A 57,671-nucleotide genomic window follows, 5' to 3' on the forward strand; every position below is an offset into this window, starting at 1 on the left:
GGCGATATACGCTTAAATTAAATAATAGTTGTTGTAACTTTGGCGTTAACCGGGCAATACTCGCATCAAGAATTTTACCAATACTCGCTTCTGAGTCGTATCGATGTAACCCCAAAATCTCAAAGATATTTTGTCTCAAAGCGCTGATATCAACCACATCCCCCTCATCAGCGTGCAACACTCCAGCCACCAGCTTGATTAATAAAGGATGTCCATCCGCTTGCTTGACAAATTTTCTGATTTCTGCTTCAGCACCTTGAATATCTAAGTCTTCTAGCAGTGCTACCCCAGCTTCGGTTGAAAGTCCTTTCAATGGCAACCAACGGCAGTAATTCAGGGTATTGGGCGGTAGTTGAGGTTGTTCGCGGCTAGTGACTAAAATTACACTTTCAGTGTGGCTACTCAACCACCGCAGCAAGAAGTCATAGTAAGTTTTATCATGCCATTCTCCGTTTGCCTCTAGCAGAGTTTCTAAATTATCCAACACCAGCAAATAGCGCCCTGTTCGCAAATTATTACAAACCGCAGTTAATAAATCTGCTTCTTTTTCAGGTGTTGCTTTGCCTAACTTTTCCAATAACCAGCGTCCCCAAACCGCAAAGGGGTAATTTTGGCTAAAAGTTGCCCAAACTTGCTTTGAAAAGCTTTGTGCAGTTGCAAAGACTTTGGCAACCAGGGAAGATTTGCCATAACCACCAGTCCCGGTAATGCCAATTAAACGCACGTTATCCGCTTGCAACCATTCTTGCATTTGGGCAAGTTCATCTATGCGCCCGTGCCAATTCTGGGTTTCAGGGGGTAATTCGTTGATAATAGAACTAACGGGATTTCTCTTTGTCCGTTCCCCTCCGGACGACTCTAGTCAAGGTTGATGGTAATGATTGTTGATGGTATTGTTACCCGTGTAACTTGTGCCACCTTGATTAGTTACGTCATTTTTGCTTTGGTTGCCAGTATTGTTTTGCCCATCAATATTCATCACCATCCGGCTGTTATCTTGAATTTTACCCGCTTTGATTTCTTGAGCTAAAGTGCTTACCTCTGCGGCAAAATCAGGGTTATCCTTCATTTCATCTTCTAAATAAACCGCCAGTTTATTCAAATGGTCTTTTGAGCCTTTTTCTATTTCCTGCAAGGCTTTTTCGGCTCTAGGGTTCCCGCGTAACTTATCCCAAATCTTCTGGCGCAGTTCGTCCATCTTGGTAAGCGCTGTTTGGGTAAAGCTTGCCGCTTACCGACACTGGACTCGAAAAACTTTTTGAAGGCAAATTCAGATGGCAAAAGCTGTTAAGGTTGTTAGGGGTCAGTCATACCTGTAAATCCCTCAGATGCGGGTCGATTTTCATATAGTTTTACATATTTTTATACGAACAACGTTCCGACATTGCGCATTATTGCTGATAAATTTTTAGCCTGATGACTAAAGTCCGCGGCTACCGAGAACGAAGTCCACCCTTAGAGAGATGAATTATCCTGGCTTTTCTCATGAGCCATTTGCCAACAGTAGCAATAGCGACTTATATCAAGTTGGCTAATTAGTTATGATTCCCACGTTAACTGCACCCCACCCGCGCCGCAAGCGGGGGAGGGGACGTGAATCGTAGCTTTACGGGGGCTAGGGGTCCCTTCTGGGGTTGGGGGACTGGGGGTCCCCTTTGGGGATAAGGGGAAGGGGGTTCTTCAGGAATGATAAGTAATCAACCGAACCTGATATAACATCTCCATAAGGGCGATCGCCTCTCGCATGAGTGGTGTACAGCCAACAAGCATTAATATTCTTGGTGAAAAGCGCATTGGGAAATCATCGTTACTGTATCACTTTTTCCAGACATGGGAGCAGCGAGTCAGCGATCCTAGCCGCTATGTGGTGATTTACCTCTCGCTTCAGAATGTGCAGTGTCATCGCGAGACGGATTTTTATCAGGCGATCGCACGACAATTACTAAATTTCCCGCGTGTGGCGACAAACCCAGCTTTAAGTAACTCTTTGCGAGTAACACCTTACAAAAGAATTTGATTTGTGAGATGAACGCAAACGAGCGCGCGTCTCGCAGCGCCAGAGGCGATCGCCGTCGCCCTACTTAATTTTTACCTTGCAAAATCCGCTTAATGATCTTAGTTGTTGAACGATTTTCTACAAACGGCAAAAATTCAATGACACCGCCGTATTCTTCTACCACAGGTGTTTCTGGCAGAGTTTCTTTGGTGTAGTCACCACCTTTGACGTAGATATCGGGGCAAAGCTTGCGAATGAGGTTGCTGGGGCTATCTTCCTCAAAAGCAATGAGATAGTCAACACAATCAAGTGCGGCGAGAACCTGAATGCGGTCTTCCAAAGTGTTTATCGGGCGAGTTGGTCCTTTAAGACGGCGAATGCTGTCGTCGGAGTTAACACCAATAATGAGAATATCGCCTAATGCCTTGGCGCGTTGGAGATAGGAAACGTGTCCTGCGTGGAGTATATCAAAACAGCCATTCGTGAAGACAATTTTACGTCCTGCAATGCTATGGGAGTTGACAAGGGCGAGGAGTTCGTCGGAGTCGGATATATGTTTGTTGGAAAAGAGAAATGGGGAGTGGACAGATGAGAGAGCTTTTTGTGCTTTTACTTCTGTGCTCTTTTCATGAATAATCTTTTCATAAATAATAAGAACATGGGGAAAGCTGTGCTGAAGTTGTGCTAACGTATCCTTGAGCCTTTGTGTCACGATTCCATAACCATAATCGCAGACAATAACAGCCTGACACTGCGCGAAACAGTTCTTAAGTTGATTGATCAGAGCTTGTTCTGTGCAGGAGTCGATCGCATCAGTGCTGCCAGAATCAGTTCTCACCAACAATTGCGACCCTACCATGACCCTTTGCCTGCTGAGTGTTTGCCTAACTGTGTGAGTTAGCAAATAGCTTGTTGTTATTCCGCTTTCTTCTAGGGTTTGGCGCAGTAAGTGACCTTCCCAGTCTTCACCAATAACTGAGAAGAATATAACCTGACAGCCAAGACTTTTGAGATAAAAAGCGGTATCTGCGGCACCACCTGGAATTTGTTTGCGGTCATGGACTGTCACAATTGGCATAGGTGATTCAAAGCGGCTTTTGCTTTCCCCTTGCAAATAACAATCCAAGATTGCGTCGCCAACAACGATAACTTGAGGATGAGCCATGCCTTTTGCAAGAAAAGCGCTCCACACTTCACTCATTTTTAAATCTGGTTTCATCGGCTTACTCCATCCCAGTGTGATGATCCGTTATTCTCAGATACTTTATTTGCATCTGGACAAATGCTGCAAGTCTGCGGTGTATTCAAAACCAAAGTTGTAGAGACATACTATGGTAGGTCTCTACATGAATAGGTACATTATTTGAAATGAAAAGTTTCGTTTCACACAACTGTTTCGCTGAAACTTCACACAAAAAGATGAACTCTTGATAAACCCTACGACTGATGAAGCTGTGGCTTTTAACTTATCTGATTGATAGAAGAGTTATTTTGAAGGAGTAAAAGCAATGCAACTGAAACCGATAAATCAGCAGGTTGTTGTGTTAGTTGGGGCTTCGAGTGGAATTGGGCGTAATGCAGCTCTCCAGTTTGCCAGTCGAGGAGCAAAGGTGGTGGTTGCTGCTCGCAGTCAGCCTGGACTAGAGTCTTTAGTGGAGGAAATCCGGGGTTTGGGTGGCGAAGCAACTGCTGTCGTTGCTGATGTGACGGTGTTCGATCAAGTGAAGGCGATCGCCGACAAAGCCGTTGAGGTGTATGGACGACTCGATACCTGGGTACACAACGCTGCTATTGAAATCTACGCCGCCTTTGAGGTGACAACACCAGAGGAATTTAAGCGCGTCATTGATGTTAACTTGATGGGACAGGTATACGGTGCGATGGCGGCACTACCCCATCTTAAACGGGAAGGACGCGGGGCATTAATTCATGTAACCTCGGTGGAGGCAAAGCGCAGTCTACCCTTGCAAACAGCTTATGCTGCATCAAAGCACGGTGTTGATGGCTTTTTAGAATCTCTACGCGTTGAGCTGATGCATCAAAAACTTCCCATCAGCGTTACTGAAATTATGCCTGCGGGTATCAACACGCCTTTGTTTAATAAAGCACGTACTAAGTTGGGTGTGAAACCTCAGCCAACGCCTCCCATATATCAGCCTAGCCTAGTTGCTAAAGCTATTGTTGAGGCTGCTGAACATCCAAAACGGGAGGTTGTTGTCGGTGATGCAGGTAAAATTATTCTGTTGGCTCAACGCATCTCACCGGGTTTAGTAGATGCATATATGGAACGTAACGGCTTTGATTCGCAATATACAAAAGAGCCGAAATCGGAAAATGCACCTGACAATCTGTTTGATCCAATCTCAGATTACGACAAAATAGAAGGTGATTTTAGCGATCAAGCCCGTTCTTGGAGCTTATAAGCTCTTTTTTAAGTGTATTTATTTAAGCAACGCGCATTAGCTTTTGTACAGACGGCGAGGTGCGCGTTCGCTGCTGTATGTACATAATTTATGACTTAAGCAATGTAGATAAATCCGTCTGTAGAGTTTTGTAACAACTGCAAGATAAGCATTACTTTAACTAAAGGAAGTTTCTCAAGCTGCTTAGTTGCAAGATTTTCACCATCCAAAACGTTATGAACTATCAATTTACACAAAAGCAAGTTTATATAAATGAACAAAAAATTTTCTATTTAGAAGGCGGAACAGCATCCAACTGTGAGCCAATATTGTTTCTACATGGATGGGGTGTAGGCATTCAGCCCTACCAAGAAGTCTTAAATGTCTTATGTAAACGTCATTATGTGATAGCGCCAGAGTTACCTGGTTTTAACTCCTCAAGCAGTGAGAAATTAAATTGGGATTATAACGACTACGCTGACTTGATAAGTGCTTTTCTGCAGCGCCTTAACATTAAAAAAGTTCATTTCATTGGACATTCATTAGGAGGAGGAATTGCTGCAACCATAGCAGCCTTAATGCCGGATTTTGTAAAAAGCCTCATATTAGTAGCTAGTACAGGAATACCTGTAGAGCCTATACCACTGGTATTTGTGCAAAGAGTAATAGAAATGACTGCTCAAGCGCCACACATAAAGTTTCCGCAAATTATTCAGATTTTTCAAGCATTTTCTTACAATCTTTTCTTCCGAACTTATCATACTCTTCAAATTCTATTGATGTCATTAGACAAAGACTTAAAACCGATTTTACCAAAAATAGAAACTCCCTGTCTGCTTGTGTGGGGCAAAAATGATCTGACAACTCCTTTGAAGGCGGCACAGGAGTTTTCACAACTTATTAAAAATTCCAAATTAATAGTTGTAGATGGAGTCTATCACGAATGGAGCATTTTTTTTGTAGATAAATTTACAACTCTTGTCTTTGATTTTCTTGATGAAATTGCAGGCAGGAAATAGGGAGAAAAAAGCGCTCATGGAAAAATTGTTCTACATAAATTGGCAAGAGCTATTTGTTCCCAGCATTTCCATCGTTGAACTGATTCTGCGCGGAACGCTAGTGTACCTGTCACTGTTTTCGGTTCTACGCCTTATGCCTAGCCGACAAGTAGGAACGCTAGGAATTGCTGATTTGCTTGTAGTTGTGCTGTTTGCTGAAGCCGCCCAAAATGCGATGGCAAGTAGCTACTCATCGATTACTGAAGGAGGAATTCTAGTAGGAACCGTTATTTTCTGGAGTTACTCCCTTAACTGGTTAGGCTATAAATATCCACGGTTTCAACGCTTTCTAAATCCCCCTCCACTGCTGCTTGTAAAAAAAGGTCGAATTATTGAACGTCATATGCAACGAGAACTGCTCACCAAGGATGAATTGATGAGTCAGTTGCGTCAGCAGGGTGTAGAATCTATTGCTGATGTGAAAAGGGCATATATGGAAGCTGATGGAAGTATTAGTGTCATTACTTATGACTCAAAAACCCGTCCTGAACCTAGAGCAAAAGCGGGGTGAAGCTTTTTGTTGAGCCTTTCATTAACAGTTATCAGTTATCAGTTATCAGTTATCAGTTATCAGTTATCAGTTACCAGTTATCGCTAAACAACCACCTGTTCATTGTTCATTTCACTGTTCACTGTTTTAAAATAGGGTGCGTTAAGTAAGCCACGCACCCTACCATATAGCTATCTCTTTAGACAGATGTCGTCATGAATTAGGTGTGAAATATGACAGTCACCAAAGGCAGAAACGCCAAGAGAAAACCATTCCAAGACTGTAATTGAACTTCTGGAATTGGTTCTGGCTGTGCTAACAATGCTTCTATCCTCTGTTCTAAACGCTCTACGCCACTAGAACCCAAAGCCGCACAAAAAATTTCTGAGGATACAGGCGGACTGCTGACTACCAATAAAAGTGATTCTGCCAGCAGCAGGGGATCTACTTGTGAAGCTGCGTGTGCATCGGCTCGTAGTTCGCGCAAGATTAACAACTCTTGCCACAAAGCTTCTGTATTTGGCAACCAAGCGGTGCAGGAACGCACCCAACCCAACCAGAAAAACCAGAAAGTGTCTCGGTAATGGTAATGCCCTTGTTCGTGGGCTATGACAGTTTCCAATTGTTCTGCTGAAAGAGTTTGCAGCAGTCCCTGGCTAAGGACGAGTTCGGGTTGCCAAAATCCAATTTGACCTGCAAACAGCGCCCCTGTGTCCAAAAGCCGGGCTTGTTTTCCTGCAAGATTAACTAACGGACAGTTGCGGGTAGATTTCACAGACTGCCATCCTCCCCAGGCAAGTTTTATGCACAAAATGCCAAAAAATGCAAGAGAGCTTAATGCTAGTACATAGCTAAACCAACCTGTGTACAACCCGCTCATTTTACCTTGGGGTCCCATGCATATAAGGGCGATCGCCGTCATGAAAATGAGCAACGGGGGAAAGAGAAATAAAAATAGCGCTGTTTGCCATCGCTGACTCCAAGATCCTTGAGGTAGTCTCCATTGGCATCTTGTCCAGCAAGCAATGAAGAAAGCAGCGACAATCATGATCAGATGCATTATTTTTCCTCCCTGGGTTGGCGTGCGGCTTGAATGCGTTTGGCGATCGCTTGTATTTGCTCGGAAGCAGTTTCATCGAGACTATCTGCAAAAGCAGCGATCACATCAGGATTACCCACCGCCAGAAATCGCTGCAACTGTTCGTGTGCTCTAATGACGTCTGCTTGCTGCTTTGTCACTAATGGTCGCCAATAGTATGCTCGCCCTTTTGTATTACAAGCTAGCCAACCTTTGTCGGTGAGGCGACGTAGCACGGTGGTCACAGATGTATAAGCGAGTTCGCGGTTGGGGTCAGTGAGAATGCGATCGTGTACATCTTTAACTGTAACGGAACCCAGTTCCCAGATAATATTCAAAATTTCTGCTTCCAAGGGACCTACGGACAGTTGTTTAGGGCGATAGTTAGGTAAAGGTGCCATATAGATTTGGAATTTAGGATTTTGGATTTTGGGTTGGGGATTGTTGGTTGTGAGTTGTAGCGCCATGGCGCGTCTGTACATTTGTGAGTTGTAGAGACGCCCTGTTTGAAGCGTCTGTACATTTGTGAGTTGTTAAAAAGCACCACTTGTCACCATACCAGCAGAGATAGCCTCAGTTGAGTCGTGGAGGGAAATATGAACGCAAAACACAGCCTGTAGACATCTAGTTCTTTTCTCAGATTACCGTTGAATCAGCCAACAGCGCCAAAACTTGCGATAGACAGCCTGCATCTGGAGGTAAACGCTGCGTTATACGGCGGATTTGGTGGACAATTAAGCAGGAAGTTTTGCAATTTTGTTGAGGATTGCTGTGACGCCAGAGGAATTTCGCCGCATAGGTCATCAGTTAATCGACTGGATCGCTGACTACCGCGCTCGAGTCGATGAATTTCCCGTGATGTCTCAAGTCGAACCAGGCTCGATCCGCGCCCACTTCAGCGCCATACCCCCGGAGATTGGTGAATCTCTCGACGCCAACTTCATCAAGGACTTAGAACGCATTATTTTACCAGGCATAACTCACTGGAACCATCCGAGCTTTTTTGCGTACTTCCCGTCGAATGCCAGCCTTAGCGCAGTTTTGGGCGACCTTTTGAGTACCGGTCTGGGCGCACAGGGGATGCTCTGGCAAACAAGCCCCGCCGCAACTGAACTTGAAGAAGTCGTCGTTGACTGGTTGCGTCAACTCGTTGGCTTAAGCGAGAATTTTGTCGGTGTGATTCACGATACTGCTTCTACTGCAAACCTGGTGGCGCTGTTGTGTGCCAGAGAACGGAGTACGAACTATTCCCAGACTCAAGGCGGTTTGCAAGCAGAACAAGCTCCCCTTACTGTATACACCTCCAGCGAGTCTCACAGTTCAGTGGAAAAGGCAGCATTGCTGGCTGGGTTCGGTCGGGTGAATGTGCGGGCAATTGAAACAGACGACGAACACGCGATGGATGCGATCGCGCTTGAGCGTGCAATCAATTTCGATATTGAGCGCGGCTTGCGCCCCTGTGCTGTTGTCGCCACGATTGGTACTACTCCCACCACCGCCCTTGATCCACTTGACAAGATAGCTCAGATTGCGCGATCGCACAACCTATGGCTCCATGTAGACGCAGCCCTTGCAGGTGCAGCGATGATTTTACCAGAATGCCGTTCTATGTGGGCAGGTGTCGAATATGCAGACTCGCTCGTTTGGAACCCCCACAAGTGGCTGGGTGCGGCCTTCGACTGCTCGCTGTACTACGTGCGTGACCCCGAACACCTGATCCGTGTGATGTCTACGAACGCCAGTTATCTGAAAACGGCAGCTGACGGTCAAGTGAAGAACTTCCGCGACTGGGGCATCCCTCTCGGGCGGCGGTTCCGCGCCTTGAAGCTGTGGCTGCTCATCCGTTCTTCTGGTGCCGAGGGGTTGCGCGATCGCTTGCGCCGCGACCTCAAGAACGCACAATGGTTGCGTGAGCAGGTAGACGCTACCCCGAACTGGGAACGCGTCGCGCCCGTACCCTTGCAAACTGTGTGCGTGCGTCACGTCCCACCTGGTATGACTCCTGACGAGGTAGACGCTCACACCCTTGATTGGGTTTCGCGAATAAATCGTTCTGGCAAGGCTTTCTTAACACCTGCAAAACTCAAAGGTCGCTGGATGGTACGTGTATCTATTGGGGCTGAACCCACCGAACAGCATCACGTTGAGGCGCTTTGGCTACTGATGCAGCGCGAAGCGGAGTGTCAGTAGACACTATGGTTGGTGACGCTAACTGGTTAAAATGTTATCTCGTGAGTATTAAATACTATTAAATCAGGTGAATCCAGCGCGTGAAGCTATTCGTTTACCACACTCCGGAATTGACTCCAACAGATAAAGTGCCAGATTGCGCGATCGCAGTCGATGTGCTACGAGCTACTACAACAATGGCGACAGTCTTAGCCGCTGGCGGCGAAGCAGTCCAAGTCTTCAGTGATTTGGATAAACTCATGGAGGAGAGCGAAAAATGGTCTGCTGAAAAACGCCTGCGAGCTGGAGAACGCGGCGGTGCAAAAGTTCCTGGCTTTGAATTGGGGAATTCTCCTCTCGACTGTACAAAAGAACTCGTGCAGGGACGGCGGTTGTTTATCAGTACCACCAATGGCACTCGTGCTTTACAAAGAATACAATACGCCAAAGCTGTACTAGCTGGTGCTTTTGTCAACCGTGCTGCAGTGGTGCAATATCTGTTGGAAAAGCAACCAGAAACGGTTTGGTTAGTTGGTTCAGGTTGGGAAGGCAGTTTTTCCTTAGAAGATACGGCTTGTGCAGGTGCGATCGCCCACAGTGTTGTCCAGCAAACCAACTTCCCACTCGACGACTTGGCTGGTAATGATGAAGTTATAGATGCGATCGCTCTTTACTCCCAATGGCAAGACAACTTATTGGGACTTTTCCATCTTGCCAGTCACGGTAAACGTTTATTGCGTCTGAACTGTCATGAAGACCTGAAATATTGTTCTCAAACTGATATTTTAGATGTCTTGCCCATACAGCAAGAACCAGGAGTGTTAAAAAATTATAATCAATAAAATTGATTATACTGAGTGGGGCTGGTGACAGTCTCGCTCTCGTTTGTCACTTTCCGGGAGGCCGATTGCGCGGAGCGCAGTGCCCCTTGGGCAATCGCGCTTAAGCCTCATGAGGCAATCAATACAAGCTATACTATTAGAAAAAAATCGGTCTTGTATTGGTCTTGTATTTGTTATTAGAAAATAATCGCGCGATCGCAGGCTAAAATTATACCGTGTTTATTCTTAATACTGAAATTAAAATGCTTTATTGATACTATTCTTTTTTTTGGCGAAGGTATTCGTATTAATAAAGTTATCTTACGCTTTTACTAAATGCATCTTGTTATTCCTTATACTCTTTTGGCAGCTACAAAAAGAATTTAAGATATGAGAGTGATACAACGGATCAGGGGGGCAGCGGTAGCATTGGTCATGTATAGTATTGGAGCATAATGTGACAATCTGGTTGATGTAAGAATCTGGTTGTCTAAGATTTTATCGTTTTGTCCATTTTCAAAAGGTCAAAGCGATCGCCCACAACTTTGTCAATAACCAAGCATTAATGCGATTATATGAGCTTTTGTTGGTGTTTCACGGGGTACAGGTAGCAAAATAGGTCTTGGAAAACTCTACCTGTAAGGTTTCAGCGCGGCGACTAGCGTCATACAAGGTATCAAAGTTATGAAGTATTTGAGATATCACATGGTGTTGCAGGGGATGTCCAATTTACTCAACACTACTGTAGTTGTCAAAGCTAAAGCATTGGGTCCCGCAAGTCAAACCATTATGGAGCAGACTCCCCATGAAGGAAGTAACCCATCTATCCAAGGTCTCAATATATCTGCCACAGCTAAATACGACCAGATAAACTTTGAGGAAGGAGACACCCATCTCGCTTACATTTTGCAATCTAGTCCTCACAACGAGGTAGTGTTTGAGGCGCATGTCACTCAATTTGATAACGGCTTGTTTCAGCAAACCGGACGGATTCTTTTCGGGGGGATCAGCATGTGCTACACATTTCGACTCTAGGCAGTGGTCAATTGCTGGTGAGTCCTGATCCTAAGTACCAACAAGGCGTAGTCGCTTTTCAAATCAACGGTGGCACAGGAATATTTGATAACGCGACTGGCATCATTACGACTAACTTTCTTGTGGGTGAGTTGGGCGACTATCGTGATGCTCACACAGCAACCATCTTCTTACATGGCAAAGTACAAGATAGCGTTGCTGAGGAAAATCGACTCCTGGTTCGCAATGTGCTTGACGAAAAGGCATTTCCGGTCATGATAGACGCCTCGATGGAATATGTGGCGGACTTGTTAGCATTGACCAACGCGAGCGAGTTGATGGTAATTGACGGGGAGGGCAACTTTATCGGTGTGGTGTCTGAAGTTGATTTATTACAAGCCTTGATCCCGGATATTGATGAAATTCTGAAGTTGGGGGGGACCCTTAAAGACGCGCTGAATATCTTTATTCGCAATGGTCGAGATCTGGCGGGGCAACGGATTGCGCGTTTGGTTAAAAGTAATCCGCGCACGGTGATGCCAGATGATGAATTGCTGGCAGTGGCAACGGTGATGCTGCAAGGTGACATCCGTCGCTTGCCCGTGGTTGAGCATGGCAAGTTTGTAGGTAGTATTTCACTCGCTGACATTTGTTGGGCGGTGCTGTCGAAGTGGAATGGCATCCGACAAAACTAAATTTAAGATGACGAGGAAGGTTTCTATACTATGCACAGTTCAGAGTCAGATCGTATCGGTTCAAGTCTGCAAACAGCTAGAGAAGTGCTAGCTCAGGCTGAGGCCAACAAACCGAGCTTTGGTCATTCACCCAACGGTTTCCTCTCGCGATCGCACGGGTTCTTGCCAGTTACTCCGCCTTTGTTCTCCCTGTACGACTTCTACCGCCACTGGATTCGCTTCACCTATCAGATTGTTGAAGTTGAAAACTCGTTGAACAATAATTTCAGTCTACGCCTGATGTCGGTTACTCGTCGGGATCGCCCAGAAATGATGACCAAGTTGAAAGCCCAACTGCTGTTAAACTCCCACGACACCTTCTACAAGAACAGTTTGCAGGGAATTCTGGGACAGAAGCTAGAACTGCTGTGGAACATCACGTTGGGATTCTGCGCGGCTGATGTCAGTATCACTCAACTGCCGAAATCTATTGCCCATGTGCGTTCATCCGCGATTGCCAGCAAAGCGGAGGCACTGATCGCCGAAGTTAACACGTTTTTGCAGAGCTTACCGCCTACATTTGAAGATAATCCGGAGGAGTGGGCACGCTTTGACCACCAGCTTCAACAGATTGAGCAGTGTGACCTAACCTTGATTGCCCATTTGAAGTTGGCGCTGCGTGAAGGTCTGTTGGCATTTGAGCAGCACGAAGACCGGGTAGTTGAACGGGGCGGTACCCAACTCGTGGAGGCGTTGAAAAAAATCCCGAACATCATCGAGCATTACTACACGGCTCTGAACAATGAATAGGGAGACTTTCAAGAAACACTGTGCATAAGGCTTATGTAGAAAGGGTTGGAGAAGATGGAGTATTTTGCATATCTGGAGAAATTGGGACAAGTTCAAGACCAAGAGCATGAGCTTTGTTCCTCAGATTTTTTAGGACTTGCTCGTTGTATTTCTGCTCGTAGTAGTCCATGCCAGGATCGGTATAAAGTCCTGTTGTAGTCCACATACGGTAGAACATACGTGCTATCTTGTGGGCACAAGCGGTAATAGCTTTGGGGGCACCCAAACGAGAACGCAAGCGTCTGTAAAAAGCGCCCAAGGCAGAACGACTTTGGGTCAGGGACAAGGCTGCCATGCGGAAAGCGTTAGCTGCACGATTAACAACGGGGCGAGTTTTAGAGCTTTTAACTTTACCACCAGTAATTTTTTGACCAGGGCACAAACCCAGCCATGAGGTAAAGTGCTTGACAGTTGGAAAACGTCCTGGTTCTAATCCCACCTCAGATAAAATAGTTTGAACACTCAAAGCATTCAGACCATCAATGAGAGTAAAATCTACACCTGCCATGCGGTAAAGATATTTACGTAAATCAAAATCAGGGTGATTAGCTGTTGATTTTTTTCGGCGTTTTTTTTTAGTTGTTGGAAGTTCATCTAAAGTTTTTGGTTCAAAATCAGCTAGACATTTCTCAATTTGCTTATCAACAGCAGCAATCTCTTGTTGGTAAATCTCATAAAGGGTGAATTCTTGCTTAAGGACAAATAAATGTTCCAGACGATAATCTCCCGTCAAAGCTTTAGCAATCTCTGTTGTGCTACTTTTAATGCGAGGGTCTTTCAGGGCAGCTACTCCCTTCCCGGTACAAGATTACTTATCTTTTCCTTGGCGTTCTTGGCGTCCCTTCGCTTCGCTCGAGGGCAGGCTTGGCGGTTCGTTAATAGGTAATCTTCGAGCGTGACAGGAGTAACTTTTGTGGATCTCTTTCTCCAGCAACAATCGCTTTAATAATTGCCATTCCAGTAAGACCAGTAATGTCGCTAATGACTTTGTGTAAGTGCAAATTCATTTGAATCAGTGCTTTTTGCATCCGCTGTACATGGGTACTAGCACTTTTAATGAGACTGTCTCTTTGACGGATGTAACTGCGTAGAACACAAACTTCGTCCTCTGGACGAAACGAACCTGATAATAAGCCGTAGGTATGTAATTGCTGTAACCATTGACAGTCATTGACATCAGTTTTGCGTCCTGGCACGGTTTTGACATAGTGAGCATTTACGAGTTTTACTTCCAGACCCCTTGCTTCTAAAATTTGAAATACTGGAATCCAGTAAACGCCCGTTGCTTCCATTGCCACGGTTGTCACTCCACACTCAACTAACCAATCAGCCATTGCTATTAAATCAGGAGTAAAGCATCCAAATCGCCGCACATTTTTTTCTACTCTATCAGTCGGAACGCATACCCAATGTTCAAAACCACCCAAGTCGATGCCCCCTGCGTTATGATTAATTTGCTCCAAATGTGAAGAAGCTTTTTCCTTGTTTACAGGCTGATTACTTTGCTGGTTGGATGGCAATTTCATCTTGCTAACCCTGATATAATTATTTAAAAGTGTCCCGACCTGGGGATGGAATCATCAAATAATCTTTCAAACGGGATAGGAAGATTTTTCCTTCACCAATGTCGTAGCCATAAAACCCCAGAACCATGCTCCTAAACAGGCAATCGCACTATTGAACCTTCGGTTTTAACTGTCAGGACACTAATAAATGTACCTGCTTTCCAGACCATCCATTCATAGTTTCTTTCATTCGTAGCGGGTGGTGCGCCGCCCGTGGGGCTGCTCTCAAGAAACACATTATCAAAGTCTTATATAGCAAGGGTTGTAAGAGATGGTGTGGGTGGGATGTTTTCCCTGGTTGCAATCAGCCTTGACGGGCACTTCGTGCCGATCACAAAAGGCAAAGGAGGCGATCGCACACCGTCAGACATCCCACCCTGATTCCCCAGGTGCGATCGCCGTCGGTGGAGCAAAATCAAGAAACACCGCCGTGTCAATCTGATGTATTAAAAATGACAAAAAAATGTGGAGCTTAGATGTGTAAGGCTCCGGGCTTGCTAGCAATCGATGTGTTCAAGAAACACATTCGGTGGCTGGAGATTGAGCAACAAGTTCAAAGCCTAACGACAGCGCTTTTTTCTCGAGATTTTTCACCATGCGCTGGCGATGCTGTTGCTCGTAGACCTCAATACCAGGATCAGCATACTGTCCACTAGTCGTCCACATCAAGTAGAATAAGCGTGCGAGTTTGTGTGCGGTAGCAGTAATAGCTTTAGGGGCACCCAAACGCGCACGTAATCGCCGATAAAAACCCCCTAAAGCAGAATTGCTATGAGTTAAGGAGAAAGCAGCCATCCGAAAAGCATTGGCGGCGCGATTTACCACCGGACGAGTTTGAGAACTTTTGACCTTACCACCAGTGATTTTTTGACCAGGACATAAACCCAACCAAGAAGTAAAATGCTTGGCTGTCGGAAATCGTTTTGGATCTAATCCAACTTCCGACAAAATTGTCTGCACAGTTAAAGCATCAACACCATCAATTAGAGTAAAATCTACACCAGCCATACGGTAAAGATATTTACGTAAATCGAAATCAGGGTGATTAGCAGTTGATTTTTTTCTGCGTTTTTTTTTAGTTGTTGGAAGTTGATCTGAAGTCTTGGGCTGAAAATTACCTAAGCATTTCTCAATTTCCGAGTCAAGGGCAGCAATTTCTTGTTGGTAAACTTCATAAAGGGTCAATTCTTGTTTCAAAACAAACAGATGTTCTGGACGATAATCCCCCGTTAAAGCTTTGGCAATCTCTGTTGTACTGCTTTTAATACGGGGGTCTTTAAGAGTAGCTAAAACTTGTGGGTCTTGCTCACCGCCTACAATCGCCCTAATAATAGCCATTCCCGTTAAACCAGTAATATCACTAATGACTTTATGCAAATGTAAATTCATCTGGATCAGCGCTTTTTGCATCCGCTGCACATGGGTACTAGCACTTTTAATTAGGCTGTCTCGTTGGCGGATATAACTGCGTAGGACACAAACTTCGTCTTCTGGGCGAAAAGAACCAGACAGTAAACCGTATGTGTGTAACTGCTGTAACCATTGACAGTCATTGACATCGGTTTTGCGCCCAGGCACTGTTTTGACATGGTGAGCATTTACCAATCTGACTTCTAAACCCTTTGCTTCTAGAATTTGAAAAACCGGAATCCAGTAGACACCCGTAGCTTCCATTGCTACGGTTGTCACTTGACATTCAATTAACCAATCAGTCATGGCAATTAAATCAGGGGTGAAACATCCAAATCGACGGACATTTTTTTCTGTTCTATCTGGGGGAACACAGACCCAATGTTCTCCACCACCTAGGTCAATGCCTGCAGCATTGTGGTTAATTTGCTCCCAATGTGATGCTGCTTTTTCACACAGTACAGACTGATTGTTGCTTTGATTTGGTGGCAATTTCATAGCTGCAACCCTTATAATTAATCAAAGATGTCCTGCCTGGGTCGGTAACGTGCAAATAATCTCTCAAACGGGATAGGAAAATTTTCCTTCACCAATGTCATAACCATTAAACCCAGAACCACGCTCCTAATCGGGCATTTTTCACACCAGTCAACGCTCGGTTTTAACTGTCAGGACACTTATAAATGTACCTGCATCCATCTCTTCGAGGAACTGTTTCTTTCATTCATAACGGGTTGCAATCGCTACCCGTGGGGCGCTCCTAAGATGCACATTTTCTAATGCTTATATAGCAAGGGTTTCAGAAATGGAAAAATGCAAGTGCTTCTTTCATTTGTTGCGAGGGGGTTTAATACTTTTGAATGCGTGACTTTTGACTTCCCCCTCGTGGGGCGCTCATATCTTGCACTATGTAGTACATTACTGCTGTGCCAATTGACCTTTACTCTATTTGATCCAGAGTTTTGCAATGTAGCCATAAGGGTTTCAGCCTATAAAAATCAGTAGGGTTCAAATGGTACAGCTTCCTGCTAATGTGTTAAGTCTGCCAAATCCTTCGCCAAAGAGCACGCAGTGAGGTTTTTTTCTAGAAGCTTTCCATGACAAAGCTTTTGAGAATTAAGTGGCAGCAAATGACACGCTCGCTGATCCCACCCCCTTTTCCAGTAGTTTCCTGTTCAATTTCAATAACGCTATCAAGCGAAAAGAGGTGACACATCATCACAGCTTCGTTAACTCCAATCCTTGATATGAAACACGACCTGCGGCTTTAATCAAATCAGCTGCCTTTTCGCCAATCATAATTGTGGGTGCATTCGTATTTCCCGTAGTGAGAGTTGGCATAATCGACGCATCCACAACACGCAAGCCCTCAACACCATGTACCCGCAATTCGGGGTCTACCACCGCCATTGGGTCAGTGCCCATCTTGCAGGTGCCGACAGGGTGGTAAATAGTATCACAGGCTTGTCGAATGTAAGCTTTGATGTCTTCATCGCTTGTCACGTTGACACCAGGAGCAACTTCTTCACCTAAGAACTCATCAAACGCTCCTGAATGAGCAAGAGTTCGCGAAATTTTAATTCCTTCTACTAGCACTTGCAGGTCTTCCTCACTCTGAAGATAGTTCATCCGGATTCTCGGCGAATCTTTAGGGGAAGAAGAACGCAGGCTGACACTACCGCGACTCTGGGGATGAAGCAGACATGGCGCAATGAAAAATCCCGAACCCGTGCGAGCAAACTCAGGTTGTACCCACAAGACTGGACCAAAGTGAAACTGTAAATTTGGCGCAGCGTCTAATTTCTTCTCAGTATGTAGGAATAACCCAGCTTCCCCAATGTTGCTGGTTGGCGCAGGTTGCACGTCCTGAGTGGCAAGGTAGGCGACACTAACATATAGGTGGTCTTGAAGATTTTGACCCACACCAGGTAAATCAACGACAGGGGAAATTCCTAATGTACGCAAATCTTCTGCATTGCCAATTCCAGACAGCATCAGCAGTTTCGGTGAATCGAACGCGCCAGCAGAAAGAATGACTTCCTGGTTCACAAAGGATTGATGTATCGTTCCATTGTGCAGATACTCTACTCCAACTGTGCGTGTCCCCTCAAACAGTAAACGGGTGACCAATGCTCCAGTTTGGGTTATCAAATTTGGGCGGTGTAAAATTGGATGCAGGAACGCAACAGCAGTACTTTGCCGTTTGCCTTCTTTGAAAGTAAGCTGAAAAATTCCCGCGCCATCCTGAATCGCTCCATTGAAGTCAGGATTGCGATCGTAGCCCGTTGCTACGGCTGCTTCCACAAAGCGTTGTGATACTAAACTAGGAGCAACTGCATCAGCCACGTTCAATGGTCCATCAACACCGTGGAATTGGGACGCACCACGCTGCTGGTTCTCAGATTTTTTAAAGTATGGCAACACATCTTGGTAACTCCAACCCGGATTGCCTAATTCCTGCCAGTGGTTGAAATCGTAACGGTTGCCTCGGATATAGATCATGGCGTTGATCGAACTGCTGCCACCCAGGACTTTGCCACGCGGACAATAAATTTTGCGCCCATTGAGATACGGTTCTTCTTCAGTGAAATATGCCCAATCCACCTCCGTGCCCCATAGTTGCGTCCAGTGTGTAGGAATGTGGATCTCTGGTTTGGTATCCGGACTACCAGCTTCGAGCAACAACACAGTTGTTTCACCATCTTCCGTCAAACGATTGGCGACCACACAGCCCGCCGAGCCAGCACCAATGACCACATAATCGTATTGAGTCATCACATCCTCAGTTGTGTGTTGGTTTTGTCAGTTGTCTCTATTGTTAAATAATTTTCAGAAAAATGAACTTATGCAGTTGGGGAAGCAGTTATAGGGATGACGTTGCGATTGAAGGGACTCAAATAGTTAAGTTTTCTTGCCGCACCATTGCTAACCCTGCTAAATATCCGGTTGTCCAAGCACTTTGGAAGTTAAAGCCGCCAGTGACACCATCGATATCCAAAATCTCTCCAGCAAAGTGAAGCCCTGGAACTAACTTACTTTCCATTGTTTTAAAGTTGACTTCCTTGAGGGTAACACCGCCACAGGTGACAAATTCTTCCTTAAAAACTCCTTTGCCCTTGATTTGGTATTGCCCTTGAGTCAGTTCTTGTACCAACTGATTGAGTGTTTTATTGGATAATTCTGCCCAACGGTCTTCTGGAGTGATACCTGCACGAAAAATAATATACTGCCAGAGGCGGTGAGGTAAGTCAACGCCGCGATGCAATGCGATCGCCCGCTTCGCCCATTCATTTTTGACTGCTAATAATTTTTCCCGGACTTCTTCTGGCTTAAGATCGCCTAGCCAATTCATCTGTAAAGTTGCTTGATAATTGCTTGAATGCAACACTCTCGCAGCCCAAGCAGATAGTTTTAGCACAGATGGACCACTGAAACCCCAATGGGTAATGAGCAATGGTCCGGTTTGTTCTAGTTGGGGCTTTCCTGGTACGCTTAAGCGTAACCGCACAGAGTTGACACTCACACCAGCCAACTTCAAAACTTTTTCATCACGAATGTTGAAGGTAAATAAAGAGGGGACTGGTGGTTCAATTGTATGTCCCAACGCCTGAGCTATTTTATACCCAATAGGATTGCTACCCGTGGCAAGGAGTAGGCGATCGCACTCCAAAGTTTCTCCCGACTTAAGAAGAATTTCAAACACAGTGCTGTGTTCAGAGTTCTGAGTTTTAGATATTTTCACTGAAGCAACAAATATCCCAGTACGTATTTCTACCCCAGTTGCTTTTGCTGTATTTATCAGACAGTTCACGATAGTTTCGGAACTATCAGTGATGGGAAACATCCTTCCATCAGCTTCGGTTTTCAGCGGTACTCCGTGAGCCGCAAACCAGGCTATTGTATCCTTAGCTTGAAAGCGAGTGAACGCACCCAGCAAAGCTTTCCCGCCTCTGGGATAATTTTGTACCAATTCTGACGGGTTAAAACAAGCTTGAGTGACATTGCAGCGTCCGCCACCAGAAATACGGACTTTTGCCAGGACTTCACGACTGGCTTCGAGTATTGTAACTTTTGCGTAGGGGTTGGCTTCCGCTGCTGCGATACCTTCGGTGCTGCGCTGCGCGCAGATCGCACCAAAAAAACCAGCTGCGCCACCACCGACGACGACTACCCGTAAAGGTTTCACTTTTTCCGTTCTCCTCTCATTCCTTGGCGTCCTCCGTGTCCTTGGCGGTTCATTTTAAGAGGACTCCCATAGCTTATCTATTCTATTGCTAACTTAACGTGAGTTCTCAGAACCTCTCCCACCCAACCTCCCTCTCCTACAAGGAGAGGGAGGAGCTAAGTAAAAATGGGATTTTTAAGCCTCTCCCCTTGTAGGGGAGAGGTTTGGAGAGGGGTCAAATCAGGATACATCGAACTCACGTTAACTTACCTTATGGTAGGGGTAAACATCTTTAATGTTGGCATTGAAATACTTGCCATGTGATGGAGCACTCATTAACCCTGCGTAAACTGTAGCAGGAACGTCTTTATACTGATAGATTTCTCCCTTTTGAAACTCAATTTCCAGAACTTGATTCAACTCATCATATCCAACACTACGCAGATACTCTGACTCAACTGCTATTCGCTTATTAACTGTTCTCTGAAGTACTATTTCTCTAACTTCTTGAACAACTTGCGGCTGAACTGGCAACTCAAGAAACTTCTCAGCGTAATCTAAAAATTGGTCGCTATGATACATATAAAATTGAAATTTATCGTTCCCAACTTCAGATATAATTTCTTGAATTAAATCCGGTCTTGGTTCCAGTGTTTCTCCCTTATACTTTAACCACCAATCCTCTTTATTATCATCTGTGACAAAGATGAGCGGTCTTTGTTGAACTTTGGCATAATCTATTAATTGAAACCAAAGAATCACATCACCATAGCTTTTGGGAACAGGTTTATTAGCATCTTTGTATCCTGGTGGCTTGTGATACTGGAATCGTTTTTCAGCTTTCTGATAGTAAATATTTTCTAGTTCTTCTTCAGTGTAAGGCTGACCAACTTTACCCTCAAACAAATCAGATAGCTGTTCTCGTAGTTCGTCATATTCAAGATAATTCGGGTGATGGTCTTGAGCTATGCTAATTTGAGATATCACTTTTTCTATGACTTGTTCAATATCTTCTAAAATTTCCTGAGTATTGATAAATGGATGCCGTTTGTATTCCTGAAAATCATTTCTTATGTCTTGAAGTTTTTCATTTAAACTTTTCTCGATTCTTTCATATGCTTTCACATACCTTTCTATAACATAGACTCGATTCTTTTGGTACTCATAACCCACTTGATAAGGTATCCAAATTCTTTCTTGTAGCCGAGTCAGAATTTCAAAAAATCTTGCTCGCGTTTCTGGCGTATAACAGTAAATGTGTAATAAAACATTCGTATCAAAAGAAAAAATACAATTTTTCCAAATTTCAGATAATTCTTCCGCCGTAGGTTTATAATAGCCACGAAATAAATTTCGCATATCCAGTTTCTAAATTTACGCTAATAGGACTAGAATAGAAAACATTCTTGCAAAGCAGAGAAGTGCAATGTCTTTTTTCTAGAATGTGGTAAGAGCGTATTGATTCATCAGTCTAGAGACTGAATTCGTTAAAATTTCAGTCCCTCAAGCTTCAGCTATGATCCAGAAATGAGAAGTTTCTGCCTGGTATGAGGACTAATTGAGAATTCGGCTTGCAGAAATATAATGTAATTTTATATACTTAAAATTTGAATACAAAGTAAATATACTATATTAAATATAATATTTTCATAAAGTTAATCAGCCCATTCTTGTAATTTCTGGACTCAACAGCATAGTATTCACCCTGAGAAGTTAATATGTGGGTGCTAACCTGCAAAGGCACAATGTTTACCAAGAAAGTCGTCACAGCAACTGGCTTGTACCAAGCTATTGGTAAAGGATGCAATGAAAACAAGTCTTCGATGAGTTTGAATAAAATGAGACAAAACTTAACAAAGACGACAGCCGTTGCTGCAGTTATCGGGGTTGCAACTTGTCTATTTCCGGCGATCGCTCAAGCGCAAACAAGCGATCAAGCTCAAGCGCAAGTGACAAGCGATCAAGCTCAAGCGCAACCAGGGCGATCTCGCCGCTCAGCATCGAAATTGATAGCTGACGAGCCGCCGAATGTACAGGCAAACGTTCGTGCTATTAAGTTTGTTTTGGATACCTCTGTTCAGAATACTGAACCAGACCTCAACGTAGGAAAGTTCCCTGGAGCTATTCAAGACTTTGAAATTGATAGCTACGACGACAATCTCGACCTATTTCGTGAATCTGGAACTCTGACGACATCTACACTTACGATAGATCCTAGTACTAGTGATGTATTACCCAGAATTCCAGACTTTGACGGCGACAACATTGGATTTAACAGAGATATCGTGCCTGGTGGTACTTTTAACAATGACTGGTTAAGGTTTGATGCTACGTTTCCCGACACCCCTACAACATTGACTTTGTTCATTCCATCCAATGATCCGAGTCTAATTAATTCGCTATCCGGTTTAGATGAGATTTTACTATCAGGTCAGGTACAAGCAGTGGTAAGTCGTCCCGATGTTCTTCCAGAACAAAATATAGCAAGATTTCTGGCAAGCAACGAACAGGCTGACAGACGAAGCTTAACCTTTGCCACAGTCCCCGAACCTACTGCTACAGCTAGTTTGCTTGGCGTAGGAACTTTGGGTGCCATAACACTGCTGAAGCGCAACAAGCGTTTGAAGAAGTCTGTTTAATTGAGATCTTGCAACACTTGCAACAGTGAGGAGGCTCAGCCTCCAAACCCTCGTTACCAGGTTCAACCTGGTAACGAAATATAGAGCCTCTGGCTCTTGTTGGGTGCAAGATCTGAATGTGAAGTACCCCTTTTTGCTTCGCTGAAAAAGGGGTGATTCGTCATCTCACGCAATCACTACCCCACCCTACGAGTACGTTGAGGGCTTCGCCGTGAGCGCTCAGCCGAACGGTGGGGACTTCCGCGAACTAGTTAACAATCCTCGCGGGAAGTCCCCCGGTTCCATTCCTACACCGGGGGATGAGAGCGAGGGCAGAATTTTGGCATTGCTGAATCATATCATGTTCGGCTAATTAGTTATGATTCCCACGTTGACTGCACCCCACACGCCAGTCGCCTGCTGTCGGGAAACAAGGACTGCAGCGCTGGCTCCCCTTTATCCCCTCCCCGCAAGCGGGGAGGGGACGTGAAGCGTAGCTTTACGGGGGTGGGGTTCTTCAGCAATGAGAAGTAATCAACCGAACCTGATATCAAAATATGAGTTTCAAAATTCTCATTGATGTAGAGACGTTGCATGCAACGTCTCTACAGGGATTTGCTGGAAATTGAACATCGTACTACAATCATATTTCATGGTCCAATTTAGCAACGCCAATTTTTTAATAATTCTTAATAATACCATACAAAATCTAATTTTTTATTTTTATAAAGTTAATTAGCGAATTCTTGCAATTTCCCCAGTCAGCAGCTTAGTATCCTGCTAAAAAGTGATTGTGGGTGTTGACCTACCCAAGCATAATGTTTACCAGGAAAATCGGGATAGCAACGGGCTTATACCAAGCTATCGGATTTATTCAAACCATTAAATAACATAGGTTTTAAGAATGGTGAAAATTCAGCTTATGAAACTCTGCCCATTCCGATTCTCGACTTTTACTGGAAGTGCCTTGTTTTGGCTGTTAGCCTCCTACCCCGTAACAGCACAAATCGTCCCAGATACAACCGTTAATACAATCGTTACACCCTCTGGTAAGACCTTCGAGATCACTGAGGGAACTCAAAAGGGAAGCAATCTGTTCCACAGTTTTCAACAGTTTTCTATCCGCGCTGGCGAAACTGCTAAGTTTAACAATGCTAGTGACATTGTGAACATCATTAGCAGGGTAACGGGTGGCTCTATCTCTAATATTGATGGTTTAATCCAAGCCATGGATAAAGCCAATTTGTTTCTTATCAACCCCAGTGGCATCGTTTTTGGACCAAATGCTAGATTGCAAATTGGGGGTTCGTTTGTAGCGAGTACAGCGGACAGTCTGAGATTTGCCGATGGCACAGAATTTAGCGCGACCAATCCTCAAGCTCCCCCTCTGTTAACGATAAGTGTTCCTCTTGGGCTGCAATTTGGCTCAAATCCTAAAGGGATTGTTAATCAATCCCAAGCAGTCGATAGTTCTGGCTTTACTGTTGGTCTGCAAGTCCCCGCCGGGAAAACTTTGGCGCTGGTAGGCGGTGATGTATCCCTAGAGGGTGGTAGTTTAACAGCAGATGGAAGAATTGAGCTAGGTAGCGTTGGGACGGGTTCGGTAACTCTAACTGTAAGCCCACAAGGCTACTACGTTTTGGGATATTCGGGCGTGCAGAACTTTCAGGATATTGATCTCTCTGGTGGCGCTTTCGTTAATACTATAAGTGAAGGTGACGGCGGTATTCAAGTACAGGGCAGGAACGTCAACCTTAGCCAAGCTGCTGAAATTTTTACTAATACTCCCGACTCAGGTGCAGGCACAGGAGGAAATCTAACAGTAAACGCTGCTGAGTCTGTCAACTTGAGTGGAGGTGACACTAGTTTAGTCACTGAGACTCAAGGTACTGGGTCTGCTGGCAACTTAACAATCACAACTAGGAAGCTAACAGTTACAGATGGTGCATCTATACGAACTCCTAGTGTTGGTTCGGGTAAAGCTGGGGATTTACTAGTGAAAGCAACTGATTCTGTAGAACTATCAGGAACAACAGCCGATGGTCAGCAATTCAGTAACTTGTCTGGACAAGTCCTAGAAGACGCTACAGGGAACGGTGGAAACCTGACTGTTGAAACAGGACGACTGACAATCCGAGATGGAGCACGCATATCGGCTTCAACATTTGGGGCGGGTCAAACCGGGGATATACGAGTAACAGCAACTGACATAGAACTGGTGGGGACAGGGAAAACACCAATTGAAGGAGGAAAATTCCTTCCCACGAGTGGCATTTTTTCTCAAGCCGGAAGGAGCGACATAGAAAATACAGGTAATGCTGGAAATGTGATCATTCAAACTCAACGGCTAACTGCCAAGGATGGAGGACAGATATCCGCAGCTACCTGGAAAAAGGGAAATGGTGGGAATTTGACCATAAACGCCGATTCGATTCAACTGAGTGGGTTTTCACCAACGGCTACTCTCGATAGGGGTAGCAGTGGCTTTTTTGTTTCTGCTGAGGAGCCAACAACTACGGGTAATGTCGGAAATCTCAATATTAATACTACGTTGCTTACAGTCGAGAATGGAGCTAAAATCTCAGCTGATAATAAGGGCACAGGTCAAGGGGGAACCCTAACCTTGGACGTTAGGCAGTTAACGATTCAAAATGGAGGGTTGGTACGCTCTGGCTCTTTTGGTTCTGGTTCCGGCGGAATTTTGACTGTAAAAAATGCGGACTCTGTCTCTGTCATTGGCAAGGGAAGCATTAATTCTTTCCCAGTGGTCAGCACCTTGTCTGCTGCATCTACAGCTTCAGGTCCTGCTGGCAACTTGACAGTTACAACCCGTAATTTAAATGTCAAAAATGGGGGAGAAGTGAGTGTGAGCGGGACAGGTGAAGGTCGTGCTGGCAACTTGACCATTACAGCTAACGACCTTCGCCTCGACGGAGGAAAAATCACTGCGACAACCAACGCCGGAGAAGAAGCGGCGAATATCACGCTACGAAACTTAAACCTGTTGTTGATGCAAAATGGAAGTCAGATTTCTGCCCAAGCTTTCAACAATGCCAACGGGGGAAACATCAATATCGATGCTCGAAATGGTTCTGTGGTTGCCGTTCCTGGGCAAAACAATGACATTATTGCTAGTGCCGTTCGAGGTCGAGGTGGCGAAATTAACATCACAGCCTCTGGCATCTTCGGAATTGAGGAGCGAAACGAAAGACCAATAACCAATGACATAGATGCTAGCTCACAATTTGGCTTGGCGGGTAGCGTGAATATCAACAGACCAGATGTTGAACCGAACTTAAACTTGCCGGAACTGCCCACAGTTCCAGTTGATCCCTCACAACTAGTAGGCACTGGCTGTGCTGCCTTTGCTAATTCAGAAGGTAGTAGTTTTACCATCACTGGACGCGGCGGTTTGCCCCCCAGCCCTTACGAACCCCTCAGCCCTGATGTGGTTTGGTCTGATACTCGCCTTCCTAACATTACAGCACAGCGCGGCCAAGTCACCACTCCCCCACCCTCTGACACTCATGTAGCTGCAATTGTGCCTGCTACTGGTTGGGTGTTCAACGGCAAAGGTCAAGTTACACTTGTCTCCAATGCATCACGTACCCCTGGTTTAGGATCTACTGCTGCTAAATGTCCTAAACAGTAATGATTCTTAAGCTTCTCAGGTCTAAAGACACTGAGATTTCTGAAGAGTCCATAAAAGAACTTTCTTAGGCTGACTTAAACAACCTCTACTGATTCCAGCTAAGTCAAACTTAGCCATCATCGCTACTTTACGGATGATATTGGCTGCGCCATTGCAGTCTGCGTTTATTTTCATCCCGATTCCAGTTTTAAACAAACCGCGATTTGTTCTAATACCGCTACTTTTCCACCCTATGCGCCCTTCGGCGCACGCTGCGCTATCGGGTTTTGCGCCAAATTTAGGTAGAACATCATTGTCTAGGAAACTAGCTTTTGATGTATAGCTTTCTTCGGTTTCAATAAAATGTATTCCGTATTGTTCACATAAGTAGGTAGGCGAAAAAATTTAGAACTATGTAACGAAAACTTAACTATAGGCATTAAAGTTAAATTTTACACGTTGCGTACTATAGTTTCCTTTTTCTCCCCTAGCTGTAACACCATCAATGACCGCATAAGCACTCGTTGAACTCATCATCAAATATTTGCCCAGATAGCTCATCTTTTTTTAGGTGGTGCAGAGGTATCTCAAGGCGCTTTGCGTGTAGGTTTAGCTTTCCCTACGAGTGTTGAAGAATTCACCTTCCCTACTCCTATAGAGGGATTTGGTTTTGACTTTGGAAATTTAGTGACTGGAGATTACGCTGATAAATTGTTTAGCGTTAGGGGTGTTTTCGGTTCCTCTGATGTTTTATCAAAAAATGGTTTTTTTGGAGTCGTTGTTGAGGCTGGTGATTCATTAATAGGAAGTTTTCAGACTTTAGGTAGAGGCGAAACTGGCTCTTTATCTATTGATAATGTCAGTTTCACCCGTTCGGTTCCAGAACCAGGTAACGCTGTAGGAATAAGTGTTTTAGCTATCGGCTTGCTGTTAGTCAAACATAAAACAAAACGGTGAAAATAGTAATAGCTATCACTGGGGAAGTATTAATTAGACTACCTTGAAAAGATATCGTAATACTAGTTTATTATGACGACATCAGGTATAAAATCAGGGAGAAGTTTTTACTCAAATCCTAAAGAGGAGTGACCAGTTAATATGAGTAAACTTGCTAGATCCATAACAGCCTCCCTAATTTTTGGCATGGCACTTGCTTTACCTGTTGCCAGCTTTTCATCAGTAGCCCAAGCACAAACGACTAAACCCACAACGACAGCCAAACCCACAACGACAGCCAAACCCACAACGACAGCCAAACCCACAACGACAGCCAAACCCACAACGACAGCCAAACCCACAACGACAACCAAACCCACAACGACAACCACACCTGGAGCTGCAGGGACAACATCTACAGACTCGCCTACTCCAGGTTCAACTACACCTTATACAGGCGCGCCTACACCCACAGCTTCACCTACAGCTACGCCCAGAACAACACCAGGTAAAAAGTAAGAACACTCAGGGAAGATCGGCAATGATCGCCCTTCAATAGTGATACAAAAGCCCCTTGTGCCTTGCGCCTTGGGGCTTTGTCATTGGTTGTTAGTTTACAGCGGTTTTTTGTAGGGAGGGCATTGCTCATTAATATCTCAAAAGTCAATCACATAGACTTTTATGGGCAATGCCCACCTTATAGCATTTTACGAAAAGGATGATACAAATCGGTAGTGTAGAGACGAGAGGTGGCGCGTCTTTACAGAATTTCAATGTGTCGCGATTAACGTGAAATGGTATTACGATTGGGACTTTGCCATGAGTCGTTAATTTAAGCTATTATCACAGGAATATTCTCTCAATTTCTATGCAAGAATCGGGCTACATCCTAGCATTGGATTTGGGTACAACAGGCAACCGTGCCTTTGTGTTTAACGCAGACGGCAAGATTGTCGCTCAGGCATATAAAGAACTGACACAATACTATCCTCAGCCTGGATGGGTAGAGCATGACCCTGTGGAAATCTGGCAGGCTACTTGCTGGGTTATGCAAACTGCAATTCAAAATGCCCAAATTGCCCCCGATGAAATTGTTGCGATCGGGCTAACGGTGCAGCGCGAAACTTGCTTGATTTGGGATAAAACCACTGGGCAACCCCTCCATCGGGCGATTGTATGGCAAGATCGCCGCACTGCTCCCCTTTGCCATCAGTTGCAACAAGAATATGCTCAGGAGATTTACGATCGCACTGGGCTGATCATCGATGCCTACTTTTCAGCCACAAAGCTATCATGCCTATTAGAGCATTTTGCAGGCGTTGACCTGAAAAACGTCTTAGCTGGGACAATTGATACTTGGGTGCTGTGGAATCTAACGGGTGGTAAAGTTCATGCCACTGATCACAGCAACGCCAGCCGTACGATGTTGATGAATCTGGCAACGTGTGAGTGGGATGAGACACTGTTAAATCTGTTTAAGATTCCTGCTCATATCTTGCCGCATATTCAGCCTAGCTTGGGAACCTTTGGAGTGACTGATGCGAGCTTATTAGGCGTTGAAATTCCCATCACTGCCATTTTAGGAGATCAACAGGCAGCTTTGTTTGGACATGGCTGCAATGAGCCAGGTTTAATGAAATGCACCTACGGCACCGGAAGCTTTTTGGTTGCTCACACTGGCTCTGAAATCGTGCGTTCCCAGCATCAACTCTTAAGTACCCTGGCATGGACTCAAGCAAATAGCGATGGTAGTTTGGATGTGGGATATGCATTAGAAGGCAGCATCTTTACTAGTGGAGCGTGCATCCAGTGGTTGCGTGATGGCATCAAGCTGATTGCAACTGCTGCTGAAACTGAGGCGATCGCCAATCGAGTTGCAGATAATGGTGGGGTTTACTTTGTGCCTGCATTTAGTGGACTGGGCGCACCTCATTGGGATATGACAGCTAGGGGAGCGTTTTTCGGCATTACCGCAATGGTACAACGCGAGCATTTGGTACGCGCCGTACTTGAGGCAGTGGCTTACCAGGTTCAAGAAGTCGTGCAGGCAATTAATGCATCCAACAGTATTTCCATTGAACGGCTGAGCGTGGACGGTGGTGCTTGCGAGAACAACTTCCTCATGCAGTTCCAAGCAGATGTATTGGGAATTCCAGTTGAACGTCCTGTGATGCGCGAGATGACTGTGCAAGGTATCGCATTTGCCGCAGGGCTTGCGGCAGGATTTTGGGATAGCTATGCGGCACTAGTACGGCAACGACAAATTGATCGCGTGTTTGAGCCTGGTGTGGGAAGAAATCACGCTTTGGAATTCGCTACTTGGCAAAAGGCAGTAGAACGGGCTAAGCACTGGGCTGATTAACAGTTAACAGTTATCAGTTAACTGTTATCAGTCATCAGTTATCAGTTAACTGTTATCAGTCATCAGTGAGTCACTGCGGCTGGTACTGTTCACTGGTTTAACCTGCTAGTCCACTGTTTCAGACTGCAAATTTCTCAGCACTTTATTTTCTTGTTTGTTTAACTCCCCAGGCTGGATTCGAACCAGCGACCAATCGATTAACAGTCGATCGCTCTACCACTGAGCTACTGAGGAACGCTCCGATTTCTTATAGTAAGGCTAAAAGTAGGATATGGCAAGTACTTTTGGAAACTTTTTTGGAATTTATTTTTGGGATAGGCGAAACACTAGTATTTGCATGCCTTTGCGGTTCATACTTCCTCTCAACGATTACGAGGACACTGCAAACAAAGTTTTCAACGCTGTCACAGAAACGTTCTACTGGGGACTTCACTACTCAAAATTGAGCACTATTTAATTCAGCACTATTTACCCATCCGCAATTCAGCTAAACGCTGACGTGCCTTAGCATCGATAGAATTAGCTAAAAACCTTGTGTTGGATTGTTTTCCCGATTTATATTTTTGCCGCGCCCGACAAACGCTTGCTTGTACCTCATAACACAGTTGGTGCGCTGACATCCATTCAGCCCCGTAACCCTGTACCATCAACTGCTGCGGTCGGTCTGAGGTGGCAACAATCATGCGAGAAATAAGAGATTGGGCGATTGTTGAGCGTAAAGATGCACAGACTTTTTCAATGTAAGTGTCTGCTGTTTGCCCGAAGTCTGTAAAATGAACTGATAAAAGCTCAGTAATAATTTCTCTGTTGCTACAGGTATTTTGATATTGGGCATCGAACACAATTTGAGTGTCATAACCCGCAAACGCACTGTAGCTGGTTAAAGCTTCAATCAGTTCGTAACGTGCTGCCTCTAGTCCGGCAGTATCACGGGTTTTTTTCAAGCAAGACCAAGCGCCGATGATGTTGTAGCCGTCCACAAGCAAAACGGCTTGAGGTGAGAAACGGGACATGATGTTGAATCACAATTTTCTAAAGTTAACAAAATTCATTCATAAGATTTATAGTAATTCAATCATTCCTTGTAACACTATGTTACAAAAAAAAAGGCATATAAGGGCTGTAGGCAAGAAGCCAAAAACAACAAGCCGATCAAAAAGTCACCTGCAGGAGGGTTACCTTCCTGCAGGTGACTGGCTCTCAAAAGTCAAAAGAATTTTTTTAACTTTTAACTTTTAACTTTTAACTTTTAACTTTTGACTTTTCTTGACTTACACCCCTAAGTTTGGTGAACTTTCGTCGTGCAATTCCATCAGGCGTCGTTTGAGGCGCTGCGGTTCACCCCGATCCACTAAAGAACCCCTTTCTAGTAGTAAAGCACCGTCACAGTAATTCAACTCGTCTAAGCGATGGGTTACCCAGAGGGCTGTAATACCCCGGCTTTTGACTAGGCGGCGGACAGCAGCTACTAATTCCAATTGACTATCTGGATCGAGTAAAGCAGTCGGTTCATCTAACAATAAGACTTCACAGCGACGGGCTAAAGCGCCAGCGATCGCCACCCGTTGTTTCTGTCCACCACTCAAAGCGTAGATCGGACGTTTTTGCAGTGATAGTAAATTTACCGCCCCTAGCGCCTCCTCAACGCGATCTCTGACAGCAGCTGGTGGCAGTTTTTCCTCCACCAGCCCAAAAGCCACATCAGCACCAACTGTTGGCATCACCAGTTGATGGTCAGGATTTTGGAAGACAAAGCCCACAGGATGCAAAAGTCCAATTTCACCAGACTGGGGAGTTAATAGCCCCGCCAGCAGTCTGAGTAACGTGGATTTGCCTGAGCCGTTTGTACCCAAGAGCATCCAAAATTCACCCCTGGGGACTTCTAGAGAGCAAGACTTTATAACATTCTCTCCCGACGACCAGCTAAAGTTTAAATCCTTGACCTCAATACCTAGTTCCGCCATGAGTACACTACCAGATGGTTACTCAGCACCTATAGCGAAGAAACCAGGTGGTCTGCCAGCTCCAGCGGCTGAACCATCTTTCTGAGTCAGCTGCACCCCAGAAATTTCACTGGCGCGTACGGCAACTTTTTTCTCTGTCTTGCCTTCGCTCTCTAATTCCACAATATCAGGGTTGCCAGAGCGGATCGCTGTCAAAATGTGCTGATAAATCTCCTGGGCATCCTCAGCTGACTTACGTTCTATGGATATAGGGAAAGCTGTGTTTCTTAGGGTTAAGTCGATGGTAAACATTTAGCCTTAATCAAATTTAACTGTAGAACTCATTTTAATGTTAGCTCGCAAGTCTAAGTTGGAAGTAGCAGAGGCAGTGCGTTGCTCGAAGCAGCACCTGTTTAAAGTAGCGTCGCACCAAGTGCCATAGATAGACAAGCAGCCAACCCGGATTAGTTCCCTAAAAACGTACATTTAGACGTATTTATATATATTTAGTTAAAGAAATTAAAAATACACTGGAAAAATTACAGAATCTTACCTAGAATATATTAAAGTCGGTAAATAATTGTAAACTGGATTGACAACCCAGTTAACTTTCTGTTTTAAGCAGACAGTCAAATGTCAGTCTTAGAATAGAGAAACCGGAAACCTGTAATTATAAAAGTTTGGAGATTTGTTGTAATGACCATCGCAGTTGGACGCGCCCCTAGTAGCAGAGGGTGGTTTGACGTATTAGACGACTGGTTAAAGCGTGACCGTTTCGTGTTTGTAGGTTGGTCAGGAATATTACTATTCCCCTGCGCCTTTCTAGCACTTGGCGGTTGGCTGACCGGTACGACGTTTGTGACAAGCTGGTATACGCACGGCTTAGCCTCATCGTACCTGGAAGGCTGCAACTTCCTAACAGTAGCTGTATCTACACCAGCAGACAGCATGGGACACTCACTGTTGCTGTTGTGGGGACCAGAAGCACAAGGGGACTTGACCCGTTGGTTCCAATTAGGCGGGTTGTGGCCATTCGTGGCGCTGCACGGAGCCTTTGGTCTGATTGGCTTCATGCTGCGGCAGTTTGAAATCGCACGTTTGGTAGGGATTCGTCCTTACAACGCTATAGCGTTTTCTGCACCAATTGCGGTATTCGTCAGCGTCTTCTTGATGTACCCCTTGGGACAGTCTTCGTGGTTCTTCGCCCCCAGCTTTGGAGTGGCAGCAATTTTCCGCTTCCTGTTGTTCTTGCAAGGCTTCCACAACTGGACACTCAACCCCTTCCACATGATGGGAGTAGCGGGTGTACTTGGTGGAGCGCTGCTGTGTGCCATCCACGGTGCAACAGTAGAAAACACCTTGTTTGAAGACGGCGATGCAGCCAACACCTTCCGCGCCTTCAACCCCACCCAAGCCGAAGAAACCTACTCAATGGTGACGGCAAACCGTTTCTGGTCACAGATCTTCGGGATTGCCTTCTCCAACAAGCGCTGGTTACACTTCTTCATGTTGTTTGTGCCAGTCACAGGCTTGTGGATGAGTGCAGTTGGTATTGTCGGTTTGGCACTCAACCTGCGGGCATATGACTTCGTGTCGCAAGAATTACGTGCGGCAGAAGACCCAGAGTTTGAAACTTTCTATACCAAGAACATTTTGTTGAACGAGGGCATCCGCGCTTGGATGGCTCCTCAAGATCAGCCTCACGAAAAATTTGTATTCCCTGAAGAGGTACTACCACGTGGTAACGCTTTGTATAGTCTTCCTATTCCTAGCGTTTCATAGCTAAGTTTTCCCCGCCGAATGGCGGGGTTTTTTGTTATTTGTTCTTGTACTAATGACAAATCATGAATATGTGTTATATTGAGTGAAGGTGAATAACCCAGAGCTAAAAACTCTGCCTTTTTGAGACTAAGACCGTTTAGGCAACAAGGAGGTGATGCCCATGATAGAAAGTAGTAAATGCATGGGTCATCAGGTTGCAGTTAGCCGGCTGTGCGCCGGGGCTGTTCTCTAGAAGCTAGCCTTAGTCTTTTAGTAAGACTAAGTTAGACTAAGTGGCTAGGCGAGCTCGGAGTTCCTTCCGGCAGTCTGGTTGCAACCTGAAGACCCGCTAGACCGCTCCCACTTAGATCAACTGATCTGAGTAGGAGCGGATAGTTTTATCTAAGGAAGGTCTTCTTAAGAAGAACACACAATATCCGCACAAATAAATATGTTTCATTTAGCTAAAACAAAAATTCATCCCACGCCTGACACGAAGTGCAGGGTGGGATGAATGTTTTGGGCTCGGAGGAGTCCCACAAGAAAACAATATTTGATTTCAATCAGATGAGTGATGGGGTGGGCGACGAATCGCCAATTTGTGTGCAAGTTTTCTGGTGTAATAGTTTTGGTTTGCTTGATCTACATTGGTGTCTGATAAGCCTCTGTCCAGTTGCATAACGACTACTGGTAAGCGATTCCGTTGCCGTGCCGTGAAAGTAAGTCGGCACATCTTGATTAATACAAGTTACCAATTGGTTTGTCCGATAGCGCAAATACACCCGACGGGCGGCGAGCCACGCATTATGAATGGAAGAAACACTTCCCTCTCTCACTCCGTTCGGCTGAGCGTTCACGGCGAAGCCCTCAGTTCCTCTCTCCTTAGGGAAAAAAGCTATCACAATCAAGAGAAATAGCGTCTGTTTGCTTGAACCGATATAAATACGAAGTATTTATCTTGCTGGAACATTTATTGAGCAAGTAACGTCAATTAAGATTGTCGGTCTAGGATTGTTGACTTTATACAAAATACAACAGTTACACTCAAAAATTTTGTAACAAAGACGTAGCTAGTACCACGTATGTAGGCATTACCTACAAAACAGGAGTACGGCATCTGTGTGTTCGGTTAAACAACCTTAAACAATTGAAGGAGTAAATTCCGCGTCCTATTTGCAAGCTAGGGTCTTTTAAGAACTGTCAGGAGGAAGAGGAAATAGCAGCACTCAGCCTCTATATTCCACAATGAAGAGGGCATAATGTCAGTGACTACCAGTCCTTTTTTAGTTCAAGATCCTACAAAAGAACAAAGAAATTCAGTTTTTGGGATTTCATGATATGGCGCAGCTACTTACTGAGGCAGAAATTCAAGAAAGGGTAAGCCATTTGCCAGATTGGACACGACAGGGGTCAACGTTGCAGTATAACCGCAAGTTTAAAGACTTTGTCCAAGCTATAGAGTTTGTGAACAAGCTTGTTCAGCCTGCTGAGTCAGCAGGGCATCATCCAGATATCGAGATTTCTTACAACAAAGTCAAAATTTTACTCACAACGCATGATGCTGGTGGGTTAACGCAGAAAGACTTTGATTTGGCAGAGGTGATTTCCCAAATCAATTAAGTGATTTGCTTGCGTTGCTATTTGCTTCAAAAATTGCATATGTTTATAGCTTTGTAAGTGGAAAAAAGCCCTTGCACAGGAGGTTTTGGAGTACATGTTATCTAGAAATTTCTTTCAAGACACTGAGATGAGATGTGTGACAGTTTATAAGGCGATCGCTTCCATCTTGTCATCGACTTTTTCCGACTTATAATTACGAGTAAATACAACTATGTTTTTGCATAAGTTAATTCCATGGTTTCTTTACCTAAACTTAATTCGTTGTTAGCTTGGCAAAAACTAAAATAGTGTAGAGGGCTAATATGCCTAATCCACAAGTATCAATAAAAACTCGTAATTTCGAGAATATTTCCAGAGTAGTTGCAGCAAAAAAGTTATCTATAGAAGGTGTGAGGAGAACAGGAAAGATGTCTAATCTCTTGTGGAAATGCTTGATGGTCAGTCCAGCGCTTTTAGGAGCAACATTGTTGGTTCCCACAACAGCGATCGCTGGTCAAAACAACACCAACCATCAAGTTGTGAAGACGGAAGTTTCACAAATCGACAATAATCAAGAAGCTTCTTCATCAGTATCAGTATCAACATCAACAACTTCAAATACAACTGAAGTTACCCCCAAGCCAGAAACATTGGCTCAAGCACAACAAACTGAAGTCAATGTTTTGCAGCAAGTTAACAGCTACAGCGAAGAGGGGAAAACTTCTCAGTCCCAAGTGACATCAGTTTCCCAGTTCTCCGACGTGCAGCCAACAGACTGGGCTTTCCAAGCATTGCAGTCCTTAGTTGAACGCTATGGTTGTATTGCTGGTTATCCCAATGGTACATACCGTGGTAACCGTGCTTTGACCCGTTATGAATTTGCTGCTGGTTTAAATGCATGTTTAGACCGGGTCAACGAACTGATTGCTACAGCAACAACTGACTTGGTCAGGAAAGAAGACTTGGCTACCTTGCAGCGTTTGCAAGAAGAATTTTCTGCAGAACTAGCTACCCTGCGCGGTCGTGTAGATACATTAGAAGCAAAGACAGCAGAATTGGAAGCTAACCAGTTCTCAACAACTACCAAACTCGTTGGTGAAGCAATCTTCGCCCTCACTGATGCTTTTGGCGATACAGCAGGCGGTAACAATAATACTGTCTTCCAAAACAGGGTACGTTTAGACTTCCAAACAAGCTTCACTGGTAGAGACGTTCTGCATACCCGTTTGGCTACTGGTAACGCCAGAAGATTGGATCTAGGGACGCCTACCTTCAATGGAAAAACCTCCGCTGAAGGCTTTCAAACCTTTAACCTTACAGGGGATACCAGTAACAGTAACGATGTTGTCCTAGATTGGCTGGCTTACTACGTCCCTGTAGGACCTGCCCAACTTTATGTTGCAGCGACTGGTGGTATTCACAGCGATTATGCTGCTACCAACAACCCCTACTTTGAAGACTATGACGGCGGTAATGGTGCTTTGACCACCTTCGCTTCAGAAAACCCAATCTATCGGATTGGTGGTGGCGCAGGTGCAGCACTCAACATCCCCTTTGGTAGGGGTGGTGGTATCCTCAAACCAAGTTCGTTAACTTTAGGTTACTTGGCTTCTGAAGCGAATACTCCTAATGGAGGTTCAGGTATCTTCGAGGGGAATTATGCTGCTTTAGGACAGTTGAACTTTAATCTTGGTCAGCGGTTTGCATTAGCAGCTACCTACGTCCACGGATATCACGGTGCAGGTAGTGCTTTATTTGATGCTGGCGGATTCCAAGGACAAAACGTGCCTGTAGTAGGTACCTCACTAGCCAATGGTCTCAGCACCACGAACGCATCTTCTAGTAACTCCTACGGTTTGTCAGCAGCGTTGAGACCGAGTGACAAGTTCTCTATTAGTGGCTTCGTTTCCTATCACGACATCAACGGCTTTGGTGCCAATGATAATTATGAAGCTTGGAGCTACGGAGCTGGAATCGCCTTACCTGACTTTGGAAAGCGCGGTAACGTCTTAGGTATTTTTGCAGGTGCACAACCTTATGCGCGTGGTCGAGTAGCAGGCGCTAACGACATACCTTACAGTATCGAAGGCTTCTACAAGTACCAGGTGAGCAATAACGTCTCCATCACTCCTGGTGTTATTTACCTGACATCTCCTGGTCAGAACAGCAACAACGATGATGCGATTATTGGAACTCTAAGAACAACCTTCACCTTCTAGAGGGTTGACAATTTCTAGAACATTTTGTAATTAAATAAATTGCTCCCCGCCTTACAGCGGGGCTTTTTATATTTTTGGAGGCTAATCAACAGTGATTGATTTCCTTACAATTGCTAACAATTGCTCATCTTTAAGTAAACGTAAGACTTCGCTTCCATTCCTCTCCCTTTCTAGGGGAGAGGCTTTGACTCTCAAGCGGATCTTATAGCGAAGGGGGCTGGGGGGTTAGGTTTATTTTATGTTTTTTAAGGTTGACCTACTTACTATTTCACGTTCATCACGATACATATGAATTTTGTAGAGACGCGCTCTCATGAAAGCGTCTCTACAAAAAAGAGAGTAGGTTACACAGAGCAAGCTTCATCTGTTAAATTTAAAAAACTAAAACCAAAACCCCACTGGATAACCGGAGTATACTAGTAAAGAGGACAAGAAAAGTAAAAAATAAAAAATTATTTTGACTTTTAACTTTCTCTGTATCTCCTCTGTTTTAAACCCATCACCTCTTCTAAAAGCTGCTGTGGAACTATCGTGTAAATCAGAATACGGAATTCTTGCTTTATTAGAGCTAGCAATTCATTACCAAAGCGGGGAACCCCTGCAAATTCGACAGATTGCTGCACAACAAAATATACCAGACCGCTATCTAGAACAGCTGTTGGCGACCTTAAGGCGTGGAGGTCTAGTCAAAAGTCAGCGCGGGTCAAAGGGTGGTTATCTGTTGGCGCGAGAACCCTGGAAAATCACTCTTTTCGAGGTATTGAGTTGTTTAGAAGGGTTAGATGTGCGCCCATGTGAAGAAGATGTCAATCCTAAAACTGTAGACAGTGCTGTTGTAGAAGATATTTGGCAAGAGGCAAGGCTTGCGGCAAACGCAGTTTTGCAAAAATACACGCTTGCGGAGCTGTGTGAAAAACGAGATTCTCGACGACAGTTGGACATAATGTACTACATTTAGTCAATAGTCAATAGTCAATGAGAAAAAAAGGTTGTTAATTTTTATGATTGACTGTTGACTAATGGCTCATAACTCATAACTAATGACTAGGAACTCAGGTATGCGAATAGCTCGTGATATTACAGAACTTGTTGGGCGTACTCCTCTGGTGCAACTCAACCGTATCCCGCAAGCGGAAGGTTGTGTCGCACAGATTGTGGTGAAGCTGGAAAGTATGAACCCAGCGGCTTCAGTAAAAGACCGAATTGGCGTGAGCATGATCAACACCGCAGAGGCAGAAGGGTTGATTGCTCCTGGGAAAACGATATTAGTGGAACCCACCTCTGGAAATACCGGAATTGCCCTGGCAATGGTAGCAGCGGCAAAAGGCTATCGATTAATTTTGACAATGCCTGAGACAATGAGCGGTGAACGAAGGGCAATGCTGCGGGCGTATGGAGCCGAATTAGAACTGACGCCAGGAATTGAAGGTATGAGTGGGGCAATTCGGCGGGCGCAGGAAATCGTTGATACGACGCACAATGCCTATATGTTACAGCAGTTCCGTAACCCAGCTAACGCAAAAATACACCGGGAAACGACAGCAGAGGAAATCTGGGAGGATACTGACGGACAGGTAGATATGATTGTTGCTGGAATTGGAACGGGTGGTACGATTACAGGTGTTGCCGAAGTTATCAAAGCACGCAAATCGAGTTTTAAGGCGATCGCAGTAGAACCAGCAAATAGCCCAGTTTTAGCTGGAGGAAAACCCGGACCCCACAAAATTCAGGGAATCGGTGCAGGGTTCATTCCCCAAGTGCTAAATGTAAATATGATAGATGAAGTGATTTCTGTTACCGATGAAGAAGCGATCGCTTACGGTCGGCGTTTGGCAAGAGAAGAAGGGCTACTCTCTGGCATTTCCAGTGGAGCAGCTTTGTGTGCTGCCATTCGTGTCGCTCAACGCAAAGAAAACGAAGGGCGCTTGATAGTAATGATTCAGCCGAGTTTTGGAGAAAGGTACTTAAGTACACCATTGTTCCAAGACTTGGAGCCAAGAGTAGCAGTTAGCATCAGCTAACGATAAATTGGAAGAATGGCAGATAAGACGAACCACTACGAAACACTCAAAGTCAATCCCAACGCCAGCCAAGCGGAGATTAAGCAAGCTTATCGTCGCTTGGTCAAGATGTTTCATCCCGACAGCAATCAGGGCACATCAGATCCTGAGCAAATTATCCGCGTTAATGCAGCATATGAGGTCTTGGGCGATGTTCAAAATCGCCAAAATTACGACCAAAGATTGCGTCAGCGATCTCAAAAAACAACCAGCGGTAGGCAACAGCGGGCAGCTGCAGCTCAAAAGCAATACCAGGCGACCCGAAAAACAGGAAGGGATGCGGATGAACAAATTGAGGAATGGCTGCACCTGGTTTATCAACCAGTAAATCGCCTGCTGTTTAGCATTCTCACTTCCCTAAAGGAGCAAATTGAGAAACTAGCAGCTGACCCCTTTGATGATGTCCTCCTAGAAGAATTTCAGGATTACCTAAACGCCTGTCGAGACGACCTCCGGCAAGCGCAAATTACTTTTCGTTCTCTACCAAATCCACCTAGTTTAGCAAGAGCAGCAGCTCACCTCTACTATTGCCTGAATCAAGTTGGTGATGGGTTAGATCAGTTGGAATATTTCCCTCTCAACTACCACGAGAGTTACTTGCACGCTGGGCAAGAAATGTTCCGCACTGCCACTCATTTATATCGTGAGGCACAAGAATCTGTGGGTGCGTATGTGTAGGGACTTTCAAATAAAAAAAAATGCCAAATTTTCTTGTGGGATGGAGAGAAGTCCGAGGGTCGGTTTCCTCCGTTCGCGTAGCGTCTTTGGAGGAGACTCGGAACTTCGGAGTGTCCCCACCCGTCCCAATATTCAGGGCGGGCTAGAAGCCCACCCCACTGCTCACGGGATAATTTATTTCTTGAAAATCCCGTAGTGATGATTAAAACAGTCAATAGTCAACAGATTTAGTTTATGCTGGAAGCAGTAAAAAGTTAAGAAATTTTAAGTTTTGCTCCCAGCTTACTCATGCAATGTATTGTAAATCGCCGCGCTCAGTTTTCAGCAAGTCATCGCTATTGGTTGCCAGAACTGAGCGAAGCAGAAAATATTGAGAAATTTGATGCTTGCTCAAGATTTCCCGGACACGGGCATAACTATGTCTTATTCGTCTCCTTAATTGGGGAATTAGATGAATATGGCATGGTTCTCAACTTGTCCGATGTGAAACACGTTATTAAGCGAGAAGTGACCAGCCAACTGGACTTTTCCTATCTCAACGATGTGTGGTCAGAATTTCAACAAACTCTACCCACCACTGAGAGCATTGCACGGGTGATTTGGCAACGGCTTGCACCCCATTTACCTTTAGTCCGCATACAGCTTTTTGAACATCCTCAACTTTGGGCTGATTATTTAGGAAACGGCATGGAAGCATACCTCACTGTCAGCACTCATTTTAGCGCCGCCCATCGGCTAGCTCATCCTCGCCTCAGCAGCGAAGAAAACTTCGAGATTTACGGTAAGTGCGCTCGTCCCAACGGTCACGGACACAATTATCATCTAGAAGTGACTGTAAAAGGGGAAATTGACCCACGCACTGGGATGATTATTGATTTAGGCGCTTTGAATAAAGCTATAGAAGATTATGTCGTCGAGCCATTCGACCACACCTTCCTCAACAAAGACATCCCGTACTTCGCTGAAGTCGTTCCCACTGCTGAGAATATTGCACTTCACATCAGTCACTTACTGCGATCGCCCATCCAGGAATTGGGAGCCAAGCTCTACAAAGTCAAATTAATCGAAAGCCCTAATAACTCCTGCGAAATTTATTGTACTGAGTCAGATCCTAACTCAGTGAACGCTGCACAGAATGAACCTGTGTTAGTACGCGTGTAGCTGGCTGAAAGCAAATAGCCATTCACATCCATTCATAAGCATTTGAAAGGGGCGCTCTAGTTTTACTAGTCGCCCCTTTTTTTCAACCTTGTTGCCTAAACGTTCCTTGGGTGTACGACTAGAGATGAGAGCGATGGGCGAAGCCCCGCCTCCGGCGATCGCGCGGAGCGCAGTGGGAAGACACGAGGACAATCGCCCAAGCGGCAGAAAACGTCGCGTGAACTGAGGTGCTGATGAGCTTAACAGTTAATGCCGTGTCATGAAAAAGGTAAATCTAATTCTCTTGGGCAGTGAATCCAAGGGCATTTATTTTCAACAAGATGCTAATTTTTTATAAAAACAATAAATAAATCTCAAGGCTAGCAAAAGATTACTCATTGCGATGAATTAGTAAAACAATATAGATTTTTTGTATATATATATAGCGTTTATTAACTCGCTTCTCATACTCCTAAAGTTTAATGTCTGCATATTATACCGAGTTGCTTTCTCTATTGACAAGATGATAGAAAGAAATAGAAAAAATTTTTCAGTAAAATAGAAAGATTAAGGAAACTTTTGCCTGCCTTGCGATTTTTTTTCAAAGTTGACTTAACTTAACATTGTCTTCCCTTAGAGAGATAGCATCAAAAAGTTTTTAAAGATAATATTATTAATAGCTTTAATAATTACGCCAAGACTGACTGAGTTCACAAAAAACACCAATTTTTTCTCTTGAAGTTGTATAGATAACCGTAAAATTGGGTGAAATTAAGCTATCCTAACTGTGAATATTCGGCTTCGTAATACCCAGTTTTTCAGGAGTTTAGTGTGACCGAAAAAGCTCTAAAAGTATGCCCAACAAGGATTATAGTGAATAAGACTTACTCAATGAAAACGGAAAGTAAATTCGCTTAGGTGAAAAAATCAGTAGGTGGAAATTACTAATTATTTGTTTTTTTAGAGCTTTTTGGAAACTAAATTTTATTTGTTAACATCTACTTGAAAGTTCCTTAATATTTCCTTTACTTTGAGGATAAAGAATAAGAAGAGCGTGTGCTAACACAATACTAAAGTTACCGAAAGAAGTTAAGGAGTAGAGGTTATGCAATTACAGCATCATTCAAATGAACCGCTGGTTAGCGTGATTATTCCCACTTATAATCGCCCTGATTATCTCAAAGAAGCTATAAAAAGTGCTGTTAACCAGACATACAAAAATATCGAGATTATTGTGTCTGATGATGCTAGCCCGGAGAATCCTCAAAAAATCATTGAATCTTTTCAAGATCCACGAATCCGGTTTAGACGCAATTCCAAGAATTTAGGAATTTCGTTGAATGTGATCGGAGCATTTCAAGAGGCAAAAGGTAAATATGTTGCTAGCTTGAACGACGATGATGTTTGGAACGACGACTTATTAGAAAAGCTTGTTCCACAGCTTGATGCCAATCCAAATTTAGTCGTAGCTTTCAGCGACCACTACATTATGGATCCCGATGGCAAGATTAATCATGCAGCTACTGAGGAAAATACACAGCGCTGGAAGCGGGATCAACTGAAAGAGGGCATTTATCAACCTTTTTATGAAATTGGGATAGTTCATCAAGCTGTGCCTTCTGCCGTGGCTACTGTTATCCGCAAGGATGCCATTGAATGGGATGATTTTCAGCCTCAAATGGGATCTTTTTGGGATCTGTACCTAACATACTTGGCTTGTCGGAATGGAGGGGGAGCTTATTATTCTCCAGAAAGATTAGCTAAATACCGCGTGCATTTACAGTCGGAATCAATGATTAGTGGTGGTGTAAGCAGCCAGGCAAACATCCGGGCTGGCAAAGCTGGTATTTTTTGCTTCCGTAAGTTTATGGAAGATCAGCGGCTGCAAGAGTTTAAGGGCTATTTCCAAGAGAAATGGTTACAAGCACATACAACTCTAGCCATAGGTTTGATGCGATCTGAACAAGTCAAAGAAGCGCGACCATATCTAGTGCATGTTCTCAGACAAAAGTTCAACTTCAAAACAGTAGCAGCATTTGTCCTCTCGTTGATTCCTCAACCATTGGCACGGAAATTGCTTGCTAGTAGTTAACTAGTTAAAAATATCGACGCTGTGCCCAACGTCGCAAAGAGCGATAGATCACCCATGCCAAAAGTCCAAGGCTGAGATATAGCAATAAGCGGCTAAGTGTAAATGATATGACATCAGGGTATAAAAGCTGAGACGGACTGAGGAAGCTTAGGCTTTTGGCTAAAAGAAACAGTCCAAAAAGAGCATTTCCAGCTAACATCAGGGTTAACAGCACCAAAGCTTGTTCTCGAAAGCGTTGCTGAGGTGTACGACTAGATATGAGAGCGATGGGCGAAGCCCCGCCTCCGGCGATCGCGCCTTTGCCTTGCAACTTTCGCACTAACTGTTCTAGTCGCCAAAACATCCATACCAGAAACGGAAACAAACCGTAACTGAGTAAACGTAGTGGTATTGGATAGCGACCACTTATTGATAAAACATTCACGAAAGCATGACAAATCACAGCATTTAGCCAAGCCCTAGGAATATTGTGGTGACATCGATGTAAATAGATGTTTGAGCCGATAGATATTCCTAGGGCATATCCCCAAGGGGCAGAAAACATGGCGTGAACTGGCGTGCTGATAATTCGCTCAACAATTGATCCTGTGCCATGAAAAAGGTAAACCCAATTTTCCTCGGCAGTGAATCCAAGAGCAACAGCTATGGTAAAGAGAAAAACAGAAGTGGGGCGAAAGCGGTATCGGCGTTGGAGATAGTAAGTCGGGAGCAAGACTGCTAGCAGCTTGCAGCCTTCTTCAATTGGACCGACTTCTATAAGTTGCCGCAGCATCACACCTGCAAAGAGACGCTGCATTCTCTGCCAGTCAACAACATGATTGGCTACTGTTTCAAAAACCAATTCTAAGTTAAGAGCAACAAAACCAGAGACTGCTCCCAAGAGAAAGAAAAACAGCAGCCGCATCAACAATGGAACAGATGCAAGGCGGTTATGGTAGTAAACCAGAAGCAGCAGCGGTGGTATAATTGCCCACAACAATTCCATGTAGACACGTAGTATGCTTTTATGATGTAATGAAAGTAGATGCTACATCTCTACATGAGCTATAACCGTGCGGTGGCGGCGGCTGTTAGCAGTGATGGTGGGAGCGTTAAACCCCGCCTCTATGATTGCTTGTTCAATATCGAAAGTGAAATATTCATCTAAATACGGTTCAGTACTTTTGAGCAGCGTCAAAATGTAAGGCGGCATTTTTTTATACGCTTCAGATTTAGGATTCATGTCCATGATTGCCAAATGACCACCCGGACGCAGTAAACGCCGCGCTTCGGCAAAAATCTGCCGAGTCGCCGCTTGGGGAAGTTCGTGACACACCAGGAAAATGGAGATTAAATCAAACGAGGCATCGCTTAGCCCAGTGGATTCAGCAGCGGCATGAATCCAGTTGATATGAGCATGGCGCTGCTGACTGCGGTATTGGGCAACAGCTAAGAAGTAGGGAGATAAGTCTAAGCCCGTAATTTTGGCGTGGGGATAAACTTTTTGTAGGGCAAAAGTACTCAAACCCACACTGCATCCCAAATCTAGGATATCTTGTGGTTCCTTGGAAATTTGCTGTTTGAGAATGTCGTGGTAACTTTGGCGTAGTTTGCGATCGCCCTGTGCGCCAGTACCAGGCCATATGGTAGCGTGAACAGTCTGTGCAGCAACTTCCACTTCTAGGGCGGCTTCCCAGCAGAGGTTACCTTTTTCGTAAGCGTGGAATGGGCGCAAGTAGTAGTCTGGGTAGGTGAACTGGGGGTTTTGTACTTTAGCCAAGTCAGTTTGCCAATCACGCGCTTGTAGCGTCTGGACTTCTTCGAGCCAATTTACCCCAATTTTTTGGGCGCGTTTAATCATCATTTGCCTTGCTTGATGCTTGGCTAGGTTAGCTAAAGGCTTGATTGCCAGTACCCCATTTACGAAGCGCGAAGCTAATCCCGGAGTATTTTTTACAGCCGTGTTCATCAGTAAAGTTGCTCAAACAATTTATCTACCTTTGGGAGCAGGAAAAAGCCTGCCGATATGAATCATAATCCACTACATGAGCCGTGCTTTGTTTTAGGCTACAAGAATTTTATATTTTTTAAACTGGGAATTGGGGATTAGGGATTAGGGACTGGGAGGATTATGGACGGGGATTCAACGCCGCCCAAATCCTGTAAGAACATCTTCCCAGTCCCCAGTCCAAGCGTCCCCTGCTATAGCAATCCGCGCAGGATTCGTGAAAAGCAAGATCCCCGACTTATCTAAGAAGTCGGGGATCTGAGGGGATTTAAAGGTTAGGCAATTTTCACAAATCTGCGGAGGATTGCTATATCTTTATGTGGCTTTTGCAACAAGTCTAGAAAAAAAAGTGAGTTGGTTATCAAACAAACAAACCCAGTTTCTCCAAGAAACTGAGTTTGTTTTTGTTGAGATTTATTTGTTGAGATTTATAATTATAGCATGAGGGATGGGGTATCTGCTCTAATTCCCAGTTTTCGGCTTGAGTGCGAGCAACATATCGACTTGGGTGGTTGTTTTGTCGGGGCTAGTAGCAGTGATACCCAAGCCGCGAATCGAATTCATGATCGCACTTGTTTCAGGAGTCATCGGCTGTTGTTGTGCGGTAGCGAGACGATTTAACAGAGGTACGGTTTTGTCCATATCTAGGTAAAAGTATCCACCGTTGGGTCTTTGCAAAGTGCCAGCCACGGTTTTGAAGCTGTCGCTACCATCTAAAGACTGACCTTTGCGGTCTGCAAGTGTTTCAGCGATGGGACCACCAATGGTGACAAATACAGAATCATTATCTAGCCAACCGTGTGCTAATAAAGCTCCTTGTTGAGGAATAAGCCATTCAGTGACTTCTTTACCGCCAATACTTCTTTTCGCGACATTCACTGATTGTGCTTTGACGAGGTTATCAAGTTTGTCGAGGGTAGATGCAGCGGTTTTGCGATCGCTTGTATGAAAAACCAATGCTCCCCCAAATCCAACCTGCGCCAACACGCCTTGATTTGATGGAATAGCTGCAAAACCGAATTCTCCATCCATCCACCCGAAAATCTCTTTATCCAGGTCAATATTAACTAATTTGAGTTGCGATCGCGCTTGTTCAACTGTAACCTTCAATTCCGGAACATCTTTTGATTGTGCTACAAGCCCTGACCACCAACTGGTGATCCCGTTTCCGCTTAAAAGAGCGATCGTATCAGCAGGAAATTGAGACACCACCTTAGCAGAACTATTTTGATACTGGTATGTGACCAATTGCGGATCTAACTTAGCAACGGCTTTCATCCGCACACCCGCATTATCAATTCCTACAGCCGCTACCATAGATTTCATCTGCTTCAACTGCTTCAGCGTTTCTGGCGGTATTGGGTTTGAGCGAGGATTCGCGGCGATTAATTGCTGTACCATGTTCCCATAATTAGGGACATAAATTTGTGCCAAGGTGTTATCTACATTGACACCGCTTGTCAGCATGCTGTTTGCACCTTCTTTACTGGCAAAAGAAGGTTCTCCTTTATAAGTGTCAATTGCATGTTCTACAGCTTGCTTGGACGGAGCAATGACAATATGGGTGTTATTCAAAACCGCAGTATAACTAGGTTCACTTTTACCAGTTGTTTCTATAATCTTTTCGCCTTTGTAGTCAGTTTCCTGTACCTTGATATCTTTTTGTGCCTTCAATTTGTTAGCAAAATTCAAGGCGCTCAGTTTATCCTTAATCCCCACCACCATTAGGATATTAGGTTCCTGTGACGCTTGCGGAGCATTCTGTGCGGCGGGTTTCGTTGGATTTGCGGGTAGCATGGCAATCATCACACCACCTACCCAAGGTTTTAAATCTTTTTCATAAGAAATGCTGTTATCAGTTGACAGGCTTTTATTTAGGTTCTCCAAACCTTGTCCAACTATCTTTTGTGCTTCCGGAGTGCCAAACTCCTGCAATTTTGCCCAAACTTTTGGATCAGTAGAAATGTAAGTTGCGAGTATTGCCTCATCTGGCACAATTTTAGCAGCACCCAAAGCGCTGGATAGATCTCCAGAAGGTCCACCCTTAAAATACATATAAGCTGCTATTCCTCCTGCCACTACTATGGCAGTACCAACAGCAGGAATTAAAAATTTTGATTTACTCTCCGGCATTGTAAATATCCTCTTTTCCTCAACAAATTGTCCTAGAGGTGAGTAAAAACGTCCGAAGTGGAGTTTTTGGATCTACGACCCATCTCCACTAATTTCTCGGGATTTACTGATAAAATTAGTACTTCTATCTATTAAGTTCTGGCTATGACAGCGCTCCTAGTATGACTTCAAAGGGGTTAAGAGCAAATCCGTAAACAATTTGTTTTTTCTGTGAAGAATATATTCCTTTCGACAGTTGCAAGTTATTCTAACTTATATAAAATTTCAGGATCTGATTAAAAAATGTTAAATGCTTAAGACGTAAAACACTCTATGTCAAAAGACACTCTATGTCAAAAGACAACAGTGTACAAAATATTTCAGGGTGTATCGTGGGTTGATCTGGGAAGTACAGCCGATGAAGCTGTTTTTCCTTATAACATCAACTAAGAAGTTTCAGGGTTACCAAGATTCAGTAAACATCAATGTCGCAGTATTATTTTGATACAGAGAATAATCGGTATAAATCTTTTGAATTACCAGGGGCAAAACCGCACTACAATCCTGACCGTCCTGGACAGGTAGAGCATATTTTTCTAGACCTCAGCCTGGACATAGATAACAACAGATACCACGGCAGTTGTAGTATAACACTCACACCAATCAGCAACGGTCTTGACCGTTTGAATTTGGATGCTGTCAACTTAGACATTCAATCGGTGCAAGTGGATGGGAAAGCGCAAAAGTTTGACTACGACGGACAACAGTTGTCTATCCAACTCTCACCACCCACACAGGTGGACAAGCCCATTGTTATTGCGATTGCTTACTCAGTAGACAAACCACAACGCGGTATTTATTTTATCCAACCAGATAAACACTACCCTAATAAACCCTCCCAAGTGTGGACTCAGGGAGAAGACGAAGATTCTCGCTTCTGGTTCCCATGCTTTGACTACCCAGGACAACTTTCTACTTCTGAAATTCGCATCCGAGTCCCTAAACCCCTAATCGCGATTTCCAACGGCGAACTGATTGCGACAGAACAACAAGGTGATGACAAAATCTACCACTGGTCACAACAGCAAATTCATCCCACCTACTTGATGACTTTAGCAGTAGGCAAGTTTGCCGAAATTCGCGATGAGTGGAACGGTATACCTGTGACATACTACGTTGAAAAAGGTCGCGAGGAAGATGCCAAACGCTCTATGGGCAAAACTCCCCGGATGATAGAGTTTTTGAGCGAAAAATATGGCTATCGATACCCTTACCCCAAATATGCGCAAGTCTGTGTTGACGACTTCATTTTTGGGGGAATGGAAAACACTTCTGCTACACTGTTAACTGATAGATGTTTGCTGGATGAAAAAGCTGCATTAGATAACCGCAACACAGAAAGCTTAGTCGTCCATGAATTGGCGCACCAGTGGTTTGGTGATTTGGTGGTGATTAAGCACTGGTCCCATGCTTGGATTAAGGAGGGAATGGCTTCTTACTCCGAAGTTATGTGGACAGAACATGAATATGGTGGCCAAGAAGCAGCATACTATCGTTTACTGCAAGCTCGTAGTTATCAGGCTGAAGATAGCGGTCGCTACCGCCGTCCAATGGTCACGCACGTTTACCGCGAAGCCATTGAACTTTATGACCACCACATTTACGAGAAAGGGTCTTGTGTTTATCACATGATTCGGGCGCAATTGGGAGAAGAATTGTTCTGGAAAGCAATTCAGACATTTGTACAGGATAATGCCCACAAAACCGTGGAAACAGTAGATTTGCTGCGGGCGATTGAAAAAGCAACTGGGCGCAATCTCTTGTTCCTCTTCGACCAGTACGTTTATCGTGGCGGTCATCCAGATTTTAAAGTCGCTTACTCTTGGGATGCAGATTCAAATCTGGCTAAGATTACAGTGACTCAAAGCCACGCAAATGCTGAAAGTCATAATAGCAGTGATTTATTTGATTTAAAAATTCCTATTGGTTTTGGGTACGTCCAAAAGTTAGAACTCACAACCGAGAACTCACAACTCACAATTGACAAATGTACAGACGCGCCATCCGAGAGTTCTACAACCCAGAACTCAGAACCTAGGAAGAATTCAACACTCAGCACTGACAACTCAGTACTCAAGACTTTCACTGTGCGGGTGAATCAACGCGAACAAAGCTTCTACTTCCCTCTTGAGGAAAAACCCCAATTTATTAGCTTTGATGTGGGGGATCATTTCTTAAAAACGGTGTCTTTAGAGTACCCAGTACCCGAGTTGAAAGCCCAGTTGGAATTTGACCCCAACCCCATCTCCCGCATTTTTGCAGCGGAAGCTTTGGGAAAAAGGGAGTTTGGAGGCTTTAAAAGCGCTGTCTGCTGCACTCAAAAATGATTCCTTTTGGGGTGTACGCGTTGAGGTGGCGAAACAACTGGCAGAAATCAAGCTGGATCAAGTCTTTGATGAGTTAGTTGCTGGATTAAAAGATCAGAACCCTTATGTGCGGCGTGCTGTGGTGGAAGCACTCGCAAAAATCAAAACTCATGAAAGCTATAAGGCGTTGAAAGAACTGCTGGAGGTGGGAGATTCCAGCTACTATGTGGAAGCCGCAGCGTCTCGCGCTGTGGGGGCGATCGCTGCTGCGACAACATTCGAGAAACCAAAAGAAGAAAAGGTTATTAAGCTACTGAAATCTGTCTTGGAAGACAAGGCGGGTTGGAATGAAGTCGTGCGGATTGGTGCGATCGCAGGTTTAGCCGAACTCAAAACTTCAGAAGCAGCTTTAAATCTCCTCGTGGAATATACAAAGCAGGGTGTACCGCAACCCTTGCGTTTAGGAGCTATTCGCGCTCTCGGGAAGATTTCTGTTGGTCAAAGTAGTGTGAATGTGGAACGGATTTTAGAGCGATTAACAGAAATTTCTAAGGATACGTTCTTTTTAAGTCAATTGGCGGTAGTCACAGCCCTCGGACAAATGGAAACCCCCAAAGCAATTGGGATTTTGCAAGCCTTGGCTGACCAAACACCTGATGGACGCGTACGCCGCTATGCTGAGGAAGAGATTTCCAAGGTGCAAAACAACATCGGCTCCGAAAGTGCGCTGCGTCAGTTACGTTCTGAACTTGACCAACTCAGACAACAAAACCAAGAACTTAGAAGCCGCTTAGAAAACTTGGAAGCCAGAGCCAAGTAGCCAGAAACACAATAACGCTTCTATGAAAGCAGATTGCACGCGTTAGGGAACATTGCTGTGCCTTTACGCGTCTTTCCCTATTTGGGCGTAAACTTCACAGTTTACGTCCTCTTTTACATTTTTATTTCTTAAATTATTGTAAAGTTTCTTTAAAGACAACAAGTATAAAAAAACCTCTATATCATAAAATAATTACTTATAAGATAAAAATTATACCTTAAAGTATAAAATTTTTGTAAAGATTAGAATTACTGAGTGAAAATCGGCTTCAGAAATACTACGATTTGATAAGTGTAATTAAGCTTATGTGTAAAAATCGCACAAAAACTAGGTGCCTTGTTAATAGGTAGAAATCCTTCTCCGTATTTGTACGAAAGTTGTCAGATTCCGAAAAATGTGTAAAAAATGTGTAAACCCATGCTGACGATTTTTCACCCGTTCATTCTTCGGAATATTTCTATCGGAGGAATGCATACACTCATAAAAATCTTTAATCTGTAGGAGGGCATTTTAAAGTTTTTTTGAGTGTTTTTGAAAATTGAAATACATTTAAACTTTTGCACACAAATTGTGCAGGGTAATTGCCATGCGTAAACCTGTTCTCACGATTTTTTACCAGTTCAATCCTTGGAACGCCACAATCGGAGGTATACAAACACTCATCAACACTTTTATCAAGTACGCTCCAAGCGAGTTTCAGGTAAGACTCGTAGGAACAGGAGTCGATCCAAAAAAGCCTGTTGGTGAATGGCAACAAGCAGAATTTGCAGGCAGAGAAATTAATTTTCTGCCTTTATTTACATTGCAAAATGACAATGTTAGAAACTTAATACCAACAACACTCAAATATACTGCTGCTCTTTTAGGACGTGACTTTGCCTCTGACTTCATGCACTTTCACAGAATAGAGCCAACAATAGCCGCCATTAATTGGCAGGGAGAAAAAACTTTATTTATTCACAATGATATACGGACGCAAATGCAAGCTACAGGTAATAAAAAAGCCATTCTTTGGCGAAGATTTCCTGCGGCATATTTTGCTCTAGAAGGTTTGTTAGTTCGCCAGTTTAGCCAAATTCTTTCTTGTAATACGGATGCAGCACAGTTATATAAGCAGCGTTATCCTACCTTGCAAGACCGTGTTGCATACATCAAAAATTCTTTCGACAACGAAATTTTTTATCCGTTAACAGAAGATGAACGAATAGTAAAAAGAAAGGAATTGGCAGCTCGGCTAGGTGTGGATGAGGAAACACGTTTTGTTTTATTTGCTGGTCGGCTCCATCCTCAAAAAGACCCGATTCTTCTGGTACGTGCATTTGCTGCTCTTACCGTTTCTAATGTGCACTTACTGATAGCGGGTGATGGCGAGTTAGGGGCAGAAATCTGTGCAGAAACTGCTAAATTGGGGATTTCTCATAGGGTAACAATGCTTGGAGCCCTTACCCAAGACAAGCTTGCACAGATTCATCGTGTCTGCAATGCTTTTGTTCTCAGCAGTGCATATGAAGGTCTACCTTTGGTAGTTCTTGAGGCGCTGGGGAGCGGAACTCCTGTAGTCACAACTGAATGTGGTGAGACCCCAAAATTACTGAGTGCAGACAGTGGGGTTGTTTGTTCCGAACGAACGCCCGCGTGCATAGCAGATGCTTTACGCAAAGTCCTGCTGCATCCAGCAGATTATCCCACTCAGTCTTGCGTGCAGACTGCAAAACCTTATGCAGCTAGTACAGTCGTTCAACAAGTTTACAACGAAATGTGGAATCGCTGGGAACAGCGAGCCAGCGCAGTCGCTGTTCAGGTATGAGCGTTCCTTGCGCTTCACCGTAGATACAAAAAACATAGTTCTTGGAGAGAGGTAACACAGAGGTAATGATGCTTTTTTAAAATACGTGAAAATTGAAACAAAGACACGGAGCTTTTGAGTGTTCCCACCTGCTGTCTTCTTATTTCAATCTGTGTAACTAAATACATTTTAGTTGCAAATTATACAAGTGTCTCCAGAGCAAAACCAGCACAACGAAACTCGTATGAAAATTGCTGTAATTGGTGCAAAAGGTCTACCGCCCAAACAAGGTGGCATCGAACATTACTGTGCAGAAGTTTATCCTCGCATAGTCGAACAGGGACATTCTGTTGATTTATATGCCCGCTCCTCTTACACTGACTGTTCTTGGCAGGATCGTTATGACTATCAAGGCGTCCAAGTCATCTCATTACCAGGTTTGAGTTTAAGAGGAGTGGATGCTTTTACTACTTCGGCATTAGGAGCAGTTGCAGCCTCTGCTACAAAATACGATATCATTCATTTTCACGCTCTAGGTCCATCCTTATTTACTTGTTTACCAAGACTTGTCAACACTGCAAAGGTTGTGGTGACCTGTCAGGGGTTAGATTGGCAACGTGCCAAGTGGGGCAGTTTTTCAACTCGCGTTATTCAATTAGGGGAGAAGGCTGCAGTCCGTTTCGCCCACGAGTTAATGGTCGTATCAGATGCGCTCCAAACCTACTTTTGGCAAACTTACGGCAGAAAGACTGTCTACATCCCCAATGCTCCAGCAAGCTATGGTGAGTCAGACCCGAATTTTAGTTACGGGACTCAACTAGGTCTTGAGCAAGGACGCTATATGTTGTTTCTGGGCAGATTGGTACCAGAAAAGCGCCCCGACTTGCTGGTTGACGCCTTTAGTGCATTGAACCCACCTGGATGGAAACTCGTTCTGGCTGGCGGTGTGAGCGATACGAAATCATTCACCTCAGAACTATTAGAAAAGGTGGCAAATAATCCAAATATTATCTTTGCAGGCGAACTTCGGGGACAACGCCTTTGGGAAATTGTCCGGGGAGCAGGGTTGTTTGTCCTTCCTTCTGATGTAGAGGGACTCCCTCTAGCAATGTTAGAGGCGATGCAGGAAGGTATCCCAGTCGTGGCAAGTGATATTCCTCCTCACAAGCAATTGATTAGTGGAGCTCGGGGAAAGCTGTTTGAAGCTGGAAACCTCACCTCTTGTATTAGTACGCTCGACTGGGCAATTCATCACCCCCGAGAACTAGCAGTTATGGCTGTGAATGCACAAAGGCATATACAGCTGAACTATAGCTGGGATCACATCACCTCTGAAACCCTGAAACTGTATACAAAACTTCTCAACTCAAAAGAGCCAGTACGTATCTCCGAACAACGGCAAACTGGGCTTGCTGAGGTTGTGGGCAAAAAATAGGTTGCAGTGTTCTTTGTCATAAGTCATTCGTTTAAATTGAATGACTTATGACTCACCAAATAAAGAGGGTATATGTGATGGAAAAAGGAATATCAAGTGTCATAGGAGTGCTGAGGCGGCGAAGTCTTCCCGCCATAGCTGCATTTGTTGCTGTCATTGGTGGGGCGATCGCCTACCTTACGGTTACCCCTAGTAAGTATGCAGCATCTGCGCGAGTGATGCTGGACGACAAAAGGGTGAGTGTTTCAGAATTAGGTCGTGACCTTACCCAAGTGTCTTCAAATGCGCCAGGAATTAGTCCCTTGGCTGACCAAGCAGAACTCGTCAAGTCACAACGTGTTCTGGAACGAGCCATTGCGATTGCTTTTCCCGAAATTAAAGGTAATTTATCTCTCTCTCCTGTAACAACGGGGGAACTCCGTCATAATTTAAAAGTCACAATTGTCCCAGCCACCAATATTCTTGAACTGAGCTATCAATCTGAATACCCTAAGTTAGCAGCCAGATTGCTCAATGCCGTTGCTCAGGCGATGGTTGAAGATAATATTAAAGCCATTAGTTCTGAGGCTACAAAGGTCAAGGCATTTTTGGAGAAAAAACAGGTCCCCTCAGCTGAAAAACAGCTGCTACAGGCCGAAGAGAAAGAAAACAAATACAGAAAATCAAGCGGAATTGTCTCCTTTGAAGAGCAAACAAGAAGCTTGGTGCAGAGTATAGCTACAGTGGAAGACCAAGAGCGTACTCTGTCGGCTCAACTTCAAGAGATAAAAGCGCGGGACGCATCCTTGCGCCAAATTACTGACTCAGCAACCCTCAACAAAGCCTATTCATCTGTTCGCAGTGGACAAGATGACGAAATTAAGAAGTTGCGAGCCAAATTATCAGAATTGGAGAATAAGATCATCGAAGCTCGTTTGCGCTTTACAGAAGAGCATCCAACTGTGACGAACTTAGTTGGAGAACGGGACGCCTTACGCGCCATCTACTCAGAACAAGTTGCTCGTGTGTCACCTCAGGGTCAAACTGTTTCCGCAAACAATTTCGCAGGTGATCAGCTTAGTCAAGAACTGAACTCCAAATTTATCCTCAATAGGATCGAAGAGTCTGCAGTAAATGATAGGCTGAAACTTTTGCAGACTACGAAAACCGATCTCCAAAAGCGTCTTGCACAACTACCCATTAACCAGCAAACGCTCATGCTACTGACCCGTAAACGGGAAGAAGCTGCAGTGTCTCTGAAGTTCCTACAAAGCAAACTTGAGGAAGCACGTCTTACAGAAGCACAAAAAGTCAGCAACATTCGCGTGATCGAAAACGCTGTACCAGCATCATCACCATCTGATCCGAAACCGAATGTTATATTAGCACTTGCTTCCGTGTTTGGAACAATGCTAGCCGTTGGCGTTGTGTTGCTCCTGGAAATAATGGATAATACACTACGCGATGCTTCTGAGGCAGAGGAACTGCTACAGCTACCCTTGCTGGGAGTCTTGCCACGTCTAAGCGCTAAGACACTGGTTCTTGAGCCAGCTAATAGATTTCTAGATAATATTGGTTTGGTTGAGCCTTACCGCACACTCTTCAAAACCTTGGAGTTCCGCAGTTCTGAACAATTGCGGCTAATTGTTGTTAGCAGCCCTATTTCTGGGGAGGGTAAGTCTGTAGTTGCATCACACCTTGCCGCTGTTGCAGCGATGCTGTCTTGGCGGACATTGATTATTGATGCAGATTTGCGAAGACCTGTCCAACACACGCTGTTCAACCTAACTCCCAAACCAGGGATTACCGATGTCCTGGAAGGAAATGTATCCTTGCTGGATGCCGTGCAGCCGACAGATATTGAAAACCTGGATGTGTTGACTTGTGGCGAACTGTATGGACGCCCCTCGCAATTGCTAGAGTCAATCGCGATGAAGTCTTTGATTGCAGAAGCTGGTGAAAATTATGATTTAGTCATAATAGATACCCCTCCAATAAGTGCTTGTGCTGATGCTTCAACATTAGCTCAGCAAAGCGACGGAGTTATGCTGGTTACCTGCTCCTGGCTTCACCGAAAAGGAAGTTCTCTCAAGAAGTGTATCGGAATTAAAACAAAATCGCATACCTATCCTGGGAGTCGTGGTGAATGGAATGACAAATCAGACGGAGAAGTATTTCCGCTATCCTGTTGATGGTTATCAGCCTCGACTACCCAAATCTCAAAAGCGTTTGATTGGTGTGGCAGATGATACTAAAAATTCTGCGAACGGTTCGAGGCAGAGGTAACAATGTTAGGCAAACAACGCTCAACTCGTTCTTCGTCTGGGACTCTTGATTGGGTTAGCAGGTGTGGGGGTTGGTGTAGCGACAGGGTTTTTTGTAGGTATCAACCCCTTGTACCTGGTGTTAGCTTTAGGTGCAATACCATTCCTTTTTTACTTCTTTAGCAACTTTGAGCAAGCGGTCATAGGTCTATTGATCCTGCGTAGTGCTCTAGATCCTTTTTCTGATCAGCAGCTTCCAGCTCTATTCGCCATTGGGCTAGACGCTTTAACTTTGCTATATGTGATAGTGATGTTACTAATGCGTCAAACTGTCCATACTGATGGGTTTTGGTGGTTCTTGACTAGTTGGGTAGCGTTTCAGGGCTTGTGGTTAATACTTATGGCACTGGGAGGTCTGGGGTTAGATGCTTCATATTTATCTTCTAGCATCCGTGAGTGGGTACGTCTTTTTTCGTGGCTGATGGTCTACTTGCTGGTGATGCAACTCAAGGATCGATTTTCCCCCGACAAGATGATTTCTTGGCTGTTCCTCGCGCTTGTTATACCCCTTACAGTAGGGTTGACACAGATTGGAACACATAGAATGAATGGAACTCTTGGGCACTCTAATACCTTTGCCACGTTTCTGTTGCTGTTCCTTGGTCTGACCTGGTGGAAGTTAGGTCATTCAAGGCCACGCTTGCCTTGGGTTCTCTTGCTAGGCATAGTCGCCTTTTTCTACGTGGGTACCAAAGCTCTGTTTAGCTTGATAATGCTTGCCGTATTTGTCCTGGTTCTCATTGCCCCTAGGTTGAACTTGGTCAACCTGATCGGCGGGATACTCCTTATTGCGTTAGTCATAGGTTTGTTCATGAGTACCGAGTTTGGACAAGAACGTCTTGCATCGATTGCTAACACACCGCTACTTAATCCCGATATCGATATATCGCGTGCAATTCTGCTGTCATACGGAGACCAAAATAGTTTTAACTGGCGGCTTTCCCACTGGCATTTACTTCTCAAGGCTTGGGAGCAGTTTCCAATTTTCGGTTACGGTCTAGCGAGTGCACAACCAATTGGCAATGGGTTTCTTGCCCACAGTGATTACGTCCGCGCTTTAGTAGAAGGAGGAATCGTCGGTCTGGTAGCTTTTCTAGCCTTTATCGTTGCTCAGTTTGTACGTCTTGTTCTGTTAATCAGATCAGCACCTCGAGGCAGTAAACAACGCAGTCTGTGTCTGACGCTGTTGGCGATTCTTCTGTCGATATCGGTGGGGATGATTACCGAAAACATTTGGAGCCATACTACTTTATTTTTCTACTGGTGGTCCTTATTTGGGGTTGCTGGTTGGAAGTGGAACGAGCTTGAGCTTTCGCAATCTCCTGCATCCACAAAAACTCGTTGGCAACCTCTTTCATAAGCAGGCGATCGCCTGCTTATCAATCTCTAAAAGGATAGCGATAAGAAGGGAAAGTTAATGCATAGTTCTTCAACTTCTACTAAAAGGCTAAATCTCATACAGGTTTATCGAGGAGTGGCAGCAGTACTCGTATTACTAGCTCATGGAGACCTTATATTTAATCAGAATTTAAATCAAGATTTTTTGTTTAAAATATTCACTTTTGGTGGTTCCGGGGTAGATTTTTTCTTTGTCTTAAGTGGATTTATTCTCTTTTATGTTCATAAATCTGATATAGGTCACAGAAGTAAGCTGAAATCATTTTTATTCAAACGATTTATACGAATATACCCTATATATTGGGTCGTCCTAACACTCAAACTGTCTGCTTCTTTATTTTTCTCTTATGACTTAGATGCTAATCAGCGAAATGTTTTTGAAATTATAAAAGCTTTTTTACTTTTTCCTCAGGATAGAGAAATTCTTTCAAGCAGTTTTCTTGGTGTCAGTTGGACATTAAGTTTTGAAATTTTCTTTTACCTTATTTTTAGCTTGCTCATAGCATGGAAACCTAAAATATCTGTGCCAATAATTATAGCTTGGTTAATAGGAACATTGGGACATTTTATTGGTATATTTAAAATTCCTGAAAAGAGTCTTTTGTTAAACTTCATTTTTGATCAGCATAATCTTGATTTTGCTCTTGGTTTCCTAGCAGCATATTTACTGTCTAAATACAAAATTGGTTATGGAATGACGTTCATTTCAATAGGAGCTTTTTTATATACTTTGT

The 57,671-nt window shown here is 44.3% G+C and carries 45 protein-coding genes, 1 tRNA gene and 3 pseudogenes (2 of these 49 cut by a window edge); 29 read left to right on the forward strand and 20 right to left on the reverse strand.

The features are described from left to right. Both V5G28_RS23955 and V5G28_RS23960 read right to left on the reverse strand, forming a co-directional pair. Positions 1-814: the start of a tetratricopeptide repeat protein gene (locus tag V5G28_RS23955; protein ID WP_332989885.1), read on the reverse strand. The gene continues 1,922 nt to the left of window position 1, outside the view; the window shows 814 of its 2,736 coding nt (coding positions 1-814); the start codon lies at positions 812-814; the stop codon falls past the left edge of the window. Positions 815-862: 48 nt separating this feature from the next. Further along, entirely contained in the window at positions 863-1,198 is a 336-nt protein-coding gene (locus V5G28_RS23960; RefSeq protein ID WP_332989717.1) for a hypothetical protein, read from the reverse strand. A 546-nt stretch (positions 1,199-1,744) separates the two neighbouring features. On the opposite strand from V5G28_RS23960, the gene V5G28_RS23965 reads away from it, so the two are divergent. After that, entirely contained in the window at positions 1,745-2,017 is a 273-nt protein-coding gene (locus tag V5G28_RS23965; RefSeq protein WP_332989719.1) for a hypothetical protein, read from the forward strand. Between the two features lie 64 nt (positions 2,018-2,081). Here V5G28_RS23965 and rfaE2 read toward each other — a convergent pair whose 3' ends face one another. Further along, positions 2,082-3,215 (reverse strand): D-glycero-beta-D-manno-heptose 1-phosphate adenylyltransferase, encoded by a 1,134-nt coding sequence (rfaE2, locus tag V5G28_RS23970; protein WP_332989721.1) that lies wholly within the window; start codon positions 3,213-3,215, stop codon positions 2,082-2,084. Positions 3,216-3,504: 289 nt separating this feature from the next. Here rfaE2 and V5G28_RS23975 point away from each other — a divergent pair, with 289 nt between their 5' ends. From V5G28_RS23975 to V5G28_RS23985, 3 genes are all read left to right on the forward strand, one after another. Then, positions 3,505-4,419, forward strand: a complete 915-nt coding sequence (locus tag V5G28_RS23975; protein ID WP_332989723.1) for an SDR family oxidoreductase — start codon at positions 3,505-3,507, stop codon at positions 4,417-4,419. A 215-nt stretch (positions 4,420-4,634) separates the two neighbouring features. Beyond that, complete coding sequence (locus V5G28_RS23980; protein ID WP_332989725.1) at positions 4,635-5,417, forward strand: alpha/beta fold hydrolase; 783 nt, start codon at positions 4,635-4,637, stop codon at positions 5,415-5,417. 16 nt (positions 5,418-5,433) lie between these two features. Beyond that, complete coding sequence (locus V5G28_RS23985) at positions 5,434-5,967, forward strand: DUF421 domain-containing protein (RefSeq protein WP_332989727.1); 534 nt, start codon at positions 5,434-5,436, stop codon at positions 5,965-5,967. Between the two features lie 199 nt (positions 5,968-6,166). Here V5G28_RS23985 and V5G28_RS23990 read toward each other — a convergent pair whose 3' ends face one another. Together V5G28_RS23990 and V5G28_RS23995 are read right to left on the reverse strand one after the other, a co-directional pair. Next, positions 6,167-7,006 (reverse strand): M56 family metallopeptidase, encoded by an 840-nt coding sequence (locus V5G28_RS23990; RefSeq protein WP_332989729.1) that lies wholly within the window; start codon positions 7,004-7,006, stop codon positions 6,167-6,169. Beyond that, positions 7,006-7,425, reverse strand: coding sequence for a BlaI/MecI/CopY family transcriptional regulator (locus tag V5G28_RS23995; RefSeq protein ID WP_332989887.1), 420 nt, complete (start codon positions 7,423-7,425; stop codon positions 7,006-7,008). The genes V5G28_RS23990 and V5G28_RS23995 overlap by 1 nt, the downstream gene beginning before the upstream one ends. Positions 7,426-7,780: 355 nt before the next feature. Between V5G28_RS23995 and V5G28_RS24000 the strand changes: the two genes are divergently transcribed. The 5 genes from V5G28_RS24000 (at position 7,781) to V5G28_RS24020 (ending at position 12,512) form a co-directional block, all read left to right on the forward strand. Then, positions 7,781-9,214: a pyridoxal phosphate-dependent decarboxylase family protein gene (locus V5G28_RS24000; RefSeq protein ID WP_332989731.1), complete on the forward strand. Its 1,434-nt coding sequence runs from the start codon at positions 7,781-7,783 to the stop codon at positions 9,212-9,214. An 80-nt stretch (positions 9,215-9,294) separates the two neighbouring features. Then, positions 9,295-10,035, forward strand: a complete 741-nt coding sequence (locus V5G28_RS24005; RefSeq protein ID WP_332989733.1) for a 2-phosphosulfolactate phosphatase family protein — start codon at positions 9,295-9,297, stop codon at positions 10,033-10,035. Between the two features lie 663 nt (positions 10,036-10,698). After that, on the forward strand, positions 10,699-11,049 hold the full coding sequence (locus V5G28_RS24010; RefSeq protein ID WP_336231308.1) for a hypothetical protein: 351 nt from the start codon (positions 10,699-10,701) through the stop codon (positions 11,047-11,049). Further along, on the forward strand, positions 11,028-11,723 hold the full coding sequence (locus V5G28_RS24015) for a CBS domain-containing protein (RefSeq protein WP_336231309.1): 696 nt from the start codon (positions 11,028-11,030) through the stop codon (positions 11,721-11,723). The genes V5G28_RS24010 and V5G28_RS24015 overlap by 22 nt, the downstream gene beginning before the upstream one ends. Positions 11,724-11,753: 30 nt before the next feature. Beyond that, positions 11,754-12,512: a hypothetical protein gene (locus V5G28_RS24020; RefSeq protein WP_332989737.1), complete on the forward strand. Its 759-nt coding sequence runs from the start codon at positions 11,754-11,756 to the stop codon at positions 12,510-12,512. A 31-nt stretch (positions 12,513-12,543) separates the two neighbouring features. Here the strand turns inward: V5G28_RS24020 and V5G28_RS24025 are convergent, their stop codons facing one another. Continuing rightward, positions 12,544-13,284 (reverse strand): transposase, encoded by a 741-nt coding sequence (locus tag V5G28_RS24025; RefSeq protein ID WP_332989739.1) that lies wholly within the window; start codon positions 13,282-13,284, stop codon positions 12,544-12,546. A 172-nt stretch (positions 13,285-13,456) separates the two neighbouring features. Then, positions 13,457-14,077: pseudogene (locus tag V5G28_RS24030) on the reverse strand (IS110 family transposase); the annotation flags it as partial. Positions 14,078-14,426: 349 nt separating this feature from the next. Between V5G28_RS24030 and V5G28_RS24035 the strand changes: the two are divergent. Further along, a complete protein-coding gene (locus tag V5G28_RS24035; RefSeq protein WP_336231310.1) occupies positions 14,427-14,558 on the forward strand; it encodes a hypothetical protein in 132 nt (43 codons plus the stop codon). A gap of 71 nt (positions 14,559-14,629) precedes the next feature. Here the strand turns inward: V5G28_RS24035 and V5G28_RS24040 are convergent, their stop codons facing one another. From V5G28_RS24040 to V5G28_RS24055, 4 genes are all read right to left on the reverse strand, one after another. Next, complete coding sequence (locus V5G28_RS24040; protein ID WP_332987132.1) at positions 14,630-16,024, reverse strand: IS110 family transposase; 1,395 nt, start codon at positions 16,022-16,024, stop codon at positions 14,630-14,632. Positions 16,025-16,744: 720 nt separating this feature from the next. Further along, positions 16,745-18,301, reverse strand: a complete 1,557-nt coding sequence (locus tag V5G28_RS24045; RefSeq protein ID WP_332989741.1) for a GMC family oxidoreductase — start codon at positions 18,299-18,301, stop codon at positions 16,745-16,747. Positions 18,302-18,419: 118 nt separating this feature from the next. Beyond that, complete coding sequence (locus tag V5G28_RS24050; RefSeq protein ID WP_332989743.1) at positions 18,420-19,712, reverse strand: NAD(P)/FAD-dependent oxidoreductase; 1,293 nt, start codon at positions 19,710-19,712, stop codon at positions 18,420-18,422. 240 nt (positions 19,713-19,952) lie between these two features. Then, positions 19,953-21,050 carry a PIN-like domain-containing protein gene (locus tag V5G28_RS24055; protein WP_332989745.1) on the reverse strand — a complete coding sequence of 366 codons (1,098 nt, stop codon included), beginning with the start codon at positions 21,048-21,050 and terminating at the stop codon, positions 19,953-19,955. A gap of 386 nt (positions 21,051-21,436) precedes the next feature. Here V5G28_RS24055 and V5G28_RS24060 point away from each other — a divergent pair, with 386 nt between their 5' ends. From V5G28_RS24060 to V5G28_RS24075, 4 genes are all read left to right on the forward strand, one after another. After that, a complete protein-coding gene (locus V5G28_RS24060; protein ID WP_332989747.1) occupies positions 21,437-22,330 on the forward strand; it encodes a PEP-CTERM sorting domain-containing protein in 894 nt (297 codons plus the stop codon). Positions 22,331-22,541: 211 nt separating this feature from the next. Then, positions 22,542-22,682, forward strand: a complete 141-nt coding sequence (locus tag V5G28_RS24065; protein WP_332989750.1) for a hypothetical protein — start codon at positions 22,542-22,544, stop codon at positions 22,680-22,682. 549 nt (positions 22,683-23,231) lie between these two features. Next, positions 23,232-25,961 carry a two-partner secretion domain-containing protein gene (locus tag V5G28_RS24070; RefSeq protein ID WP_332989752.1) on the forward strand — a complete coding sequence of 910 codons (2,730 nt, stop codon included), beginning with the start codon at positions 23,232-23,234 and terminating at the stop codon, positions 25,959-25,961. A 576-nt stretch (positions 25,962-26,537) separates the two neighbouring features. Next, positions 26,538-26,897: a hypothetical protein gene (locus tag V5G28_RS24075; RefSeq protein WP_332989754.1), complete on the forward strand. Its 360-nt coding sequence runs from the start codon at positions 26,538-26,540 to the stop codon at positions 26,895-26,897. A gap of 107 nt (positions 26,898-27,004) precedes the next feature. Here the strand turns inward: V5G28_RS24075 and V5G28_RS24080 are convergent, their stop codons facing one another. Continuing rightward, the gene (locus V5G28_RS24080; RefSeq protein ID WP_332989755.1) at positions 27,005-27,268 is read right to left on the reverse strand and encodes a hypothetical protein; all 264 of its coding nucleotides are present in this window, start codon (positions 27,266-27,268) and stop codon (positions 27,005-27,007) included. Between the two features lie 476 nt (positions 27,269-27,744). On the opposite strand from V5G28_RS24080, the gene glpK reads away from it, so the two are divergent. After that, positions 27,745-29,238: a glycerol kinase GlpK gene (glpK, locus tag V5G28_RS24085; RefSeq protein ID WP_332989757.1), complete on the forward strand. Its 1,494-nt coding sequence runs from the start codon at positions 27,745-27,747 to the stop codon at positions 29,236-29,238. 162 nt (positions 29,239-29,400) lie between these two features. On the opposite strand, the gene V5G28_RS24090 is transcribed toward glpK, so the two are convergent. The 4 genes from V5G28_RS24090 to V5G28_RS24105 all read right to left on the reverse strand — a co-directional run bounded on the left by V5G28_RS24090 (position 29,401) and on the right by V5G28_RS24105 (position 31,493). Next, positions 29,401-29,472, reverse strand: a tRNA-Asn gene (locus V5G28_RS24090). A gap of 230 nt (positions 29,473-29,702) precedes the next feature. Next, positions 29,703-30,251, reverse strand: a complete 549-nt coding sequence (locus V5G28_RS24095) for an NYN domain-containing protein (RefSeq protein WP_332989759.1) — start codon at positions 30,249-30,251, stop codon at positions 29,703-29,705. Positions 30,252-30,509: 258 nt separating this feature from the next. Further along, positions 30,510-31,202, reverse strand: coding sequence for an ABC transporter ATP-binding protein (locus V5G28_RS24100; protein WP_332989760.1), 693 nt, complete (start codon positions 31,200-31,202; stop codon positions 30,510-30,512). An 18-nt stretch (positions 31,203-31,220) separates the two neighbouring features. Further along, a complete protein-coding gene (locus V5G28_RS24105) occupies positions 31,221-31,493 on the reverse strand; it encodes a hypothetical protein (protein WP_336231311.1) in 273 nt (90 codons plus the stop codon). 384 nt (positions 31,494-31,877) lie between these two features. On the opposite strand from V5G28_RS24105, the gene psbD reads away from it, so the two are divergent. Further along, the gene (psbD, locus tag V5G28_RS24110) at positions 31,878-32,963 is read left to right on the forward strand and encodes a photosystem II D2 protein (photosystem q(a) protein) (protein ID WP_336231312.1); all 1,086 of its coding nucleotides are present in this window, start codon (positions 31,878-31,880) and stop codon (positions 32,961-32,963) included. Positions 32,964-33,501: 538 nt separating this feature from the next. Here the strand turns inward: psbD and V5G28_RS24115 are convergent. Continuing rightward, positions 33,502-33,675 (reverse strand): hypothetical protein, encoded by a 174-nt coding sequence (locus V5G28_RS24115; RefSeq protein WP_332989764.1) that lies wholly within the window; start codon positions 33,673-33,675, stop codon positions 33,502-33,504. 605 nt (positions 33,676-34,280) lie between these two features. On the opposite strand from V5G28_RS24115, the gene V5G28_RS24120 reads away from it, so the two are divergent. The 7 genes from V5G28_RS24120 (at position 34,281) to V5G28_RS24150 (ending at position 42,730) form a co-directional block, all read left to right on the forward strand. Beyond that, complete coding sequence (locus tag V5G28_RS24120) at positions 34,281-34,562, forward strand: 4a-hydroxytetrahydrobiopterin dehydratase (RefSeq protein WP_096563494.1); 282 nt, start codon at positions 34,281-34,283, stop codon at positions 34,560-34,562. A 407-nt stretch (positions 34,563-34,969) separates the two neighbouring features. After that, complete coding sequence (locus V5G28_RS24125) at positions 34,970-36,760, forward strand: iron uptake porin (RefSeq protein ID WP_332989889.1); 1,791 nt, start codon at positions 34,970-34,972, stop codon at positions 36,758-36,760. Positions 36,761-37,280: 520 nt separating this feature from the next. After that, positions 37,281-37,718, forward strand: coding sequence for an RrF2 family transcriptional regulator (locus tag V5G28_RS24130; protein ID WP_096563491.1), 438 nt, complete (start codon positions 37,281-37,283; stop codon positions 37,716-37,718). 100 nt (positions 37,719-37,818) lie between these two features. After that, positions 37,819-38,781 (forward strand): cysteine synthase A, encoded by a 963-nt coding sequence (gene cysK, locus V5G28_RS24135; RefSeq protein ID WP_332989892.1) that lies wholly within the window; start codon positions 37,819-37,821, stop codon positions 38,779-38,781. A 15-nt stretch (positions 38,782-38,796) separates the two neighbouring features. Beyond that, positions 38,797-39,498: a DnaJ domain-containing protein gene (locus tag V5G28_RS24140; protein WP_332989767.1), complete on the forward strand. Its 702-nt coding sequence runs from the start codon at positions 38,797-38,799 to the stop codon at positions 39,496-39,498. 288 nt (positions 39,499-39,786) lie between these two features. Next, the gene (locus V5G28_RS24145) at positions 39,787-40,659 is read left to right on the forward strand and encodes a 6-carboxytetrahydropterin synthase (protein WP_096563488.1); all 873 of its coding nucleotides are present in this window, start codon (positions 39,787-39,789) and stop codon (positions 40,657-40,659) included. 1,084 nt (positions 40,660-41,743) lie between these two features. After that, positions 41,744-42,730: a glycosyltransferase family 2 protein gene (locus V5G28_RS24150; protein WP_332989771.1), complete on the forward strand. Its 987-nt coding sequence runs from the start codon at positions 41,744-41,746 to the stop codon at positions 42,728-42,730. Between the two features lie 4 nt (positions 42,731-42,734). Here V5G28_RS24150 and V5G28_RS24155 read toward each other — a convergent pair whose 3' ends face one another. The 3 genes from V5G28_RS24155 to V5G28_RS24165 all read right to left on the reverse strand — a co-directional run bounded on the left by V5G28_RS24155 (position 42,735) and on the right by V5G28_RS24165 (position 46,850). Further along, the gene (locus V5G28_RS24155) at positions 42,735-43,715 is read right to left on the reverse strand and encodes a PrsW family intramembrane metalloprotease (RefSeq protein ID WP_332989773.1); all 981 of its coding nucleotides are present in this window, start codon (positions 43,713-43,715) and stop codon (positions 42,735-42,737) included. A gap of 42 nt (positions 43,716-43,757) precedes the next feature. After that, positions 43,758-44,678 (reverse strand): class I SAM-dependent methyltransferase, encoded by a 921-nt coding sequence (locus tag V5G28_RS24160; protein WP_332989775.1) that lies wholly within the window; start codon positions 44,676-44,678, stop codon positions 43,758-43,760. Between the two features lie 501 nt (positions 44,679-45,179). After that, complete coding sequence (locus V5G28_RS24165) at positions 45,180-46,850, reverse strand: DUF3352 domain-containing protein (protein ID WP_332989777.1); 1,671 nt, start codon at positions 46,848-46,850, stop codon at positions 45,180-45,182. Between the two features lie 464 nt (positions 46,851-47,314). Here V5G28_RS24165 and V5G28_RS24170 point away from each other — a divergent pair. From V5G28_RS24170 to V5G28_RS24195, 6 genes and pseudogenes are all read left to right on the forward strand, one after another. After that, positions 47,315-50,015: pseudogene (locus tag V5G28_RS24170) on the forward strand (M1 family aminopeptidase). 586 nt (positions 50,016-50,601) lie between these two features. Further along, a complete protein-coding gene (locus tag V5G28_RS24175; protein WP_336231313.1) occupies positions 50,602-51,822 on the forward strand; it encodes a glycosyltransferase in 1,221 nt (406 codons plus the stop codon). Positions 51,823-52,045: 223 nt separating this feature from the next. Next, positions 52,046-53,236, forward strand: coding sequence for a glycosyltransferase family 4 protein (locus V5G28_RS24180; RefSeq protein WP_332989781.1), 1,191 nt, complete (start codon positions 52,046-52,048; stop codon positions 53,234-53,236). Between the two features lie 77 nt (positions 53,237-53,313). Then, positions 53,314-55,501 (forward strand): annotated as a pseudogene (locus tag V5G28_RS24185) (GumC family protein). Between the two features lie 45 nt (positions 55,502-55,546). Continuing rightward, positions 55,547-56,899, forward strand: coding sequence for an O-antigen ligase family protein (locus V5G28_RS24190; RefSeq protein ID WP_336231314.1), 1,353 nt, complete (start codon positions 55,547-55,549; stop codon positions 56,897-56,899). Positions 56,900-56,956: 57 nt separating this feature from the next. Next, positions 56,957-57,671 carry the 5' portion of an acyltransferase family protein gene (locus V5G28_RS24195; protein WP_336231315.1) on the forward strand. 362 nt of this gene lie beyond the right edge of the window, so 715 of the gene's 1,077 nt are visible here — the first part of the coding sequence; the start codon lies at positions 56,957-56,959; its stop codon lies beyond the right edge, outside the window.

The organism is Scytonema sp. PRP1 (genome assembly GCF_036697665.2).
Lineage (GTDB): Bacteria > Cyanobacteriota > Cyanobacteriia > Cyanobacteriales > Nostocaceae > Kalymmatonema > Kalymmatonema gypsitolerans.

What these genes read in the sequence shown, in the direction of transcription:
- V5G28_RS24010 (WP_336231308.1), top strand. Translation starts at nt 10,699, where the DNA reads ATGAAGTATTTGAGATATCACATGGTGTTGCAGGGGATGTCCAATTTA.
- V5G28_RS24040 (WP_332987132.1), bottom strand. Translation starts at nt 16,024, where the DNA reads ATGAAATTGCCACCAAATCAAAGCAACAATCAGTCTGTACTGTGTGAA.
- V5G28_RS23985 (WP_332989727.1), top strand. Translation starts at nt 5,434, where the DNA reads ATGGAAAAATTGTTCTACATAAATTGGCAAGAGCTATTTGTTCCCAGC.
- V5G28_RS24100 (WP_332989760.1), bottom strand. Translation starts at nt 31,202, where the DNA reads ATGGCGGAACTAGGTATTGAGGTCAAGGATTTAAACTTTAGCTGGTCG.
- glpK (WP_332989757.1), top strand. Translation starts at nt 27,745, where the DNA reads ATGCAAGAATCGGGCTACATCCTAGCATTGGATTTGGGTACAACAGGC.
- V5G28_RS24180 (WP_332989781.1), top strand. Translation starts at nt 52,046, where the DNA reads ATGAAAATTGCTGTAATTGGTGCAAAAGGTCTACCGCCCAAACAAGGT.
- V5G28_RS24140 (WP_332989767.1), top strand. Translation starts at nt 38,797, where the DNA reads ATGGCAGATAAGACGAACCACTACGAAACACTCAAAGTCAATCCCAAC.
- V5G28_RS23960 (WP_332989717.1), bottom strand. Translation starts at nt 1,198, where the DNA reads ATGGACGAACTGCGCCAGAAGATTTGGGATAAGTTACGCGGGAACCCT.
- V5G28_RS24120 (WP_096563494.1), top strand. Translation starts at nt 34,281, where the DNA reads ATGGCGCAGCTACTTACTGAGGCAGAAATTCAAGAAAGGGTAAGCCAT.
- V5G28_RS24125 (WP_332989889.1), top strand. Translation starts at nt 34,970, where the DNA reads ATGTCTAATCTCTTGTGGAAATGCTTGATGGTCAGTCCAGCGCTTTTA.
- V5G28_RS24145 (WP_096563488.1), top strand. Translation starts at nt 39,787, where the DNA reads ATGCAATGTATTGTAAATCGCCGCGCTCAGTTTTCAGCAAGTCATCGC.
- V5G28_RS24155 (WP_332989773.1), bottom strand. Translation starts at nt 43,715, where the DNA reads ATGGAATTGTTGTGGGCAATTATACCACCGCTGCTGCTTCTGGTTTAC.
- V5G28_RS24070 (WP_332989752.1), top strand. Translation starts at nt 23,232, where the DNA reads ATGAAACTCTGCCCATTCCGATTCTCGACTTTTACTGGAAGTGCCTTG.
- V5G28_RS24045 (WP_332989741.1), bottom strand. Translation starts at nt 18,301, where the DNA reads ATGACTCAATACGATTATGTGGTCATTGGTGCTGGCTCGGCGGGCTGT.
- V5G28_RS23980 (WP_332989725.1), top strand. Translation starts at nt 4,635, where the DNA reads ATGAACTATCAATTTACACAAAAGCAAGTTTATATAAATGAACAAAAA.
- V5G28_RS24175 (WP_336231313.1), top strand. Translation starts at nt 50,602, where the DNA reads ATGCGTAAACCTGTTCTCACGATTTTTTACCAGTTCAATCCTTGGAAC.
- V5G28_RS23965 (WP_332989719.1), top strand. Translation starts at nt 1,745, where the DNA reads ATGAGTGGTGTACAGCCAACAAGCATTAATATTCTTGGTGAAAAGCGC.
- rfaE2 (WP_332989721.1), bottom strand. Translation starts at nt 3,215, where the DNA reads ATGAAACCAGATTTAAAAATGAGTGAAGTGTGGAGCGCTTTTCTTGCA.
- psbD (WP_336231312.1), top strand. Translation starts at nt 31,878, where the DNA reads ATGACCATCGCAGTTGGACGCGCCCCTAGTAGCAGAGGGTGGTTTGAC.
- V5G28_RS24020 (WP_332989737.1), top strand. Translation starts at nt 11,754, where the DNA reads ATGCACAGTTCAGAGTCAGATCGTATCGGTTCAAGTCTGCAAACAGCT.
- V5G28_RS24055 (WP_332989745.1), bottom strand. Translation starts at nt 21,050, where the DNA reads ATGCGAAATTTATTTCGTGGCTATTATAAACCTACGGCGGAAGAATTA.
- V5G28_RS23975 (WP_332989723.1), top strand. Translation starts at nt 3,505, where the DNA reads ATGCAACTGAAACCGATAAATCAGCAGGTTGTTGTGTTAGTTGGGGCT.
- V5G28_RS23990 (WP_332989729.1), bottom strand. Translation starts at nt 7,006, where the DNA reads ATGCATCTGATCATGATTGTCGCTGCTTTCTTCATTGCTTGCTGGACA.
- V5G28_RS23995 (WP_332989887.1), bottom strand. Translation starts at nt 7,425, where the DNA reads ATGGCACCTTTACCTAACTATCGCCCTAAACAACTGTCCGTAGGTCCC.
- V5G28_RS24060 (WP_332989747.1), top strand. Translation starts at nt 21,437, where the DNA reads ATGTTTACCAAGAAAGTCGTCACAGCAACTGGCTTGTACCAAGCTATT.
- V5G28_RS24160 (WP_332989775.1), bottom strand. Translation starts at nt 44,678, where the DNA reads ATGAACACGGCTGTAAAAAATACTCCGGGATTAGCTTCGCGCTTCGTA.
- V5G28_RS24115 (WP_332989764.1), bottom strand. Translation starts at nt 33,675, where the DNA reads ATGTGCCGACTTACTTTCACGGCACGGCAACGGAATCGCTTACCAGTA.
- cysK (WP_332989892.1), top strand. Translation starts at nt 37,819, where the DNA reads ATGCGAATAGCTCGTGATATTACAGAACTTGTTGGGCGTACTCCTCTG.
- V5G28_RS24095 (WP_332989759.1), bottom strand. Translation starts at nt 30,251, where the DNA reads ATGTCCCGTTTCTCACCTCAAGCCGTTTTGCTTGTGGACGGCTACAAC.
- V5G28_RS24165 (WP_332989777.1), bottom strand. Translation starts at nt 46,850, where the DNA reads ATGCCGGAGAGTAAATCAAAATTTTTAATTCCTGCTGTTGGTACTGCC.
- V5G28_RS24105 (WP_336231311.1), bottom strand. Translation starts at nt 31,493, where the DNA reads ATGTTTACCATCGACTTAACCCTAAGAAACACAGCTTTCCCTATATCC.
- V5G28_RS24150 (WP_332989771.1), top strand. Translation starts at nt 41,744, where the DNA reads ATGCAATTACAGCATCATTCAAATGAACCGCTGGTTAGCGTGATTATT.